Raw genomic sequence first — 55,668 nt, 5'->3', positions numbered from 1 at the left:
ATTAGGCCGCAAAATCTGGACCGCCTCCAATATTGACTTCAACAGCACGCCTGACAGCCTTTACAGCTGTAAAGTTGACGCTCCTGCGGGGGAGGGGAGAGCAAGACTTTACAACTGTAAAGTCGCTTAAGCGACTGAGGGCGTTCGCGCCAGCAGGGCGTCAACTTTTCATTAACTAAAAAAAGCTTGTGGAATCGGACCACCTCTGCCAATCATGACGGAAATAGCCCCGTAAAGTGAATTAAACCGTCAAGAGGAACGGATGCATCAGATGGCATCTAAGAGCGTCACAGATACCGCTTCGAAAATCGGCGTATACACGTCGAAGCTTTCTGCGGAACTCCGAGATATGCGCGAGGCTGTCTACCCGCCTGAAGCTCGGAAAACATTTTCGAGAACTTTCTCGACAGTCGATCTCGTTCGACTCCTCGGCGTGCCTGAGAGCACCCTACGCCAACTCACTATTGAAGGAAAAGGGCCGCTTCCCGACAGAGCGGAGAACAACCGTCGTACATATACAGTCGAACAGGTACAAGAACTGCGCTCCTTCCTCGCTTCGCTGCGCCCTGACGACGCCGCACACCTCGTGCCTCATCGGCGAAAGGGCGAAAAGCTCCAAATCCTTGCGACCGCGAACTTCAAGGGTGGAAGTTCTAAGACCACGACCTCAATCCACCTCGCGCATTTTCTCGGTTTGCAAGGCTACAGGGTTCTTTGTGTTGATCTTGATCCGCAAGCATCGATGACCGCACTGTTCGGCATCCAACCGGAATTCGATCTCAACGATAACGAGACCGCCTATGCTGCGATACGGTATGACAACGAGCGTCGTTCATTCCGGGATATAATCAGATCGACGTATTTCCCTGGCGTCGATCTCGTTCCAGGTAATCTCGAACTGATGGATTTCGAGTTCGATACACCGACCTATCTGACGTCCAAAACGCGCGACGAACTTGGTCTGTTCTTTGAGCGAATCAATACCGCGATAGCGAGCGTCGACGAGCTGTATGATTTCGTCATTCTTGATACACCACCTTCACTGGGTTACTCGACGCTCGCTGCCCTTTATGCGGCAAGCTCGCTCATAATCACCGTGCATCCGGCCATGCTCGATGTTGCATCGTGCAATCAGTTTCTGATCATGATTTCAGATCTTTCCGAAGTGCTCGCACAGTTCGGAGCGAAATTCGAACATGATTTCTTTCGTTTCCTGCTGACGCGCGTCAACCCGAACGACGGTCCACAAAAGTACATGGGCGGCGTGATGCGTCGACTGTTTGGTGATGACGTTCTTGTGGCCGAAGCCCTGGAATCCACGGCAATAGCCGGGGCCGCCGTGGCCAAGAAATCGCTTTATGAACTGGAAACGGGTGAGGTTGGCAGAGAAGCCCTCAAGCGCGCGCTCGAAAGCGCCGATAGAGTAAATTTCGAAATCCTGGCACTCGCTCACAAAATTTGGGGACGCAGCCCATGAAGAAGAGCATCCTTCAACGAATGGCCGAGGAGGCCGTCAATCGCACCGAAACCGTTGAGGCTGACGCCACTGAAAGGCCTGTCCCTTCTCGACGACATTCGTCGCCTGTTATCGCAAACGTCGGAAAATCCCTGGCGCACCTCGGTGAGGACAGCATCCTCTCAATCGATCCATCGAGAATAGATCGCTCACCCTACCAGGACCGATTTAACAACGATCACGACGCCGAAGCCGAACTGGAGGCATTGAAGGTCTCGATTGCCGCCGAAGGACAGAAAATACCCGTCCTCGTTCGGCCGCATCCAAGCAAACCTGATTACTACCAGCTCGCCTATGGCCACCGCCGTCTAGCAGCCATAATGTCCCTGATGGCGGACTCCGAGCGACCGGAGACGGTCAAAATAAAAGCGCATGTCCGTAGTCTTACGGACCGCCAGCTCATCGAAGAGCAGGCTGTCGAAAATGGTGTGCGCGAAAATCTGACCTGGATAGAGCAAGCGATGTGGGCTGTTCAGTTAAAGGAAGCCGGCTTGTCTCATCGTGCCATTTGTCCGGTATTGGCTCTGTCCGAAGCAGCCGTCTCACACTTGTTTCGTGTCACATCCGTCATTCCCTCGGACATCATCTTTGCCATCGGTCGCGCCAAATCCGTCGGCCGTCCAAAGTGGACCGCCTTCGCTGAGCTTCTTAAAGACGCTAGCAAGGTCACCGCTGTTCGCGAAATCCTCGATACCGCCGATTTTCTTTCGAAAGATGGAGCGGGTCGTATCGGGATGGCAATGGACAGGGCCAACGGCATCATTCCTACAGAGCCGGGCGAGTCGTCCAATGTGATCAACTTTAAGCTAGGCGAACGGCTGTTCGGGCGCATGAAAAGCTCGCCGACAGGGACAACAGTTACCATCCCGAAAAAGCAAGATGCGTTCGCTCGCTGGTTGGCTGTACGGATGCCTGAGCTAGTACGCGAGTACGATCACCAATTGGACCGCATAAAATGAGGTCCGGTAAGGCAGTTTATCTGGTTCAAAAGGAGCAATAGCGCAAAGAAAAAGGCCACCAAAACGTTCCCGTCGTGGAAGCCTTCCTCAAGTCCTTAAGCAAGATCGAGAATCGCATTTCCACGAATCACAGTCAAGAGTCTTGGCGCCGTTTTTGGTGAGCGGATTTCTTTTGCCTTATGAGGGTGAAGAAATGGATAGTGAACATGCAACGACGCCCTTTGGGCGCCGATCTATGACGTTCGCCTTGTTGTCGAGACAACGACAAATCAGCGAAGCGAAACCAGAAACCAAGAGAAACAAATGGAAGCTCTTCAGGGCTGTTTGTGAGGCCCGCGAGGAGTTGAATGTGTCGGATCGATCTCTATCGGTCCTCGATGCTCTATTATCGTTCTATCCATCCGACGAGCTCACTGCGAAGAACGACCTCATCGTCTTCCCATCGAACGCACAGCTTTCGATACGTGCAAGAGGCATGACAGCAGCGACATTGAGACGTCATCTTGCCGCACTCGTAGACGCTGGCCTTATCCTCCGTAAAGACAGCGCCAACGGCAAACGCTTTGCTCGGCGGAGCAGGGCAGGGGAGATCAACGAAGCTTTCGGCTTCAATTTAGCTCCACTGCTCGCGCGCGCAAGCGAGATCGAAGGTCTCGCAGCGAAAATCACGGCAGATCGGGAGTATTTTCACGCGACACGGGAACGGATCAGTCTTTGCCGGCGCGACATAACCAAGCTTATCCAGCTGGCGCTGGAGGGCCGCGTAGAAGGTGAGTGGGGACATCTCCACGACCGGTTCCGCGCCTTCCTTACATCTTTGCCGCGCCGCCCCTCTCTCGATGAGCTCCAATTCGTGCTCGAGCGTTTGCTCGACCTTCGCGCGACTATCGTCAAGCTTTTGGACCAACACGATAAAACACAAAATATGCGCTCCAAAGAGTCCCAAAATGAGCGCCACATACAGGATTCACAAACACAATCCATTTCTGAATCTGAAAAGCCGATCAATTTACCGGTACCGCTCGACAGAGACGAATATACATCTTCCTGCGTGAGCGAATGCGCAATTGAACCACGGCGTAACACTCAAGGTCAGTCACTTAATCCAAGTGTCCCATTGGACATCGTGCTTCGCGCCTGCCCGGAGATCCACCTGTACGGGCCAGGCGGATCAATCAGCACCTGGCGAGATTTCGTAGCAGCAACCGCAGTGCTAAGACCTATGCTGCAGATCAGTTCTTCCGCCTTCCATGAAGCATGTCTCGCGCTCGGCCCGGAAAACACAGGTGTTGCGATTGCATGCATCTTGGAGAAGGGCGCAGCGATCAATTCTGCCGGAGCCTACCTTCGCGCCCTAACCAAAAGGGCATTGTTGCAGCAATTCACCGTTAAGCCGATGGTTGCAGCGCTCCTGAAGTCCAAGGCGACCCCTTCATGAGGCGAGATTGACCGGCGCGAGACTCGCGAGCCTCATCTATAAGGCACTGAGATACCGGGCTGGGACAGGCACTGGGAGTCTCCACATTATAACGAAGGATTGGATAAGATTGCCTTTCCGCCCTGTCGCGCTGGGATTGGATGCCCGCAGTCGGAACGGTGACATGCTCGGTGATAGGAGGGAAGGAAACGGGAGCGGGGCGAGTGTACCTTAAGTGCTCGCCGTGTGGTCTTGCGGTCATCCCCGGATAGCTGGTACAGCAACGCCAGAGATCGAGGCATCATTCCGTGAAAAAAATCAACCGCAGCTTCACCGTCGAGTACAAGAATGCGCGACGCAGGTCAGAGCGCAAACCGGATTCGATATGGGGAGACCTCGATTTGAAGTCGGTGGCTCAACAGGCAAACGAAGCTACAGTTTCCTCAACCCGTGATCATGGTGACGCCTCCCAGGTGGACGAGCCTATCGGGCAGGACAGATCGATAGATCAGATGTTGACACCGGCGCTGCAGCAGTCGAACAATGCATCGGAGATAGAGGAGATCCATATGCCCGACGAAATGGAAACCGTGACGGAAACCAATACGCAGGAGCCCGTCGTGGCGCTTGCTGCGCCGCTCAAACAGCGCAAGCCGCGAATAAAGAAGGCGGACCCGGATCAGTCGCAAGTGACGGCCGCACCGGGCGGCGCCGATGCGACAGAGGTCAGGGGCAAGCGCGGCCGTAAAGCCGGAGCGATCGTGGCTGCAAGAACTCCAAGGAGCAAGCTTATCAAGAGCGAGAGCAACATCTCTGATGCTTCATCGACCGCCCCGGTGGACGCGATCGATGACATCGCGGAACTCCTGCGGCTCGAAGACGAAAACCGCAACCTTCGCAAGCAGCTTTCCGAAAAGCTGAGGGCCGAAAATGCGGATCTGCGAAAGCGGCTCAATCTCGCTTGACGGGCGAAGGCATCCCCAGCCAGCCGTGACAGTCATCCCGGCGGGGTCACCGCGACCGTCCGGTTCGCGCTCGCTTTGTGTATGCGGGTAGAACACGAGGTCAATGACAATGGCATCCTTATGGAATTTCGTTGCTCGTTTGACGTCACGGCGACGCCAGGAGCCGCAACAGCGCATGTCGGCCCCCGACGTTGAGCAACAGGACGCCGCGAGTCTGCTCGCTGCCAAGGCGGTTTCCGACGACGTGAAGACCGTGAGCAATCCACCGCAAGCTGGGCCGATCACGGGGGAGGCGGCTAAAGCGGTCGCCGCAGTCGATCTTACGGTGAACCCCGGGGCGGCACAGGCGACGGATTCTGCTGCTCCTGCCGTGTCTCGTGACGACGATGTTGTCGCTGCAGAGTCCGATATCCAAACGAGGCCTTCCGCCCGTCGGGCTCCTGCGCCAAGGCGAGGCAAGAACAAGGCGGATGAATCAGTCACCCGACGCCAGCTTGCGAACGCTGCTACCGTAACGCCTCTGGCCTTCACCCTCGATGACGAGATAAAGCTCTTGCGCAGCGAACTTATCGGCAAACTTCGGCTGCAGAACTCTCAACTCAAAACCATGCTGGAGCGGTTTAAATGCTAACTCGCGTCCTGCGGTCATGCGGGGCAAACCGGCGACCGTCCGAAGAACGATCGCCTCACCTAACCTAACCTGACGATCCTGGCGCTCGGCGCTTTCCCATCATTGCGAGGTGAGATCACCAAACCAGGTGCGGCGGACAAGACTGCTCAGACTGCGTGCAGCGTTGGAGGACACAGCCTGTTCAACTGCATTGCGCATACAGCGATGGCGTGCCGGATGATGCACACTGACGCGACGATCATTCGATCGGTTCGAAATTGGAAACGGGAGTAAAAGACAAAGACGGAAGTACCGCATACGCGTTCATCGCCTCAAGAATCGGGATACCGCTGAAATGTCGTGGTGGAAAGAATGTAGAAATGCTAAGAGGCAGGAAAATCGAACAGAGGGCGACGTGTGCTGGTAGTAGAGAATCGGCGTCGTGTTTTGCCGCAATCAGACATGCTTTTCGCTTCATTCAGGCCCAATGCTTTCAACAATTTCGTATCTTTGGATGAATGCACCTAACCCGTCGTTCAGGAGAGCAAGAATACTCTTCTTGTTGATAGGAGTTGTTATCACTTTTTCCACGATCATGACCGGCCACTTCATTTCCGGATCGGCTGCTATATCGTCACGCATCTCTAGCAGGGCGCGCTGAGCCTCCTCACGACTATCGAAGAAAATATCTGGAATGCCTGTTGGCTTCCAACGCTCCTCGGCTGGAGTACCCGCATTTGAGTATGTGTAGAAAGTAAAGACAGTATCCTGTTCCAACGGTTTCTCCTAAAGCAACCGCGGCGGTTCGCCCCCGCCGTCCAATGCTCATTGACCCCTGGTGATCGGGGGATTCGAAACCGCATACCACGGCCCCATGGCCTTTAGTCCCGGAGAACCTATTGCATACGCCACAGGTCCCCCGACCGCAAAGGTCAAGGAGTCTGATGCCTTACGGGTGGCACCAACCGGGTATGAGGGGTTTCGACGCCCCGAAGCGGCGCGTACCGCTTCGGGGCGGAAGATACGCGATCCCGTTGAATTTGTCCTGAAATTTTTCCGCTCATGCGCGCTCATCGCGCCACTCTTTGAGCATCAGGTGCACTAGCACCGAAGCGTGAGGGGAGGCGAGGCGACTAAGGACAGTTAGCTGAGCCATGGGCTGTATCCACTTCAGCTAAGACGATCGGACCACGAAAACTACATCATGCGGGACCAATCACTGCGCCCAGAACCAGGCAGTCCATTGTAGAGACCCTCGCCGAACTGCGTTGGATCAAAGAACCAGGCCCGATCTGGACTGCTGATATTTTGGGCGGCTCTGACCGAGCTCCGGGCACCTTTGATCTTTGCGATCAAGCTTGCTCGTAGTCGAATGAGGCCGGCTTAAGAGCCGGCCCGCCCCTTTGGGTGCCGCTTGCGAGCCGGCGGCGGCAAGGGAAGCTTCGCCGCGGCGGGCAGGCGGTGCTTGTAGCACCCGATTTCCCAGCAAGTCCCGCCGCGCCCTTGCCTCCGCATGCTCTTCGCGGCTGTCAGATGGGGTCCCGCGAAATCTGCGGGAAGGCAACCCAAGTGGAAAAGAGGGCGGCTGAATAAGGCCGGAAAACAATGGAAAAGAAGGAAATCGAGGAGCTGCGCAGCCGTGTGCGATGCTCGGCGGTGTTGGAAAAGGCGGGCTTCGCCATCGATTTGAAGGAGAGCACCCGGCGGGCGGTAAAATATCGCCGTGACAGCGAAATCATCATCATGATCCATGACGGTCACGGCTGGTTCGATCCGCTTTCCGAAGCCAAGGGTGACGTATTCTCGCTCGTCACCCATTTGGATGGAGTCGGGTTTACGGCAGCACGTGATCGCGTTGCCGATCTGACCGGCTATGTCCCGCACGAAACCGTCAGGAGGGCTCCCGATCGTGCCCGCGGGCCAAACCTCGCAATTGCCGAACGATGGAACCGCCAACGCCGGCCATGGCCCGGTTCGCAGACCTGGCACTATCTCTCCGCAATGAGGTTGCTGCCACCCCATACACTCCATGCTGCCATTTCCAAGAACCATCTTCGCGAAGGACCTTACGGCAGCATGTGGGCCGCCCACACGAATGATCTTGGCACCATTACGGGTTGGGAGGAGCGCGGCCCGGAATGGAGGGGTTTTTCGACCGGGGGAACAAAGGTCCTGTTTCGCCTCGGCCGGTCTGCGGCGTCCCGGCTCTGCGTCACGGAAGCGGCGATCGATGCCATGAGCCTTGCTGCCTTCGAGGGTCTGCGTGATGGTACCCTCTATCTCAGTACCGGCGGGGGCTGGTCTCCGGCAACAGATGCGGCGCTGCGTATCCTAACCGCCTCGTCCCGCGTCCAATTGGTCGCGGCAACTGACAATAACACGCAGGGCGACACGTTCGCCGATCGGCTTCGAACCCTTGCCGAAGAGGCGGGCTGCGGCTGGCAGCGACTGCGGCCGCCCGCCGATGACTGGAATGAGGCTCTGCAGGAAAGGGAAAAGGAAAAAAGAGAAAGACGGGAGGCAAAACGAGGCGTGCCGCATGCGCGCCGCCCGCATCAAGGGAAGCTGCGCCCGGCCTGAGCCGGCCCTTGACCCGGCCGGTCGCGATGCCGGCGGCAGGGGAGGGGTGATGAAGGACTGAAGAGGATGGTGAGGTCGAGAGGACAGCGCCGCGCATCGGTCCTGAACAACTCCCAAGGAGCCGGGATATGAATACCTCATCCACAATTCGCAAGGTCTATCAGGGGGTCGCCGACCGCCACCAGATGTTCCGAATGTTCGACCGCCATGCCCAGCGACCTGATCGTTGGAACGGCGATGCAACATCGCTCTACAGCGGGGAATGGTTCGAGATCCGCGAGAGCGAACACGATTATATGTTCGAGATCCTGCCGCCCATGTGGATCCGCGGGTCGATGTTCGCCATGCGCGAGTTTCTGACCGGCTCGGTCACCAGCGTCTTTTTCGCGTTGCGCATCGACGGCGCCATCCGGCACTTCCACGGCTATTGCGATCTTTCCGACACCTCTTCTGTTGAGGCCTTGCGCCTTGCCATCATCGAGCGCGAAACCCGGCCGGTCCGCGCCATGACCCGTGATGAGCGCCTGGACCATATCTGGAGCAGCACCGCCGATGATTATCGCGGCTATGCCGGCGATCGCTGGCCATATGCCTCACGCGGCAAGAAAACGATCATCCTCTATGGTGGCGCGGCAGGCACCACGCTCAAGCTGCTTGAAGACCTGACCGACGACGAGGTCGCGGCCAAGTTGCCGGTGCATCTGCGCCACCTCACCGTCTTCATCGCAGCGTGACGAGGCGTGACATGACAGACTACCGCACCGAGACTGTCGTGACGCCGGACCTTCCGGCAAGCGACATGACACCGCTCGAGCGTCTGATGTTATCCCTCGTCTTCGATGAAGAAGCGTGGAGCGATGGGACCTTCTTCAGCGCCTGGAACAGTCCCAACGAACTGATCTCGCCACGCGAAGACGAATTGCGCGCGGCGCTTGAAGGGTCTTGTGGATCGGAAAGCCGGTTCCACGAGCATATCACCAGCCTGCTTGCGGCATTTGATGCCAAAGACGACGCCGAGCGTGGCTTCTATATCGAGATCGACCTGACCACCAGCAAGGGCGGTTGGCCCGAGATCCTGCAGGATATTGTGCGGCGCTCCGCCACCCTTGAGGAAATCGTAGTCTGGGCGGCGTTCACCTGCTCGAAAATGCGCGCAGACGGCTTTGGCGGCAGTGTCATGCGCATTACCGGCACGGCGATCCAGTATTCCTCGACGACCGACATGCTGGAGCGCATGTGGAACGAGCACCCAACGCAGCCGGCGCCAGAAACCTGCTCGAATGAAACCGGTGGCCATGAAGCCCGCAGCCGTCTGGAGGGCATCGCCGCCACCGCCGGATGGAACAGTTTCACCTTGTTGCTGCAAATCTCCCGCTGGCTTGACCAGAACCGGCACACCGAAGCACTGGCCGGCTATCTCGAGAGCCTCGCATCCGACGAGACGGACTGACGTCAGTCCCACCACACAACACCAACATGAAGGGGCGATCCGTTATGCCCACCACCTCCCTCTTTTCACCGTTCCGCCGTATCAACACGGGGGCGGCCTCTGCTGCTGAGGTCCGAGCGCTCCTGTCGAGGCACGATACAGCGCCCATGTCCCTGCGACGGTTCACCGGTGTCCTACATGCTGGCGAGTGGTTCGAGCTCGACGAGCCCGCGGCGCGCGAGATGGCCGGTCTTTTTCTTGCCAGTCTACCGCCCGGGGGTCTGACTGTTCTTCCCGGACGGCGTCCCGAACAGATCCGGTCTGTCCTCTTCAGCCTCGTGACCCGTGATGGCGAGCGCTGGTTCCACGGTTTCGTCAGCGTCACCGATCCCGCGATGACACCTGAGGCCATGCGCGTAGCAATTGTTGCGCGGGAAACCGGCGAACCTGTCCCCGACATTCGCCAGGAACTGCTCGAACGCATCTGGAACGCTGCGGGTACCGATCGCGGCTATGCCGACGAGGTCTGGCCGCCGGGAAATGAGGGCTTCAGGACGGTCATTGTCCGCAATCCGGGCTTCCGGCCGGTCCTCAAACTCCTCGCTCATCTCTCTGCCGCGGAGGTGCAGCAGCTCTTGCATGAGTCCTGACCACCATCCGCCACGCGGCGGTCAACCAACATTCATTTCGACCAACTGGCCCGGAGCATCGCTTCGGGCCTTTCCATTTAGATAAGGAGAATCCCATGGACGACCTCGAAACCACCATCGTCATCAACCCGGCGATCCCACTTACCGACATCACCGAGCTCGAACGGCTGGTTCTCTCCAGCGTGTTCGACGCAGGTGAGGTCGACAACGCGCTCTTGCTCTATACCGACCGCGGCGCCGCCTTGACGTTCAGCCTCGCTGCGGGCGATCTCTCGGCCGCCTATGAACCGTCTCGCCGTGCAACGAAGAGCGAGCTGAACCGGATCGTCGCCGAATGCTGGCGCGAGCAGATCGATGGCCGGGACAGAATAGAGATCGATCTGCGACAAAGATCCTGGGAATTCATCCTGCAGGACATTGTTGCACGGTCCGAAACGCTTTCGGAAGTGCGCGTACTCGAATGGTCCCGGCATCCATCGCAGAGGCCCGACAGTTTCAGCGCCAGCATCATGCTGATCACAGCAACGGAATGCGCCGGCCGTTCCAGCGAAAATCTCTTCGAGGAGCTGCGCGCTGCGACCGAGACACAAAGGCCCGCTGAGGGCCTGCGATACACGCCCAGCGCGCCGGATCTCTCAAATGCCGATCCGGCTCTTGCGCGTATGCGCAGTGCCGCAGTGCCATTGATCGCCAGATCACAGGGCGTTTCCCGCACGACCAGTTCATGCTTGATGCCGGCGGCCGCAATTCACTGACCACCATTCGTCGGTTCATCGAGTCCTTCGCCACGCCGGCACCGGCCATCGCCGACATCCACAGCCAGCAACTGGACGCGGCCCTGTGCTGCTGGGAGGCCATGCAGGACTACCGGATCCTGTTCGAACACGACAAACCGCTTGTGCGGAACATTCACGCTTTGATGTTGCTCTGGACACAGTTCGGTTCGATCGAACTGCGGCGATGGGCGCGGCCGGCGGCCATTTATGCGCTCCAGATCCACGACCATCTTGGACGGGAGCTGATCGATCGCCATGCCCCGTTCGACTACGGATTTATCCCGGCAGTCCTCGAAGTGCTCGAATGGACGGAAAATGGCCCGGACTTCGCAACAACGCTCGAGGACGCCGCCGCCCGCGTGCTGAAGAAGCTCGACGTGCAGCAGGGGGCAAGCCGATGAGCGAGCAAGCCCCATCTCCCGCCATGTCGGCAGCTGGAAAGGATCCTGGCGATCCTGCGCGCAGAAAGCATTTCGTCCATGTCTACGCCGTGGTCCGGGTGAAGGTTGACGTCGATGCCGCAAACCACCAGGCCGCCATTGCGGCGGCCGACGAACGTCTGTTCGGCAACGGATTTGCCGTCAGTCTCAATCCCCGCGGCAACGGCGTGATCGAGGCCAACTATGTCGAGGAAGTCGTGGGCTATCTCGTCGATGAAGCGGAAGACCCTGACTATGAGAGAACACGGTCCTACGGTCCGGACCACGAACCGCAAACCTCGGATGAGGGACATCGGCGTCTGCCGGGCGCCTGCCTGCAAGACCGGCGCGTGACACTGACTTTCGTGCCGCAGATCTGGCACGGCGATCAGGCGATTGAGGTCGATGTCTCCGAGCCGACGGAGTGGACCGTGTCCCTGTCACTGCTGCTCGAACGGTTTCCGACAGACGCGGACTGGGATGCCAAGGCTGAGATCAGGGATGATCTGCGTGACGAGGGTGATGCTCCGCAATGGATCCGGGACTGGCTCGGCCCCTTTGAAGTACGGCTGGACGACGACGTTGCGGACGTCTGGAGTGGCTCCGATGAACAATGAGCGTCTTCTGCAGCGGCTCAGGGCCCACCCTGATCTGTTTGGCGATGATGATGAACGGTCGCGCCGCGTGGCACGCCTGATCCTGCGTTGCAAGGCGCAGCTGATGCCCGAATGGAAGGCCCGCGCGGAGCGGGTACGGCTGGAGGCCGACCGCCGTTTCTGGTTCCGGACCCTGTGAAGGGAAGGGGAGGGAAGGAGAGGGAAGGAGAGGGAAGGAGAGGGAAGGAGAAGAAAAGAAGACCTTTGCCGCATGTGGCTCCGGCCCGTCAAGGGCAGGCTTCGCCGCTAAAGCGGCCCTTGACCGGCCATCGCCAATGCGGCGGTGAAAAGCTGGATTGGAAGGTCCGAAAAGACGCGAAAAGCGTCGGGGAGCTTCCGCTCCATCCCCGAAAAACAGCGATCGCACAGTCTCGACATGTCCCGACGGATTTCAATCCGGCGGCACGATCGGTCGCTCAACAGTATGGAGAAGTGCATGCCCAGCAAATCCTTCACGCCGTCGCCAATCCGATCGTTTGCCGGACGGTCGACTGGATCGAAAGGCCGGTTCATCCCGCCGGCCGCCAATGACGACGACCCGGATCCGACGCCGCCGTCACCTGCGGCCGCCGCAAGGCCAGCATCGGTGGCGAATGAGATCCCGCCACTTCCCATCGCGGTTTGAGGGAGGATCGACCATGTTGACTTTCCCGGTCCAATCCATCCTCGACGTCATCGCACGTGGTCGCGGCGACGCCAAGGCCAATGGAGGTTACCGCGATCCCTATTATGATCTCGAACCCGGCAAGGGGGAGAGGCCCGGCCTTTGGCTCGTCGGAGACCATGGGGTGTATGTGATGTCCAACGGCAAGTTGCCGGAAGGCGGTAAGCCGATGGTCGTCTATGCAGAAGAATGCCACCCCGAGCGAAATGACGACTGGTTCGAGGTCAAACGCCAGACCTTCGGCGGCGACGACGGTGTCGATTTCATCGATGCCGAGAGCCTCGAAGCAATGATCGCCGCCAGCCCTGGCGGAACGCATCTCTCTTTCGCCTTCGAGGAAGACGCGATGCAGATCTCGGTCATTCAAGGCGGCTGACGCATCGTCGTCCGCTGCAACCACAACCTTTCCCCCTTCCACGCGAGCGTCATGCCGGTTCACCCAGTCGATGACGCTCGTCTTTTTTTCAGGAGCATTCACCAGATGTCCAACGATCCCTTTTCCCCCGACATGTTCGGCAATACCGCGCTCTCCTCCGGGCTTGGTTTTGGCCTTGGCACGACTGAAGGATTTGCCCCCGAACCGGCAGGGCATGAAAACATAAGCGCCGCGCCTGAAGAGCATGTCGTCCCGATGCCTGTTGTCGCTGCCAAACCACCAGCGCCTCGCAAGATGGGCGATCGTGCCAACTTCTATCTCGATGACGATGATCGCGACCTTCCCAGAAGCTGGAAGGAGCGCGCCAGGATCAATGTCGCCGCCATCCTCTCCGCCAACGAGATCGCGAAGCTCGATATTCCGGTGACGCGCGAACAGCAGAAACGGCTGATCCGTTTTACCGGTTTTGGAGCCTCCGAACTGGCGAACGGCATGTTCCGCCGCCCCGGCGAGGTCGAATTCAGGGACGGTTGGGACGATCTCGGCGGTTCGCTGGAAAGTGTGGTTTCCGAGACGGATTACGCTTCGCTGGCACGTTGCACGCAATATGCTCATTTTACGCCCGAGTTCATCATTCGCGCCATCTGGGCCGGTCTTCAACGTCTGGGATGGCGTGGCGGCCGCGTTCTTGAACCCGGGATCGGGACCGGCCTTTTCCCGGCACTGATGCCCGAGCCATTCCGCACATCTAGCTATGTCACCGGCATCGAACTCGATCCGGTCACCGCCCGGATCGTCCGCCTCCTCCAGCCGAAGGCCCGGATCGTCAATGGTGATTTTGCCCGCACCGATCTCGGGGTGATTTATGATCTTGCCATCGGCAACCCCCCGTTTTCTGATCGAACGGTGCGCTCCGACCGCAACTATCGCAGCCTGGGTCTGAGACTGCATGATTACTTCATTGCAAGGTCGATCGATCTGCTGAAGCCAGGCGCTCTCGCCGCTTTCGTCACCTCCCACGGCACGATGGACAAGGCCGATACGACGGCCCGTGAGCATATTGCGAAATCGGCCAACCTTGTCGCTGCCATTCGCCTGCCGGAAGGCGCGTTCCGCGCCGCCGCTGGTACCGATGTCGTGGTCGACATCCTGTTCTTCCGCAAACGCAAGGCCGGTGAGCCCGAAGGCGATGTCACCTGGCTCGACGTTGACGAAATCCGTCCAGCTACCGCCGATGAGGGTGCGATCCGCGTCAATCGCTGGTTCGCCAGACATCCCGTCTTCGTGCTCGGCGACCATGCCCTGACCTCTGGGCCCTTTGGGGAGACCTATACCTGCCAGCCGCGTCCCGGCAAGGACCTTGAGGGTGTGCTGAAGGCTGCAATCTCGCTGCTTCCCGAACGTCTCTACGATGGTGAGCCGAGCATCATCGATCTCGATCTGGAAGAAGAACTTGCCGAGATCGTCGAGCTGAAGCCCGATAATGCCAAAATCCGCGAAGGGAGCTTTTTCCTCGACGGCCAGCATAACCTCATGCAACTGATCGACGGCTCCCCCGTTCCGATCGGCATACGCAAGGGTCGCAACAGCGCCGGCATTCCCGAAAAGCATGCCCGGATCATTCGCAAGCTCCTGCCGATCCGCGATGCCGTTCGCGAGGTGCTGAAGGCCCAGGAACAGGATCGACCCTGGCGGGATCTTCAGGTCCGGTTGCGCATCGCCTGGGGTGCCTTTGTTCGGGAGTTCGGCCCGATCAATCATACCACCGTCTCAATCAGCGAGGACGAACAGACCGGTGAGGTGCGTGAGAGCCATCGGCAGCCGAACCTGGCGCCGTTCAGGGACGACCACGATTGCTGGCTGGTGGCATCGATCGAGGATTACGACCTCGACACCGACACGGCCAAGCCCGGTCCGATCTTCTCTGAACGGATGATCGCGCCACCGGTCGCCCCTGTCATCACCAGCGCTGGCGATGCGCTGGCTGTTGTGCTCAACGAGCGCGGCCGTGTCGATCTCGAACACATCGCCGAACTGCTGCACATGTCCGCCGAACAGGTGATTGAAGAACTCGGCGAAGCAATCTTCCAGAATCCCGCAGACGGCTCCTGGCAGACCTCAGACGCCTATCTCTCAGGCCCGGTTCGTACCAGACTGACAGAAGCGCAGGCGGCTGCGGCGCTCGATCCAGCCTTCGAGCGCAATGTCCGCGCCCTGCAGGCGGTCCAGCCGGCCGATCTTCGGCCTTCCGACATTACCGCCCGCCTCGGCGCTCCCTGGATCCCGGCAGCCGACGTCGTGGATTTCGTGAAGGAGATGATGGGCGCCGAGATCCGTATCCACCACATGCCCGAACTCGGCAGCTGGACGGTGGAGGCGCGCCAGCTTGGATACAGCGCCGCAGGTACGTCCGAATGGGGCACCAGCCGGCGCGATGCCGGTGAACTGCTCGCCGACGCGCTGAACTCCCGCGTGCCGCAGATCTTCGATACGATCAAGGACGTCGGCGGCGAGCGACGCATCCTGAATGTGGTCGACACTGAGGCAGCGCGCGACAAGCTTCAGAAGATCAAGGAGGCGTTTCAAAAATGGGTCTGGACCGATCCCGATCGAACTGACCGGTTGGCCAGAATTTACAACGACCGCTTCAACAACATCGCGCCTCGGGTCTTTGACGGCTCGCATCTGAAACTGCCCGGCGCCAGCTCGGCCTTCAATCTCTATTCACACCAGAAGCGTGGCATATGGCGCATCATCTCCGCCGGCTCTACCTATCTTGCCCACGCTGTCGGTGCGGGAAAAACCATGACAATGGCTGCCGCCATCATGGAGCAGAAGCGTCTGGGCCTCATTGCCAAAGCCATGCAGGTCGTGCCTGGACATTGCCTCGCACAGGCCGCACGTGAGTTCCTCGCGCTTTATCCATCGGCCAACATCCTTGTTGCGGACGAGACCAACTTCACCAAGGACAAGCGGGCGAGGTTCCTCTCCCGCGCTGCTACTGCGACCTGGGATGCGATCATCATCACCCATTCCGCCTTCAAGTTCATCGGTGTGCCCTCAGCCTTTGAACAACAGATGATCCACGACGAACTGGAGCTCTATGAGGAGCTGCTGACCAGGGTCGACAGCGAGGATCGTGTGTCACGCAAACGGTTGGAACGGTTAAAGGAGGGACTGCAAGAACGGCTTGAGGCACTTTCGACGCGCAAGGACGATCTTCTGACCATTTCCGAGATCGGTGTCGACCAGATCGTCGTTGATGAAGCTCAGGAATTCAGGAAGCTGTCGTTCGCGACCAACATGTCAACGTTGAAAGGGATAGATCCGAACGGTTCGCAACGCGCCTGGGATCTCTATGTAAAATCCCGGTACATCGAAACACGAAATCCGGGTCGAGCCCTCGTCCTGGCATCGGGGACGCCTATTACGAATACGCTCGGAGAGATGTTCTCGATCCAGCGGCTGCTTGGACATGAGGCGCTTGCCGAACGTGGCCTGCACGAATTCGACGCCTGGGCAAGCTGCTTCGGGGATACGTCAACCGAACTGGAGATCCAGCCGTCCGGCAAATACCGGCCCGTCAGCCGCTTTGCGAGCTTCGTGAATGTACCGGAACTGATCGCCATGTTCCGCGCCTTCGCCGACGTCGTGATGCCCGACGACCTCCGCGAGTATGTCAGGGTGCCGGCGATTTCGACCGGCCGCCGTCAGATCGTCACCGCCAAGCCGACGCCTGCCTTCAAGATGTATCAGCAGATCCTTGAAGCGCGTATCAAGGCAATCGAGATGCGTGAGGGACCGGCACAACCCGGTGACGACATTCTCTTATCGGTGATCACCGATGGTCGCCATGCGGCGATCGATCTTCGTCTGGTTATGCCGGCGAACGACAACGAGGATGAAAACAAGCTGAACATGCTTGTGCGCAACGCTTTCAGGATCTGGCAGGAGACAGGTGAAAGCATCTTTCGCCGCCCGGATGGCAAGGATTTCGACCTGCCGGGCGCGGCCCAGATGATCTTTTCCGATCTCGGGACCATCAATGTCGAGAAGACACGCGGCTTCTCCGCTTACCGCTGGATACACGATGAGTTGGTCCGGCTCGGCGTGCCCGCTTCCGAAATCGCCTATATGCAGGATTTCAAGAAAACTGAAGCCAAGCAACGGTTGTTTGGCGACGTGCGCGCGGGCCGCATCCGCGTCCTGCTCGGATCCTCCGAGACAATGGGGACGGGCGTTAACGCGCAGCTTCGTCTGAAAGCCTTGCATCATCTGGACGTGCCATGGCTCCCATCGCAGATTGAGCAGCGCGAGGGTCGGATCGTCCGTCAGGGCAACCAGCATGACGAGGTCGATATTTTCGCCTACGCGACGGAAGGCAGCCTCGACGCATCCATGTGGCAAAACAATGAGCGCAAGGCGAGGTTCATCGCTGCCGCGTTGAGCGGCGATACCTCGATCCGCAGGCTTGAGGATCTCGGTGAGGGGCAGGCCAACCAGTTCGCAATGGCGAAAGCGATCGCCAGTGGCGACGAGAGGCTGATGCAGAAGGCAGGTTTGGAGGCTGATATCGCGCGGCTCGAACGGTTGCGCGCCGCCCACGACGACGACCAATATGCTGTCCGACGCCAGATCCGTGACGCCGAGCGTGATATCGAAACAGCAACCCGCCGGATTGGTGAGATCGGTGAGGACTTGAAGCGGTTTATTCCGACCGCAGCGGATTCCTTCACCATGACAGTTCTCGGTGAGGTCCACGATGAACGCAAGGAGGCTGGCCGGGCCCTGATGCGGGAAATCCTGACGCTCGTCCAGCTTCGCCAGCATGGGGAGGTTCATCTCGCATCGATCGGCGGGTTCGATTTGCTCTACGAGGGCGAACGGTTTGGCAAGGCCGATGGCTATCGTTATGCGACGCTGCTGCAGCGCACCGGTGCTGACTACGAGATCGAACTGGCGGTCACGGTGACGCCACTCGGTGCCGTCTCCCGCCTTGAACACGCGCTCGACGGGTTCGAGGAGGAGCGTGATCGTTATCGTCATCGCCTCGAAGATGCCCGCCGACGGCTCGCGTCATATCGCACCCGTGAGGGCGGCAGGTTCGCCTTTGCTGATGAGCTTGCTTTAAAACGTCGCCAACTGAGCGATGTCGACGAGGCGTTGGCCGCTTCGATGCGTGAGGAGAGCCAAAATGTCGAACAGGCCGCCTGATCGTTTGCATACCGTCCCCTGCAGTCTGAGGGGACGATCATCGTTTTGACGCCGGAAATAGCCTACGAAAGCCTTTCGAACCAGTGTTATCAGCCGTTAACCACCGCAGCGATGTCCTGCAGATGCCGAAGCTCCCGTGGTGCCTTCGGTCCGAGAAGATCCTTCTCTATCTCCATGACGACACTGCGAACCATATCGGTCTTGTTCATACCGCTCGCTTCCATGAGCCATTGAACATCACGGTCGGTCTTTGGCGAAATCTTGAACGACAGCCGGCGGTGTGGGATCCGAATGTCATGACTGACGCCTTTGCGTTGCGCCGCTTTCACTGCGTTCCATGCCTCGAAATCGCGGCGTAGAACTTCTGCCGTGTTCTGACCATGGCGTAATCGCTGGAGATAGAACGCGAAGAGCGATTTCCTGAAGCGGGTCGTTGCCGCCGGATCGACGCGATAGGCGGCTGCGTCAAGGATTTTCGACCTCGGGAGCAGGAATGCTGACTTCGAGCGAAATCTCGGCCGCATCCCGCGCTCGCCGAATGGCTGGTGTCGACTGCGCGGGGATGGCGATGACGTGCTGACATTCGTCACAGACTGCAGCCAATATCCCCTTCACAACACCGGAGCCGTCCTCAAAAGGTACGTCCCGATAGGCGAAGGTCGTGGAGACGAGCTTTCCGCAATGCGGGCAGACCGCCTTGCTCGTGTCACCGGGTTGGTAGAGTTTCATGTGTCGCCTCATTGGTGCACGCTGATGAACACCGTGTCCGGGTCAACAAAGTAGAATTTGATGTACCAGCTATCGCGCTGGATGATGTGAACCTCAATCGACGGTGCGTGGTGGTGCGGTGAGGCTGAATGATCCTGACCCTCGCAGCGTTTCAGCACGTCACAGATTTCCTCAGTGGTCACCGCTCCGGTCAGAAGCAGGTTTTGGTATCGATGTTCGAACGTGCCGTCTCGTGCTGGTAGGCGCCATTCTGCAACGCTACGATCACCTTCCTTCTTGCTTCCTTAAATCCCGTCTTCGCCTTTTTTACGAAGTTCCTCGTAAAAATCAATCGTCCGGTCTCGGCACACAAAGCAGCGACGCCAGACAAAGATGCGCAAACGGAGCAACGTATCAAGCTTTTCCCGGAGTGATGCTGGTTCAGGACGAAAACTTTGCCTGTGTTGATGGACTTGCGGAAAATCGTCACCAGCTCAGTTACGTGTGTGACGCGGCCTGATCGTGCTTATGGTCGGCCGCAGGAGTTTGCAAAATAGTCAAATAATTTGTATATTCCGACTAAGTTGAATGGAGTCGCGATGATGGAAAAGTTTTCGACTGTCGAATTGCTGCGAGACATCAAGACCGTGACGATGGCTGCAGATCGTCAGCCTGTTGCGATCACGCAGCATCGCAAGCCAAGATATGTGCTCATGACCTATGACGAGTTTGAAGCTCTGAAAAGCCGGGGCGATCCCCGCCAGGTCTATGGCCCCAATGAAGCACCTGCAGACCTCGCGGCGATGATCCTTCCTGAACTGGACAGGTTGATCGAGGAAGGGCGTGACACCAATGGCTGAGTTCCTATCTAACGGTTCCATCATCCGTTACCCCTATCTCTGGGCGTGGCAACGCGACAAGGGAGAGACAGAGGGTCGGAAAAGTCGACCTGTCTGCCTGGTTCTTGCAATTCGCAGGGGTAACCACACAAACCTTATTCTGCTGGCGATCTCGGGAACCCCACCACGTTCGGATCAGACGGCGCTTGATATCCCGCAGCTCGAATGCCGCCGTGCCGGTATCCGCGAATGGAAAGATGCCTGGATTACAGTGTCGGAATTCAATCACCACGTGGCAGAGACCTCCTTCTACTACGACCCAAACATGGAAGTGCTGGGATCGTTCAGCAAAGGCTTTCTTTCCAAGATTGCCGCAGCCTTCAAGCCGTATCTCGCAACGTCGAGTGCAAAAATCAGCCGTATCGACTAAATCTCATACGCGGCACACAGGTTCTATCAGTTCTTTTTTCTTGATTTTTGCTTGACCCGGATACGCAGTGGGCGGCCCTCTGCATGCTCCAGATCGAAGTCGTTCGTTTGCCTCACGAGATCGCTCAGTTTCCGAAACCCATAGGTTTGGGAGTTCGTCTGTTTGGTTTTGATGTGTTCAGGTGACTTCGCGACTATTTTTATTTTGCGGCACCGCAAAAGTTGCGGTGGCTGTCTGAAAACTGCATGTAGAAATCGTGTGGAGAGTTTTAGGACGCTATTGGCCAAACTTAGGTCCGTCCATTCGTGCCGGTCGATACCGTTCACTGCCCGAGCAGTATCGCGCCGGTCGCAACGATCAGGCAGGCGAGGATGCGCCGGGCGTTCAGGGCTTCTCCGAGAAATAGCCAGCCAATTAGAACCGCGAAGACGACGCTTGTTTCTCGCAACGCGGTGATCGGGCCGGCTGGTCCGAGGGCGAAGGCCGCGACCACGACCCCATAGGCGATCATTGCGACCAATCCGCCGGCGAGCGCCTTCCATGTGTCGGGCGCCCGAAAATCGATTACCAGCCGCCGGCGTATCGCGAGAAATACGGCCGGCAGAAATGCTCCATAGAGAACAAGCACCCAAGCCGTGTAGGCTCCGCTTTGTCCGGCTTGGCGCACCCCGATGGAATCCACGATGGCATAGGCGGCGATGATCGCGCCCGTCGCCAGCGCGAATAGAATGGACGAGGTAGAGGCTCGCTCCTTCCCTAGCGCCAGGCTCATGATGCCTGCGGCAACAAGGACGACGCCGGCAATCTGATTGAAATCAAGCTTGTCGCCGGTGATGATGAAGCCGCCGAGCGTCACCAGCAGCGGCACGGTACCCCGCACGATCGGATAGACCTGCCCCAACTCGCCGTAACGATAGGCCGCGACGAGGAAGACGCTGTATGCGACCTGAAGAACGGCCGAGAGTACGATATAGAGCCAGGCCCCCGACGCTGGTAGGGGGTAGGTGAACAGAAATGGGAGGGCAACGACCGTGCTGGCTAAGCTCATCACGGTCACGGTCCAGAGCCGATCGCCCCCGCTGCGCAGAAAGGCGTTCCATGTCGCGTGCAGGATCGCGGCAAACAGCGCGAGGCCGACAACAACCGCACTCATTGACGTGGCTTGGCCAGCGCCAGCACATCGGCTGCATTGCGGCGGGCGCTCTCGATCGCCGTCTTACCCTGCCCCATATGAGCGAGCACCGTCGCGCCTTCGATGAGCATGAACAGGGTCGTGGCGATGTGCTTGGCGCGATCATCCGGCAAGGATTCCGCCAGAATGCCCCGCAGCTGCTGCTGCAGGCCGTGCTTTTGCCGTGCGACCGCCCCGAATACGGCATGGGCCGGATCTGCGAACTCGGCAAGGGCGTGTTGGAAAAGGCATCCGTGAAAATCCGGGCTAGCGAACCAGCGTTCGTGCCAGTCGAAAATCGCCATGACTTTCTCGTGTAGCGTCATCGCCGCTTCGGCGAGCTGGTCGAGCTGCTGCTTGAACCGTTCGGCCCGCCAGTCGAGAACCTCGACAATCAGCCCTTCCTTGCTCGGGAAGTGCCGATACATCGTCATCTTGGCGACTTCGGCCTCAGCGATGATCTTGTCGATGCCGGTGGCGTGGAAGCCGTCGCGCCTGAACAGGCGATAGGCAGTTTCAACGATGTGCTGGCGTTTTTCGGCAGCGTCGGCGCGGAGCGACATGGACAAGCCCTATATGATAAAGACCTGTCTCACTCATATGCTTGTTAAGGGTTCTGGTCAATGGGCGTCGGAATATCGGGACAGCAACAATGCGAAGCCGGCCGAGATCGCGCCGAAAGCGCATGTGCCGGTCCAGCCCCAGGTGGCGTAGGCAGCACCGCCGATGCCCGCCCCGACCGCGCCGCCGGCGAGCATCGTTGCCATGAACACGGTATTCAGACGGCTACGGGCGGTCGGATCGAGCGCATAGACACGCGCGTGGTTGGCGATCTGCGAGGACTGCACGGCGAGGTCCATCACCACAATGCCGACGACCAGGCCGATGAGCGAGCCTTGCCAAAGCCCGAAAATGAGGAAGGCGAGCACCACGAGGCCCGCACCAATGGACACCACCACCGCCGGCCCGCGCCGATCCGCGAAGCCGCCTGCGATCGGCGCAGCGAGCGCGCCAGCGACGCCAACGAATGCCAGAAGGCCCACAGCCGTGCCGCCGAGCTGATAGCGCGGCTCGGCCATCAGCAGCGCGAGATTCGACCAGAAGCCGATGAAAGCCGCGAAGATCAGGAATTGCACCGCGACCGCTCGCCGGAGAACGCCGTGCGTCCGCACCAGCGTCCATAGGGAGCCAAGCAGGCGCGGTTAGCTCAAGTCGGTTGTCGGCGGCACGCGGGGCAGCCAGAGCGCCAGCGCCGCGCCGATCGCGATCATCAGGACCGCCGCGAACCAAAACACGAAAGGCCAGCCCCAAAGGTCCGAGATCGTGCCGCTGACCGTGCGGGCAAGTAGGATGCCGATCAGGATGCCGCCTGTCACCTTGCCGAGAATGCGTCCGCGCTCCGCTGGCGGGGCCAGATGCACGGCGAGCGGCACAATCTGTTGCGCGACCGTGGCGAACAGGCCGACCGCGAGGCTGGCGACCGCGAGCCATACGAAACCCGGCGACACGGCCGCACCGATCAGCGCGACCACCAGAGCGCCGATGGTCGCGAGGATGAGGGATTTGCGTTCCAGCCGATCCCCGAGCGGGGCGAGGAACAGCACGCCGAGCGCATTGCCGGCCTGGGTCAGCACCGGCACGATGGCGGCGGCCCCGACCGCCAGCCCGAAATCCGCCGTCAGATGGGCGAGGAACGCCTGATTGTAATAGCTGTTGGCGACGGCCGCACCAGCGCCGACCGCCAGAAGGCGGACCAGGGCGGCGGACAAGTGTTCGGATCGGGCATGGTCTGTTTGCATGTGGGGCAGAGATACATTTCGGCCCGGCCCACACAAACCATATCTCTTGCCGAACGATTTAGTTCACCTAAACTCCACGCCATGACATCACCAGTTTCTTTCGGTGCACTGCGCACTTTCGTCGAGGTCGGCCGGCAAGGCAGCATCAAGCGCGCCGCGCAGGAGCTGAACGTGACGCCGGGGGGCCGTAAGCCAACAGGTCAAGGCGCTGGAAGGGCGCTTCGGCGTCCAGCTCCTTGAGCGCGGAAACCGCGAGGTGAAGCTATCGCCGCATGGCCTGCGCCTTTTCGCCAAGGTCGCGCCAGGCTTCGAGCAGATCGACGCTGCGGTGCAGCTTTTTGAGGATCGCCGGCCGGGACCGCGTTCGCTGGTCGTCAGCACGACCCCGTCCTTTGCGACGTGTTGGCTTACACCCCGCCTTGGCGGCTTCGCCGCGCAGCATCCAGAGATCGAGATCAGGATTGAAACCTCGGCACAGCTCGCGGACATGACAGGCGGCATGGTGGACGTGGCCATCCGGCACGGTTCCGGCAAGTATCCCGGCCTCGACGCCACCTTGCTGTTCACGCCCCGCCTTGTGGCGGTCGCGAGCCCTTCACTTCTGCTCGACGGCCCTTTGACCGACCCGGCCGACTGCCTTCGCTATCCTCTCCTGCAGGATCGCGACCGGGCCGACTGGCCCGTCTGGTTTGCAGCGCATGGCATCAAGCCGGCCCGCAACGCCACGAAAGGACCAAGCTACGCCGACGACGCATTGCTGATCGAAGGTGTCATTGCCGGCCAGGGTCTCGCCATCGTGCGGGATGTTTACGCGGCCCGCGCTCTGGACGCCGGGAGCATCATGCTTGCGATCGACGCGCCTGCTCCGACGCCGGCAGGGTATTTTGTCGTAGTGCTGCCGGACCGAATGACCGTGCCGAAGATCGCGGCATTCCGACAATGGATGATGCGGGAAGCAGGTGTCGCGACAAGAGCGAACGCGGCGTGAGAAATGTGGTGGCGGGATCAACGCTACAGTTACATTGGCACAAAGAGAACGCCTATCGGGCAGTCTTTCTGATAAACAGAGTTCTCCGCCGTTAGCCCTCATTCGGCAACATCAGCGGATCTGCCTGCCAATTCGAAAGGATGTCTGAGTGTTTGCATTGCTGCATTACCACTTATTGGTTTTCATGTGATCACGAGCACTAAGCTGATGCATCTGGCGGTCACCTCCCAGTTCTATCGCAGCAGCTGTTCCAATCTGGAGGTTCGAGATCTCCACACTTTATGGGCCGCGGTTTTCGACGGCCTACAGCGGGCGATCTGGGAGGAATTCCACGTTGATCGTAGCGCGGCATTGGCCCTTTTTTGTCCTCATTTCAGAGCCGCGCCACGAGCGTTGCCACAACTCATGACCTCTTCGTGTCAAATTAAGTGGGTAAAGAAAAGGGAGAGAGAAAGAAAACACCGGTCGCAGATCGGTCCTCCCGCCGCCGCTCACGCTCAACCGTCTGCCGGATTCTTAGCAAACGACTACCCCCCAAAGAGGAAAAGGTGATCGCCTCACCGACAGCACGTCCATCAATCCCCACGGCAGACCATTGCCGACCCGATCAGCAGCATCGGCAAGATCATCGGGCCAGGCCCGGCTTCCGGCGAAAGGGGCATGAGCAGCAGCGCACCGGCGGCGGCGATCAGGAAGCCGATGCCGGAGAAAATGCCGGGCGAGACGAACTTTGCCAGCCGGCCGGCGATCAACGGCGCCACGAGCATCGGTGTGGTGAGCGGCAGGATGGCGAGGCCGGCAGCGAAGGCGTCCCGGCCCTGAATGGCCATGAACCAGATAGGCAAATAGACGATCAAGGCGACGAAGCTGAACCCGGTCGCAATCGGCAGAAGCTGGACGCCGATGAAACGCGGATAGCGGAAGAGCGACAGGTCGAGCATCGGATGCGCGCGTTTCAGCTCGACGGTAACGAAGGCCGCGAGCAGCACGATTGCGCCGCCGAGCAGGCCGAGAACCGTGGTGCTCGCCCAACCCTGCTGCGGGCCGAGCACGATGGCAAAGGTCAGGCCGACCAGGGCGGCCGTTAACGGGATCGTTCCCGGCCAGTCGATCCCGTGCGCATCCGGGTCGCGTGATTCCCTGATCCGGGATGTCCCAAGCACGAGGATCAGAATCTAGATGACGGCGATGGCGAAATAGAGGGCGCACCAGCCCAAATGCTCGATGAGAAGTCGGAGGCCATGGCACCGAAGTCGACTCCCGCACCGAACGTGGTGTCGAGAAATGCTTATCGGTCGCCGAATGTCGGCGATGCATTTTGTGCATTGCAATATACCAATTCCGTCATTGATCGGCGAATGGTTATTAGCAACCATCAAGAGAAAATATTCGAGTAAAAAAGCATGAAAATGAATTGATGTAATTAAACGTTGTTCGCCGGAGATGTGGCATGCGCTATTCTCAATTATATCCGCATGATACTGACAAAAGCGGCCAGTGTGGCGCCGATGCTATTCAAGACATTAGGCACAAAATACGATCCTTCGATAGACATATCGATTTATGGCTTGAGGAATCCTGGTCTCGGGCGAGATCTACGGCATTCTATGCGAACCTTGGAGATTTTTCAACAGAGCGTTTTGCGTCATTGCCTGTCGTCTCGAAAATTGACTTCAAGAAGAAATTCGCGGATTTTGAAAATGAGAATTGCGAAGACATCGTAAAATACTATGAAACGTCTGGCACCACCGGCCAACCCACCCCGACGAGAAGAACAAAAGCAGACCTGGCATGGAATTACACCGGCGTCGCACTGCTCTGGTCCGAGATCATAAAGACCAGCGACCGTTCCATTATTCTACTCCCATCAGATGTCGCACCGATCGGCGATCTGGTAGCCGGGTGCTGTGAAATCATTGGATGTGCAACTGCGCGTGCCTATCCGTTCACTCAGGGTATTGTCACATGGGATCGCTTGGAGGCGATATTTCGAAACTTCCAACCGACCGTCATTTGGTGTTCTCCGGGCACGCTTCTTCAGTTCACACGTGTGTTGAAGCAACGGGGAACGTTCGATGAAGTCTCTGCTCAGGTAAGAAAAATCATGCTTTCCGGAGAGGTCGTTACGAAGGGAATGAAGGAAGCCCTTGAACACTGGTGGTCGGCAAAAGTTTTCAACGCCAGTTATGGATCAACTGAAACCGGAACCATAGCAGCGGCCGGTGCCAATGGCGATCTCAATATCCTTCAGTATTCGTTCCTTTGCGAAATTATGAAGGCTGACGGCTCAATCGAACCCCTTTCCGCTGGCGCCGAAGGAGAGCTGGTCATCTCATCGCTGCACGGCTATGCGCGACCGTTCTTGCGCCTTGGTACTGGAGACATGGTGCGGATATTGCCCCCGATTGGCGATTTGCACCGCCTCGAAATTCTCGGCCGGAAAGAAGAGACGATTCTGATCGGCGGCAAGGAATATCTCGCCGGCGACGTAGAGGATCTCATATATCGCGTCCTAGATGTTACAGGCTATCTCGTCCAAATCGAGAGTGGAGAAGTCTCACGCATTGTTCTTGAACAGCTTCCTGCCGGTGCCTCGTTTGATGATATTCGGCGCTCGGCGCAAGCACTTCTCTCGACCGCTGAAATCGACGTTCAAATCGACGTCGTAAGCCAGTTACCTGTAACAACGAAAAGCGGCGCTGGCCTAAAAAACTGGAAAAAGTCCAACGTTGTTCGAGCAAGCCAATGACGCAGGCGGTCACAACATCTCATCCCGAGGGAGAATTTCGATTTCTACGGACCGCCGATGGTGGTGCCAGTGGGGGTGGCTCCGACCTCTGGGCTACCTACGCTGCCGTCCGCACTCTGACTTGGCTCAAACAGCCATTACCTGACGAACGGCGCGAAGAGATAAGCTCTTACCTCAATTCTTGCCAAAATCCAGACGGCAGTTTTTCGTGGCAGCGGGGATTGCCTTCCGATATTTGGGCGACATTCTACTGCACGCAAGCTTTGGGCGATATTGGTATCGGGACCACGGCCACGAACGCGCTGCTTGATTGGTTACATTCACTTCAGTCACCTGACGGGGGCTTCGCGATGAAGCCGGGACAGAGCGCCGACGTCTGGGCAACATATTATGCGACAAGGGTGTTTCGCGAAGTCGTCGGTATTCCAGTTCCGAATATCGAGAAATTGTCTGATTGGTTGTCGCGTCTTCAGCGCACGAACGGCGGCCTGGCATGGAATCCCGCCAGCGAACAGATCGACGTCCGGGCCACCTACTACGCAGTTCATGCGAAAGATGCGGCGGGGATTGGTGGCTCGGTATGGGATGAATTTTCCTTGATCTCTTGGCTGCAATCGATGCAGGACCCAAATGGAGGCTTCCGTTTTGCCCCGGAATACAAACCATGCCTCTGGGCAACATTCAGGGCAACGCGCGCTCTCGCAAAACTCGGTGCTCACGCCGCCCACACATCGGACATTGAGAAATGCAAAGCTTGGATCATGAGCAGGTTTGACGGTCGAGGATTCGTCCGATGGGACGACTACGATATGACCGATGTCTGGGCCAACTTTTCAGCCGTTGGCGCTCTTCAGGCCATTGGAGTTACCGTTCCCGCGCTAGTCGCGACGGAAGTAAAGTTCACCATCGAGCAGTTCGAGATATCCGGAGGTGGCTACACCTACCGGGAGCCGGAGATAGCGGGTGATGCACTGACAACTGCTTCGGCCTTGTTTCAGGCGCATGACCAACGGAATGCTTCCAGCATTGTTTCGTTTTCAACTTGGTTGAAGAAGGCTCACATGCCTTGGGAAAACGGCATCATGTACATGCCAGGACGCGGTGCTGAAGTTCGTTGCACACTCTGGGCCATAGCATCGTTGCGCTATGTTGGAGAAACGCTGGATGATCCACAAAGGATCGTCACATGGATCAGCGAGCTTCAAAATCCCGATGGCGGATTCGGTTACTGGCAGGGCAGAGGCTCCGATCTCGTTTCAACGAGCGCCGCCGTCTCGGTTCTCCAACTGCTAGACGTCGATATTTCGGAGGTAATCGACGTCAGGCAGTTGTCCATATTTGTGAAGAGTTGCCTCGAAGGAACAGGGGCCTCTAATGTTCCCGGTGGTCCTACGGGCACCTCAGCGGCTGCGCAAGCAAGTCGCATCTTGCATATGCTGGGCGAACTTGAGGTGAGCCAGAGTTTACTCTGGGCGTTGAACGAGCGCATTCGACTTGCCGGATACTTCGAGCAGGAAGGTGGCTTGCCCACACTATATGCAACCTACCAAGTAGCTCTCGCACAATCTAAACAAAAGCAAGCGCTGTCGCCGCAGCTTTCACGGTTCCTGGGGCGATTACGCGCGCCTAGTGGGGTGATTGGATGGACGCCTCTCGGCGCTGTTCGGCAAGATCCGCTGGTAATCCCGCTGTACAAGCTTTTGCTCCGGAAGCTGCGTGAGCCAGAATTTTATCTTCCGCCGTTGGTCTTGTGAGATGCCATGCCCACGATTCAAATAAAAAGCGATATCTCAGATCCGAAAAGGCGTCGGGACATCTGCAGGAAGATGACCATAGTTTTTGGACGACTCGGCGTGGATGTCCACCACCTGCTGATTATGTGGCAACCCATCGCCCTCGCTGACGTGTATCCCGGCCCGCTGAACATCATCGAGATGAACAAAGCATGGGATGGACCAATCGCCTACGTCGCCGTCGCGATATCCAAGGAGCGGCCCGCCTCCTGGCGCGCACGTCTATTGCAGGAGTTGAGCGATCTCTTTGCCGGTGGCGGGCGAGGAGATTACGTCTTCGTTGAATTGGTGCCGGTGGCTCCAAGCGATTTCAGCACCCCAGTCTCGCGGAGTATGCAATCGGCAAAGGAACAGCACAATGACAAGAGCAGAAATCCGACAGAAGTTGAACGAACAGATCCGTAGCAACTTTGAAGTTGACGTTTCCACGGCGGACGCGAGCCTTCCATTTACGGAGATCGAGGGATTGAACTACGACAGCCTCCGCGCCTTGGAATTCGTAGAAATGGTGGAAGGCGCATTCGATATCCAGGTGGATCTTTACACCGATGATGTTCAAGTAAATTTTGCGAGCTTTGACAAGCTTGTCGCCTTCTGCGAGCGCAAAATTGCGGACGCATCTACGCTGGCCGGGCTCTAGCAATGTCGGAGGGCTGCAATGTCATCGATCAAACGATATTCCTACCGTCAGCTTTTAACGAAGATCTTCGAGAGGAGATCCCGTGATCACCTCGTCCCTGAGCTTCCGGCCGAACTTCTGAACTCTCAATGGACGGCGGATCCAAGTGAAGACGCCTCCGTTTCATTCGACTTGATCCCCGAGACCGTCGTTTTCACGACATCTGGATCGACGGGAAAACCCAAGAGGGTCAGAAAGAGCAGATTTCAGATAGCATTGGAAGCCGAGGCGGTTTCCGCTGTTGTAAGTCAGGGCAGTTCGACACCGGACGAAGTGATCTCCTTCGCACCGCCAAACCATGCTTTTGGTTTTTTGTGCGGCATTGCTCTTTCGCTGAGGTTTGGCATACCATTTACTTACAATTCCGCCGACGCCGGAATACCCGCTGCCAGCGACGGCCTCAGCTCCTCGCTTATCCTGGCGCTTCCTGCTTCGTTCCGCGCCCTAGAAAAAAGTGAACCTGCATTCGCGTCGAGGCAGCGCGCCGCGATCGTGCAATCGGCAGGGCCCGCGTCTCCAAGATACGCTGAAACGATCGAAGCCCTCCAACCAAATGGTGTGGAAGGATTCGAAATTTACGGCTCTTCGGAAGCCGGCGCTATTGGCCACAGGCGGACGGACGTCACACCGCATGCCTGGACGTTGTTCGAAGATATCGAGTTGCTTCCGCCTTGCGACACCAGTGGAACACCAAGTGAAATGATTGTCGCAGGTCCGCGCTGCGCTCAGGCGTTGCAGGGCAATAGTACAGATGTTTTTCGTCCGAACCAGACCTCATCAGTCAGGACCGGCGATATTGTTCGTTTCGTAGGGGACCGACAATTTGCCTTGGTAGGGAGGCTGGATAGGGTAATCCAGATCAACGGCCTGAATACGGACCTTGATGTTCTGCAGCATCGTTTGTCTCATAACTTTGAGGAAGTCGATTTCTTCGTTGAAAAACAGCTCGACGGACTGCGCGGCCATGGTTTCGTCGTGCACTTTTTCTGTAGAGGCAGCTCGGCGCGAGTAGAAAGAGTCCGGCGGGAGATCGCTTATATCGTAAGCGAAAACTACCCAAAGAATGTCTATCCTTCAAAGATCCAGTTCTGGAGCGCCCCATTGAGGAGATCGCATTCTGGTAAGATTGTAGGTTTGCCGGTCACTTCACCCGTCGATGCACGCATAGACGTCCTGTAGGGAGGAGTTGAGCAATGCAATATCGACGAATGGGGACGACTTCCCTGCAGGTGTCTGAGCTCGCGCTTGGGACGTGGCTAAACTTCGGTCCCAAGCTTCATGGTGCAGAAGCGTCCCGCTATGTCCAGCTTGCCTTAGATGCCGGCATCAACCTCATCGACACTGCAGAATCATACGAAGGCGGTGATGTGGAGAGCATGGTGGGTGAGATCCTCCGGGAAAGCGGTCGCCGACGTGATACCTATTGCTTGTGCACCAAACTTTTCTACGGCGCAGTTAAACGCAAGGATCGCGCTAAGTTGCAGCCGACACAGCATGGTCTTAGCCGAAAACACCTTGTGGATGGGTGCAACCAGTCTTTGCAGCGCTTGGGCCTTGATTACATCGATATCCTTTTATGTCATCGGCACGATCCGGCGGCCTCTTACGAAGAGCTTGCTTGGACAATGCATATGCTCGTTCTCCAAGGGAAAATACTGTATTGGGGAACTTCGGAATGGGAGCCTGAGCAGATCCAAGAGGTAACATCTTTCTGCCATGACAACGGATTGATCGGGCCGTCTGTCGAGCAGCCGCAATACAACTTGCTCCACAAAGACCGGATAAACAAACTTCTAAATCATCAAACGCTTACTTCGCAGTTGGGCCTGATCACGTGGTCGCCACTGGCATCAGGACTTCTCACTGGTCGCTATGACGAAAATCCTGACAGAAGTGGTCGCCTCAATGATGCCGAAACACGTTGGGTACGTAGTATGGTTTTTGGAGACAACCCGACGGCTGCCATGCGCTCTGCGCGGGAGGTTTCCTCTGTCGCCAAGGAGTTGGGCGTATCAGCGCCACAATTGGCTATAGCATGGTGTCTGAAAAACCCTGCGGTATCATCCGTCATCCTCGGAGGAAGCTCCGTTGAACAATTGAGCGAAAATCTCCATGCCGTGAACCTGCAGGACCGGCTAGACCCCGCAATTATGCGTCGTCTCAACGAAGCAGGTTCTCCTGTGGACGACGAAAAAGATTGAACCAGATGGTGCTATGCCGGACGCCTATATCCGAAGTTCGGGAGCCTTATCCAGTGCAGACGACGCGCCGCGGCTTTTTGCTAGGTTCGGCAGCAGTTTCCATAGTCGTGGCAACTCCTTACAGAGCGCTGTCACGGACAAGCTCAGGCGATGACGAACTGCTTTCCCGCGCGAGGACTGCAACCGCAAGCTACGGCACGTTCCTCGCTATAGCGGACCGGCGAAAGGCTCCACAAACCGGAACTCTTGCCGGACTGACAGTTTCCGTAAAGGACGATCTCTTCACATATGACCTACCTACTACGGCGGGATCGGCGGCATTTAAAGGATTTCAACCGGCAATGGATGCTATTCCGATTGCAAGATTGCGATCGGCCGGCGCAGAAATCTTCGCGAAGTGCAATCTTGCGGAATTTGCCATGCATGTTCGGCCTCGCAGCCCTATAGGCGGAGAATGTCTCAATCCAGTTGATCCTGAAAGAACCGCAGGCGGATCGAGTGGTGGATCGGCCGCAGCCGTTGCTGCCGGGGTCGGAGATGCCTCGATCGCGACAGATAGCGGGGGGTCTATTCGGGGACCAGCAGCGTTTTGCGGTGTGGTTGGTTATGCCCCTTCGAATGGTCAAGTTCCGAAAGCCGGTAGTTTTGGCTCGAACCTCTTCTTTTCGGGAATCGGTTCTATCGCAGCCTCCGTGGAAACTGTTTCTCGTCTACATCAATGTATGGCGGGCACGGATGAAAGCGACCCTGAGACGCATTTTGCAATAGTGAACTTGCCGCCCTTCTCCAATTCTTCAACACGCTGGGGATGGGTAGAATCCTTTATTCCAGAAATTTCGCCTCATCCGGACATCCGAGCTGTATTGAGATCAAGTGCCGAGATGATTGGTCGGGACTTCGGTCAGATATCCGAAGTCCATCGCGTCGATATGACCCCCTATCAAACGTCATTTACCGTGATTTCTGACGCCGATCGTCTTTCGGGCATGTCCAGAGCTGGCATTATGCCAAAAGCGCATTTGTTTGCCCCGGAAACACGGGCACGTCTGGAACGCGCTGCGCGTTGGACCGGAGAAGATTACTCCCACGCTCTTTATACCCGCGCTCAGGCGAGACTTTATTGCGCGAAGCTTTTCAATCGCTTTGATTTTCTGCTTTCCCCAACAACGCCTCTAACGGCCCCAAAAGTAGCCGAACTCGCCGAAATGCCTGATTTTGCCGTGCGTTACTTAGCCAACTTGTGGTGGACCAATCTCGTCGGCTGCCCAGCAATAACTATCCCCGTAGGTAAAGATTCGCGTGGCCTCCCCATAGGTCTTCAGATTGTAAGCGCTCCAGGCTCAGACGAGAAACTGCTCTTAGCCGCTGGAAGCGCCTTCCGCCTTTTGGTTGGTGATCAGCCCGCGCGGGCCGGGATACAATGATTGAGGGAATGCGAACTGATCTCCCAACCGATTTCGCGGCGTTGTCGAATATTGTTTGATGGTAAAAATCGAAACTCTGATTTTAGACTGCTGGCTGATGAAGGCGGCTATGGAAAAGTGGACCGGAGGTATATTTGTGAAGGATCTTTGCGAAAGCTAGAACTCCGAGGTCGATGAGCGGTTCAAGCAAAATGACGGCGGCATAGGCAGCCCCGAAAGAGCTTACCGCTGCTAGATTCTCGGAGCTAAAGCCCTGCCCGTAAAACGCCCAGAACGCAACCCAGGCTACAATACCCCCCTGATAGGTCGTCGAAAGTGCCAATGCTTGCCAATAGCTGACATCGACGTAAGCCGTCTTTTCGGGAATGATTTTCTTGGCGAGAAGATGGATGCCCCAGAGCGGCACAAGCAATGTCGTGACGTTGATTCCATACTGAGGTAAATCGAACGGTGAGACCAGAAGACCTTGCAATAGCAGGCCGGCGGCGAGGCCTATTGATGCCGCGCCGCCACCGAAAAGGAGAAGTAGCGTTGATCCGAGAATAAAGTGAACCTCAGAGACTCCGACAGGATACTTGGGAAGGATTTCGAAAAAACAAAAAACCAGCCCCGTCGTCACGATGCTTCTCATAGCCAGCGCAGGAACACCTCCATTCAGACGGAGGTTGCTCGCCGCCATCTTGAGCGCGAGTGCTGATGCACCAGCGGCGGTTGCGTAACTCAATGAGTTTTACTCCGTTTACGACGCCCGGCTCGATATGCATTTGCGTATCCTTTCGCAAAGAGAGAAACAAGAACACCCAGAAGATTGATCGCTTTCAGACCCTTCAGGTGGTAAGGGCAGCCTGATTCCTTTATCGGCGCTTCCCCTCTGGCTCGGCAGGCTTTAGCCTCGAGGCAAACCGCTACATCCGGCGGGCAAGTCCACGGACTGTTGCCTTACACCAACGCCATCAAGAACAATTATTGCAGGTCGCGCGACACGCCGTTCAGAACATGATGGGAAACCAATAGCGATAATCTCGTCTCCCACCTCTGGCTCACGTGGCATACCCCACGCATACAGGCGATTGATGGGAGCAAGGTCGAGACGCCAATCACCCGAAGAGGGAGCTGGTTGCGTCTTGGCAAGGACTTCTTCAAATCCGAGTTCGGCCAACTCCCTGGGAACGGGGAGGTTAGAGAGCGTCGACGGCATCGTTGCAGCGGACACCTGGATGGTCACGAATGGATGCGGATTTCGCCAAATCACATCAGTTACCCGTCCTCGAAGATAGACCGGTTGCCCTGTAGCGTAGAAGCCCCAACCGTGATGTCCATAAGAGGGAGCCACGGAGAGCGCCAAAACGGCAGCAAGGCAAATCGACAGGATTCTCATTGGCTCGGTCCTCGAACAACGGTCACAGAGCCAATTATAGACTAGCTTAATCCATGTCTTCGACGTGCAATTCGATATTAATCGATAACTAAATCGATATTGATTTGAGGCGCGTTGCTGTTGTCATCGAATCTCACGATTAAAGTAATCGCGCTATCTCCAAAAAGAGCTTGAGGCTATGCTTCCTATTCAATCGATCGCGAAATGCCGCCAAATCCACCCTTAAAATTTCGGGATAGGGTTCGAGCGCGACCCGCACGGTTCCCTCCAACCGAAAGCGCCGTGCATGCGTCGGAGCAAACGCGATTCCCAAACCTGCGGAAACGAGACTATGAATAGTCTGCATTCTGGTAGCCACGTGCGATACCTTCATCTCTTTGCCCGCGCTGCGGCAAAGTTCGCGAAACTTGTTATAGAGCACCGGTCCTTGACTCTCGGGAAACAGAACGAATTCCTCCCCCGCTATGTCATCGAATGAAACAGCCTTTCGGTCAGCCATCGGATGATCGTTGTAAAACAGCACTTCATAGCCGTCTGGCCGCAAGACCTCCGTTGTAATCCTATCCGCCGTGGCGATTGGAGGATGCCCTAAGCCAAGATCGATTTTACCATCGAGCAGGAACCCAATCTGCTCGTTTGTCGTCAGTTCCTGTAGCTCGATATGCACTTCCATCGCCGCTCGCATTTGGCGGATCGTTTCAGGGAGGATGTGGAAAGTCGCGGCTGATACAAACCCGATGCGGAGGGTCTCACGGGCGGTCATATGTGCTGTTCGAGCGGCATTTATGGCTCGCTGGTGCCCATGTAGAATTTCGAATGCTTCTGAACGAAAAGCTTTGCCGGCGGCGGTTAATTCGACGCGCCGACTGGTTCGGTCGAAGAGCCTTACGTCAAGTTCCGTTTCCAAGTTGGCGATCGAGCGGCTTAGATGAGGCTGCGCGATGCCAAGTTGCTGAGCGCAGCGGCCGAAATGCAATGTCTCTGCCAATGCCACAAAATGGCGAAGCTGAACAAACTCCATATCGATGCCCCCTGTGTATCGAATGATGCGATTATGCCCTCTTGATGCATCAATAATCCAATGTTCCGATAGGCGCAATATTTCCACTCAGCGGAGTAACGACATGCAGGAAACTGCCGCCTCAGCAGATACCGCCCGGGCGGTTCATGATCATGAGCCGGAAGGGTATTTCGAGTTTCTTTTCAGATTGTTCTTCGCGTTTATATGCATGGCCGCGATATGGTTTGAATTTCCCGACGCATCCCCACCAATCCTCGTAATAGGGCGGGAAATATATCTTCCATTTAGCTACTACGGGGTAGTTGGGCTTTTAATCGCGGGGTGGCCGATATTCAGTGAAGCGTGGGAAAATCTGCGTGAACGGCGCATGACTATGGAGCTTTCAATGTCCCTTGCCATCGCCGCAGGGGCTTTTTCTGGATACTTCCTTGTCTGCCTTGTAATCGTTGTATTCGTACTCATTGCAGAGCGTATCGAGCATCTAACGCTGGAACGTGGGCGCCGTGCAATCCGTGAATTGCTCCAGGACCTTCCCCAAACGGTTTTCCGGAAGGACGAAGTTGGTGGAGGCTACGAAGATGTCGAAGCATCAATCGTGCGCCCAGGAAATGTGGTCCTGATAAAGCCAGGAAGCCTCGTGCCAGTCGATGGGGTTGTGGTCTCGGGGCACTCATTCATCGAGGAAGCCCGGATCACCGGAGAAGCTATCCCCGCCGAAAAATTCGTCGGATCTTTAGTCTACGCTGGCACCCTGAACCAAGCCGGATCAATGGAAGTCGAGGTCACAGCGATTGGTGACGATACATCGTATGGCCATATTATCCATGCTGTCGAGACCGCGCAGGCCCAACGGTCGCCTATGCAAAGATTGGCTGATCGTGTTGCCAGCTACATCGTTTATGCCGCCTTTGCGCTCGCGTGTCTGCAGTACTGGTATTCTGGAGATCTGGTGCAAGCATCATCTGTCATCTTGGTCGCAGGGGCGTGTGGGATAGCAGCAGGCACGCCGTTGGCGGTTTTGGGCGGTCTCGGCCGGGCAGCCCAGCTCGACGTGATCGTGAAAGGCGGAATTTATTTAGAGCAACTTGGGACCATCGATACGGTCATACTTGATAAAACAGGAACCGTGACATGGGGACTGCCAAGAATAGCAAAGGTCACGCCACTTGCTGACCTTTGTGAGCGCGAGGTTCTGGACTTGGTGGGAACGGCGGAGCTTAGGTCTGAGCATCCTGTGGGTCGCGCTATCGTCGGATATGCTCAGCAACTTGGCCATCGCTTAACAAAAGTCGATCAGTTTTCGTATCGGCCTGGTTTTGGGATTGAGGCGAGTTCTTCGCAATCCGAATCCATCCTCGTTGGAAATCGCCATTGGATGGCGATGAACGCTGTTGAACTGCATGCGTCGGCGGATGAAACCCCAACGGGACATACACGTATTTACGTTGCTTCCGAAGGTAGAGCCATCGCGGCAATCGACCTTACTGATGAAATCAAGGATGACGCTCGGCAATTTGTTCGAGAATGCCTTGCACGCAAAATTGAGGTCCACCTTCTCTCAGGTGACAAGGAAGATACGACTCGCGACGTGGCAAGAGATCTCGGAATCGCTCATTTTCGAGGCTCAATGACGCCGTTCGACAAACGAGAATTCGTACAACATCTGCGTGGTCAGGGCAGAAAGGTTGCGATGGTCGGAGACGGGATCAATGACGCGCCCGCACTGTTAGCCGCAAATGTCGGCGTATCGTTGGGATCGGCGACCGACGTTGCACGTGAGAGCGCAGATATCGTCCTGATCGGTAGCAACCTGACAAAACTGATCGACGTGATTGATATCTCTCGACGCGTTCGGGGCATCGTCTGGTTCAATTTTGCGGGAACAATTCTGATCGACGCTGCCGGCGTACTCGCTATCTTCGCAGGCTTTGTGGGGCCAATGTCTGCGGCTTTGATCCACACGGGTTCAGAATTAGCTTTCATCCTTAACTCAGCTCGCCTTTTGCCCGCTCGCGCACTTATACGCCGAACATTTCGTCACGCGACGGCTTCTCCTCATGTGGCAGAAGGAGATCAAAAGCTGACACAAATCGAAGCGTGATTTCCCGAAAAGTCTATGACGGCCAGCATCTTTAGGGCGTTGAGATGCGGCCCCATCGCTTGTTTGTAACCCAAATAATTGAGATAAGTGCAATGACAGAAGCCTTACAATACATTGAGAACCTATCAATTATAACGCAATTTCGCGGATCGATTTGGGCTTATCCAATAATAAGTTTGATCCATGTTCTTGGAATATCAATATTATTTGGATCAATATTTTGTGCAGACTTGGGTTTGCTTGGCGCTGCACCTCAGTTGAACCAGAAAACCATTCAGTCCACTCTGTCCAAGATCGGTATTTTTGGTTTTTGCGTGACGATTATATCCGGCATAGTGCTACTTGCGCCGGCCATCAGGGAGTATTTCAGCAATGGCTACTTTGCGATCAAGATGATCGTGATCCTCCTGGCCGGCATCAATGCGCTGGTTTTATATCGTGTTTTTCACCGATCACGGTCAGCATCCAAGTTGGCGACGATAAGTGGTGGGCTCTCGATTGTATTGTGGCTCATTGTCATGTTCTGTGGACGAATGCTCGCTTTTGGATAACGCAGAATGGAGCGTGAAGAGAACGGCGCAATATGAGCTTTGAAACCTTACCAACCAGACCGGTTATCTGTGGAAGATTCGTACATCTCCTTATAGTGTACGTCGTATGGGGCAGCACATACTTTGCAGTAAAGTTAGCCATTGGGAATGGTTCACTCGTCACACCGCTCCAGTTGCAGACTTGGCGCATGTGGAGTGCAGGCGCGCTTCTGCTTGCTGTCGCATTTGTTAAGATGCGTACATTTCCACGCATCCAAGCGCGCCATATTCATTTGTGCGTAGTTTCCGGTATCGCAATGTGGGTTTTTGGGAACGGGCTCGCCACGCTTGCTTCGACCACTGCGGCATCCGTATTTATTGTTATGGCCATGGGAATGATCCCGATTTGGACTACCTTATTTACCGCTTTGACCGACAAAAAGATGCCGTCGACGCGCGTTTTGACCGGCCTTTTGATGGGGATATCGGGCTTGATACTCGTATTCGGTTCACCGATCTATGATAGACAAGCGTCTGCAGACGTGACCGCGCATAATTGGTGGAATGTCTTAATACTGACGGGCGCAGCTACAACCTGGTCTCTTGGAACCTTGGCGCAACGGCCGCTACTGTCTGTGATTTCTCCGTTATGGGCTGCACCTTTCCAGATGCTTATTGCGGCCTTGATTCTAACGGGACTTTGCGCGTGGGAAGGGCAATCCCTTGTTCCGCCTGCTGACGTCGATGCCGACCAGATCCTCGCGTTTTTGTATCTTGTCGTTTATGGATCGGCGGTTTGCCTCATATCGTACATGCAAGTTCTGGTGTCTTTTTCACCAACCATTGCCTCTACCTTCGCGTACGTCAATCCCATTGTAGGAATAGCATTAGGCTGGGCATTCCTTCACGAGACGCCGACACTGCTTGCGCTCGGCGGTGCCGCTATCATCTTGTTTGGAGTTTTTCTTATTTTGAGAAGAGAGCCTACCTCGCTTAGACGCCGGCAGAGTGAAGGATAGGCTTAGAAAACGACGGAAGGTCCGATTGACATTCTCGTCTCACAGTGGCCCGCGGTGTTCGATGGCCTAATTTTATCTTCCGCTCAACTCTGATGTCGCGCGCCTCGCAAGAGGTGGCATCCGCCTGTCCCTCGTGCGCGGTGGGCGGAAAATGAATGGGAAGAAAGAAAAGGGGAAAGAAGAAACCGGTCGCAGACCGGTCCTCCCGCCGACGCTTACGCTCAACCGCCGCCTGCCGCATCCCGGCAACTCGTCCTTCGCAGGGCCTCCGGCCCCGCCTGTCCTTCGCCGCAGGGACGCTCGGCCGCAGTTGCGCCGGTGCGGCCGTCCTGCGGTCAGGAAGATGTCTTCGGAAACAAGAAGACACTAACAGGAGTGGCAAAGGGCCGCTCCGTATCCGGTCAAGGAGAAACCCATGTATCTTGTCACGCTCGATCCACGCGCGCTGAAAGACAATCCCGACAAGACCCGTCAGTCGAAGTCCTCGCCACAGGCCGACGCGCTGCTTTTGGCCACGATCAAGGCGGTGGGAATCATCCAGCCACCTGTCGTCGAACCCGAACAGGGGGGCGGCAACGGCTATATCATTGACATCGGCCATCGCCGCGTGCGCCAAGCGATCGCTGCAGGCCTTGAGGAAATTCAGGTCCTCGTCGCGGACGCCGCAAACGACAATGGCGCCATGCGCTCCATGGTGGAAAACACCGCCCGCGACGCCCTCAACCCGGTCGATCAATGGCGCGGCATCGAACGGCTCGTCGCTCTCGGCTGGACCGAGGAGGCCATCGCTCTTGCCCTCACATTGCATGTGCGGCAGGTTCGCAAGCTCAGGCTCCTCGCCAATGTGTTACCTGCAATGCTCGATCAGATGGCACTCGGCGACATGCCGTCCGAACAGCAGTTGCGGACCATCGCATCCGCGAGCGTCGAAGAACAGAAACAGGTGTGGAAAGCCAACAAGCCGAAGAAGGGCGAGCGTGCGTCGTGGCACCAGATCGCTAGTGCTCTCACCAAGAAGCGCATGTACGCCAAGGATGCGAGCTTCGGCGACGATCTTGCGGCCGCCTATGGTGTCGAATGGGTCGAAGACCTCTTTGCGCCCGCAGACGAGGATACGCGTTACACGACCAATGTCGAAGGCTTCCTCGGTGCGCAGCATGAATGGATGACGGCAAATCTCCCCAAGCGTGGTGCGATCGTCGAGGTCAACTCCTGGGGCCAGCCCGAGCTGCCAAAGAAGGCCGATCGCGTTTACGGCAAGCCGCAGAAGGGCGATCATGCCGGCATGTACCTCGATCGCGACGGCAAAGTGCAGACGGTCCACTATCGCCTCCCGGAAGTGAAGAAGCCAAAGGGTACGGGTGCCTCGACGCAAGGCGGTGCCGGAGAGGCAGAGGACGATACGATCGTCGGGGCAAAGCCACGCCCCGATGTCACCCAGAAGGGGCTCGACATGGTCGGGGACTTCCGTACGGACGCCCTGCATGAGGCGCTCGGTCGCGCACCGATCGAGGACGACACATTGCTGGCGTTGCTGGTGCTCGCCTTTGCAGGCACCAACGTGCGGGTCGACTCCGGCGCCGGGGACACTGTTTACGGGCAGAAACGTTTTGCGCGCCATGTCGTTCGCCTGATCGATGAGAACGGCAAGCTGTCCTTCGATCTCGACACCTTGCGGGTGGTTGCCCGCTCGACGCTGGTCGACGTGCTGTCATGCCGTCGCGGCATGTCGAACAGCGGTGTCATTTCCCGTATTGCCGGCGATGCCATCGGGGCCGACGGCTATCTGCCGAACATGGGAACCGAGGATTTCCTGCTTTGCTTGTCACGCCAGGCGTTGGAGGCCTCCTGCAAGAAGGCTTCGGTTCTTCCGCGCCAGAAGGTGCGGGAAACCCGCACTGCTCTGGTCGACCACTATCAGGACGGCCATTTCGTGCACCCTTCAGCTCTCTTCGTACCGGATGCCAGCGACGTGGCTGACCTGATCAAGCGTGGAGAGGTCATCGACGCCGATGAGGATGGCCCGGGCAGTGATGAGGAGGAGGTTGAAGTCTCCGAGGATGCCGAGGCTGGAACAGAGGCGGCTGACGGCGAGCCGTCCGAAGCCGGTGATGATGAACAGTCTGAAGATCCTGCCGAACATCCCAATGATGCAGGCGACGGATCAGACGCTGCGACGTCCGACAATGACGACAGCGCCTACGGCATCGCCGCCGAGTAGCCACTTCGCCTCACGCAGTTCCAGACCAACTCCCGCCGCCGGCTTATCACCGGCGGCGGTTTCTTTTCCACCTCTTCAAATCTTCAGGAGAAATCGCATGTCCGCGTCCCTCGTTTTCACGCTCGTCCCCATCGGTTCCGTCGTGTCCTGGTCCGATGGAACACCCAAGCCGCCAGAACGCCACAAGAAAAAGCTCGCGGCCTGGAAAACCAGAAACAGCTCCGGCCGCCTGATCCGCAAGCAGGCCAGCCAGACCCGCGGTACCTATACCGCGCCTGACTGCTTCACTATCCATGAAGGTGACCATGACAGCAACGACACCATCGTGCTTCGCGTCTACCGCACCTTCGATGTCGGAGCCTGCTCCCTGAGTTTCGCCGTGGTCGAGCGGCCTGCAATCGGCTCGGTGCGGATCTTCGATCGTGCCGGTGAAGGCGCCGAGCTTGTTCATGTCGCGGCCGATCGTCCTGCAGCCGAAGAATGGCTCACCCGGCATAGGCATCCGCACGCTGTATTGGAAGAGGTGACACGCACCCAGGAAAGCCTCTCTGCGGAGCAGGCCGCCGCGTAAGCGGCCCACCTTGCCCGTCTCGAAGAGACCTCCCGCCGCCGGACGGAGTTCGGCGGCGCTCGTGTTTCGCCCCTTGCAAAATGAAGGAGGACAACGATGTCCGCACTCATGATTTTCGACCGCGCGCCGGTCGGTTTCATCGTCTCCTGGGCAGACGGCAGGCCTCGTCCGCCGGAGAACCAGAAGGCGCTCGCCGGATGGAAACGCGACAATGCCAAGGGACGGCTGGTGCGTAAACGCAGATATTCTGTCATGGGGCAGTCCCGCATTCCTGCAAGCTTCAAAGTCGCCACGGACGCTATCGACGATCTCGGTGCCACCATCGGCCCCGACTTCAGGACATTTGCCGTCGACAGCGTGCTCACTTTCACCGTGGTCGAACTGCCTCAAATCGGTTCCTTCCGCATTTTCGACGGTGCCGGTGCAGATGCCGAACTGCTCCATCTGGCCTCGATCCGCGACCATGCCGACGTCTGGGTAAAGAACTGTGGTTTCGCCGTCACAACTATTGTCGAGGTAACCGCCGACGAAGTCGCTGCTAACCGGATCGAAGGGAGGGCAGCATGACCGAGCCCGTCACCGACGATCCCGCAACTACCCCTGAAAATTCAGGGGTGGAGTTCGCGCGCAGCGCGGAGGACTTTCCGGTCGCCCGTATCGGCGACATCACGCTCGCCATGCTGCCTTTCCCCGAGGGCGGCGGCTTCCTCGCCAGTGCCTGGCGCGTATCCAGTCCGCTCACCGAAATGAAGCGGGAGCACTTTTACGGGCACGAGGGCCGGTTGGCCGACGAGACGGCGTTCCGGGATCGGGTATTTGAAACCGCCCAGCACCGTCGTGAACTTTCCACCCTCAGCCGTGTGCAGACACGGATGGCCCGCAGCACGCCATGGGGCGCCTCGCAGATGGCGACGGTTTACGCCGAGGGCGTGACGTCGCATATGACCGCCAGCCATGGCGGATTTCATCTGTCGATGGAACGCAACAGCCGGGTCCATCCGGCGCTGCGCAAAGAGAGCCCGTGGTACGAAGAAGATGTCGAATGGGCTATCGTCGCCCTGACGTTTCCCGATCTGTTCACCACCTATGAACACCGTATCGCCGGCGATGCGATCCGCAATACCTGGCCGGATGCGTGGGAAACCATACACAGCTGTGTGCTCGATCCTGCCGAATCCTGGGCAAGGGCCCGAAGGCTTTTCGACGAGACGCACGCCGGCGACTGGGTGGTGATCTCGGCAATCCTCTCCAGCCATCATGCCGGGATGACCGAAGTGATCGCCACGGTCGGCGGCAAGCGCGAGCAGGATGCTGTGGAGCGTCGGTATCTCGTCTCCAGTCCCGAATATGCGACGAGAAGTCCGCTCGGCTTCGTCATCGAGATGGGCCGTCATCAGCCCTATGACGGCCCGTCCAGCTTCATCGGCTGGGACGCGCGGAGGACGGCCGCATGAAGCCCATGAGCCCTCGCATCTTGTTGACCCGCATGGAAGCGGCACATCGCGAGACCCGGCATCATATCGATCGCGTTCATCGGCAGATCGCCGGCCGCGCCGAACGCATCGCCATCACGCAGAAGGCGAAAGCCAGACACCACGCCCGCAAACGGACCGGGTCGCGATGGAGCCGCAGCGACGAGACGGTGTTGCATGTGCATCTCGATCGCCTGCAATTCGAAAGGCGTCTCGAACTCGATGGCCTCGCAGGCAAACTGGCGCGTCAGGAGCAGGCCATCGACACGCTGCGACAAAAGCTCGGCGAAGACATCTGGCGCGAAGCTGCGTGAGCGGGCAAAACGGATGGTCTAGCGGCAGAGACGCCGAGTGGGCAGCGTGGTGATCGGGAATGCTGGTGAGAGGGCGTTTTTGTCGGCCGGCTGTCCTGCCCTGCGTTTCCGTTGATGCCTTCATCCCCTTGCCGCTCCGGCCCTCGGTTGTGTTGCGGTCTAAGCCGGCGGCCGTTTGCTTCAAGGCCGCTATCGCGCCGCGTGGCGGCCGGAACAGCCTGTCTCACATCACCAGCCCGCGTCCCGCGCAGGGCTGCGCCCCGCTTGTCCGCAGGCCGATGACGCTCGTCATGGCCGCCCCGGACCCTGAAGCAACCGTCATTCCGCCGGCTTTTCGAGACCGCACCCGAGGGACGAAGCGGCAAGGGGCCGCTTCGGGTCCCCGGAGGAAACCCGAGAAGGAAACCCTCATGGCCAAGTCCGCAACCCCCTCCCGTCAGTCCCCCCGGCCGTCGGCCCGCGTTGTCCAGCTCCGCAAGGGAGCCACCCTCGAAATGGTGCGGCTCACTTGCCCCGATACCGCGCAGGCGCTACTGATCGCCGAAAGCTTCGGCACCGCGGCGATCGACAGCGATGGCATCCGCGATCTGCATGAGCGGCTGATCATCGAAACCGCAGACAGCCTTTCCGAAGGCCTTGGTGAGCGGGCGATGCAGATCCATCTCCAGCGCATCGTCGGCGCCTATGTCGGATCCGCCCATGGCGCGGGGCAGTTTTACAGCCGCGCCGTCACAGAAGCGCGCGACGCCACGGCCAAGGCCGCCAACGACGCCCGCGACGAGGATCTCGACGGCCCGGTCGGCTACGACAGCCCCGCCCAGCGCAAACGCGAGTTTGCCGCCGACATGGCCACGCAGTCCCACGCGCTCCGCATGGCGGCTGAAGGGGCTGTGGCAGCCTACGAGCAGGTTATCGGTGAAGCATGGAAGCCATTCGACCGCCCGGTCGAAAATCCGGGCCAGAGCCTCGACCGCAAGGCCGCCGCTGCCCAGATGTCCGCTTTCGACTGAACCGCTTGCGACTGAACCGCTTGACGGCGGGGCTTCGACCCCGCCATTTTCCATGTTGAGGCTTGTGCCCGCTTGCGGGCACATTTGTCATGCAGACGTTCATTCGTCGCGATGTGTCACTATATCGACGTCGACGGCGTCATCGATGGGGATGAAATGAACAACGAACCAATCTCGAAAACAAAGCCGTGGGCCATCTCGCAAGGACTGGTCGTAGCCAGTGCGCAGGATCTCAGGAAAGCGGCCGCCGTCAACGAATTGCTGACCGAAGCCGCAGCCGTTCTTCCGCAGAAGGAAACCGATCCGGTTCTGCCGTTCGAGATCGGCATTTTCCAGCAGTTCAGCACCCGGCTGCAGCCCGGGATCGCAAAAATCCGTCTTCGTCGCGCCCTAGCGGCCTATGCGGCGGCAAAGAATTACCTGTTGGCATCTGCCCAGCCCGATGCCATGCGCCATGACATTGCGGGATGTCCGAAATCACCGGTCAATGCTGATGACAGGATGGCAGCGCAGTTGCGCGTTACGGAAATCCGTCGCCTGCGTAAAGAGCAGGCAGACCCCTCCTGTGGAGCTTCCGTTCGTGCGATTGGCGATGTCAATCAAGGTTGAGCCGACCGGCGATAGCCGCGGCTCAGCTGCCTGGCCTTTTCCACATTCCTGTCCCCGTTTCGCGTTGGCTCTCGTCGGCGCTCATCCCGCCTTCTGTCGCATGGTTGACCGCGCGCGTTTGGAAGGACGCTCTCACGCGACCCCGTCCTGGCTGTCGGTCCTGCAGGAGCCGGCGGCGAGCCGCAACGGCTGCGCCGTCCTCCACTGCGTTGCGGCCGTTCCGGTGCGGCCCACCCCCTGACAGCTCCTGCCTCTGTCCCTCCGCGACGGGGCCGCAATCGGGCGGCCTCCTGAAGGAGGTTTAAGAAAATGAGCAGGAAAGAACACAGCGATCGAAGCGACATCTATTCACGGATCACCGACCGGATCATCGCTGATCTGGAAAAAGGCGTCCGGCCGTGGATGCGGCCCTGGAGTTCCGCAAACGCGGTTAGACGGGTAACCCGGCCGCTACGCCATAATGGCCAGCCCTATTCAGGCATGAACGTCCTCCTGTTGTGGTCAGAGGGTATCGCCAGAGGCTTTGCCTCGCAGACCTGGATGACGTTCAAACAGGCCCTGCAGCTTGACGCGGCCGTGCGCAAGGGCGAGACCGGTTCCACCGTCGTTTTTGCCAGCCGCTTCACCAAGTCCGAGGACGATGGCAACGGCGGTGAGGTCGATCGCGAGATCCCGTTCCTAAAAGCCTACAGTGTTTTCAACGTTGAGCAGATCGATGGCCTGCCGGATCACTATTACCATCAGGAGGTGCCTCAGATCGATCCGGTCGAACGGATCGAACATGCCGACCGCTTCTTTCGCAACACTGGAGCTGTCATTCGTCATGGCGGCAACCAAGCTTACTTCTCCCCGGCACTGGACTTCATCCAGATGCCGCCCTTCGAAGCCTTTAAGGACGCAGCCAGTTACTATGCAACCCTGAGTCACGAATCGACCCACTGGACGGCGAGCCCACACCGGGTCGGACGCGATCTTAGCCGTTATGCCAAGGATAGATCGGAGCGCTCCCGCGAAGAGCTAATTGCCGAGCTGGGCAGTGTTTTTTTAGCCGCAGACCTCGGAATTGCGCCCGAGCTCGAACCACGGCCCGACCATGCCAGTTATCTCGACTCATGGTTGAAGGTACTGGATGGCGACAAGCGCGCAATCTTTCAGGCGGCCGCCCACGCTCAACGCGCTGTCGCCTACCTGCATGGACTGCAGCCAGCAGCTTTCGAGGAAAGGGAGGCGGCATAATGGTCAGCTTGCTCCCGCTCTTTTCTGCCTCGCCGGCGGTTGCCGCCCCGGTGACGACCAGTGCCCGCATGCAGCCGGTTGCCATCACCCCGGCGATCGCCAGCCTGATCAGACAGCATGCGGTTGTCGCAATCGGCGTCTCCGGGGGAAAGGACAGCCAGGCGGCCGCCATGGCGGTCTTCGAATATCTCGACCGGGCCCATCACAGCGGTCCACGATTACTGATCCACGCCGATCTCGGTTCAGTCGAATGGGCGGATTCGCTTCCCACCTGCCAGAAACTGGCCGAACGGCTTAGCGTTGAGCTTGTGACGGTGCGTCGAAATCAGGGTGGCTTGATGGAGCGGTGGGAAAGCCGCTGGCGATCGAATGTCCTACGCTATGAAAATCTTGGCACCGTCACGCTCGTGCCATGCTGGAGCACGCCCGCAATGAGGTTTTGTACCTCGGAGCTCAAAAGTTCTAAGATACATGCCGAGTTAAAGAGGCGGTTTGCGCCGCTGCCAATCATCAATGTGACCGGCGTGCGACGTGAGGAAAGCCGGCGTCGCGCTCACGCGAGCGTAGCAGACCAGAATGCGGCCAACGGGATCTGGACCTGGCGGCCGATCGTCGATTGGTCTCAGGCCGATGTGTTTTCCGCCATCGACGCCTGGCGGCTTGATCTTCATCCCGCCTATCGGCAGTTTGGCCTCACGCGCGTGTCGTGCCGCTTCTGTATCATGTCGAGCCTCGCCGACCTGAAGGCAGCGACCGGCCAGCCTGAAACACATGATCTCTATCGCAGGATGGTCGATCTCGAGTGCCGCAGCACCTTCGCGTTTCAAGGCGGGCGCTGGCTGGGTGATATCGCGCCGCAACTCCTCACCGCGGAATTACGCAACAAACTCGCTTTCGCAAAGGATATGGCGCGTCAGCGGATGGAGTTGGAAAAGCGGATCACGAAGCCAATGCTTTACCTGAAAGGCTGGCCGACACGACTGTTGTCCGCTGCAGAAGCCGACATTCTGGCTGACGTCCGCACCAAGATGAACGGTCTGCTGGATTTGAACGCCGATCATCTTGATCGAGCCTCGATCCTTCAACGATACGCTGAACTTTTGGCTCTTCGGAGCCGCAAGGAAAAGGCGGCATGACAGGCGGGCGGATCCAGCGCATTAAAGCCCGCGTTCTGATCGGTGAACCGGACAAGGCGGTCCTGATCCCTTTCGGCAGGGTTGCCGACGGCAGATATCCGGCGCAGCCGCTGACGCGTCACATGGATGAGGTGAGCCGTGCCGTGCGTCGGTGAAGTCCAGCCGTGCGCTGCCTCAAACGCAGCGGGAGGGGCAGGCGGGAAACCCGACGTCCCGGAAAAAAGCGTCGCCAGACGAAAGCGCCAGCATGCGTCGATCCGAACGTCCGTGCCATCGAAAGGGTCCGTTCGAAGCCGGGGACCGCCGAGACCCCGCGCCCTGCCAGGTTCCTCCGCCCTGGACACCGCTGCACCCACGCAGACCTCGATGGAACTGGTGTGACCGCAAGACGCCTGCGGCTCGATCGGCCGACCGCAACGACCGGCCCGGACTATTTTCCGCCGCCCGGCGAGCCGGGCTTTGCATCGCGACACAAAATAGCCCGCTCCAGTCGCCCTCCACTGCGTTCCGGCCCCTGAAGGGGTGCAGTGCCGATCGCTCCCGGTCCTTACACCGTCATCGAGGCAGCGATGGGCGCAGCCCGATCAAACGAAAGGAACCAAGTCATGGCAGTCATCGGCGAATTCACCACCAACGGCAACACCATCGTCGGCAGCGTTCGCACTCTAACCGTCGCAATGAAGGCCCGCCTCAATCCCATCGAGCGCGTGTCCCGCGACGCCCCGGACTTCCGCGTCACCTCCGGCGCCGCCGAAGTGGGAGCCGGCTGGAACTCGGTCTCGGCCAACGGCGAGCCCTACATCTCCCTCAAGCTCGACGATCCGAGCTTCAACGCCCCGATCAACGCCGCCCTGTGGCCGGCAGAAAAGGAAGGCGACTACGTCCTCGTCTGGTCCCGCCCGAACCGCGAGGCCGCATAACCGGGATGCACGAATGGCCCCGCCGCGAGGCGGGGTCTTTCCCAAAACGCAACAAAGCCGGACCCGGGCAGCGCGCTCGGATCCGGCTTTGCCATTGTCATGGCGATGCCTCAGGCGTTGAGCGCATCCTTCACGGCCTTGCCCGGGGTAAACGTCAGCTTCTTCGCGGCTGCGATCTTGATCGTCGCGCCCGTTGCCGGGTTGCGGCCCTCGCGCTCCGGCGTTTCCTTCAGCTTGAATTTGCCAAAGCTCGGAATGGACGTCTCCGCCCCGGCCAGCGCCGCCTCGGTAATCTGCCGGAAGACGCTCTCCACAATCGCCTTGGCCTGCGCCTTGCTCAGGTTCTGCTCGGACGCGATCTTGTCTGCAATTTCAATGGTCGTGGTCATGATATAACGGCTCCTCGTGTTTTCACCCCATCCGGTATGATGTTGAAGATGTGGCAACGATAGGGGTGATATATCCGCATCAGCCCGAAAAAGCGCGAAAACCACAGGAAATATGCGTTCTCCGGGCGTTCCTGACGCCTGATGCGCGATCCGGCCGTGACTGGTGGCTCAATGCCTTCGAACACGTCCGGTCCCTCCCGATACGATGAAGATGCAGGCGGGTATCGAACCCACCTGCATCTTGCCGGTGCCATACGGGGAGGTGGGGTCTGCTCAGATCGTCCCATTGTGCCCTTCGGAAATGACGGCCTCAAGGACGCATGGTTCCCCCAATTTTCAGCCGCCGCCTGCCGGCGTCGTCAGAAAATCGGCTCCCCCATACGCCGGCTCCGCCGGTCGCGTGCCGCGATCCTTGACCCCGCCATCCCCTCACGCCGCTGGTCCTCGTCTTTCACAAACGTCAAGGAGACGACGATGACCTATTCCCTCGAAATCGAAGTTGCCGAACTGCGGGCCGAGCTTGCCAACGCAGTCGATCGCGTTGAACGCCGCCAGATCGAGGCCGAGCTCGAACTCGCCCAGGCCGAACTGGTCGCCGCGCTGGCTGAACAGGACGGGACCTACAGTGCGGAGCCTCCCTTCTGAGGCCGCCTTGCGACGGAGCCGGTGCCAGGCCGCGCCGGCTCTTTGATTGCCGGAAGCCAAGCGCCACAGGAGCGATATCAATGAATTGCAGGAATGCTGTAAGTGGTGTATTTTGCAGCAAATCTGTAAAAAACAGGAGAACGACATGCCGAGAACCGGAAGCTCCTATAGCACCAGCGATCTCTCCCGAAAATCCGGAGATATCATTGCCGAGGCGTTGCGCCACCCGGTCACCATCACCCAACGGAACAAGCCGCGTCTCATCCTCCTCAATATCGAGGACTACAACCGGCTGATGAAACAGTCCGATGCCCGGATAGTCGGTACAATTGAAACCATGCCGGACAGCCTGTTCGCCGAGTTCGAGGACGCAATCGACGCCTACGCGCAACAGGACGAGGCGGGGCGACCATGAGCTTTGACGATATCCAGACCGCAGCTGTCGTCCGCTATCCCTATCTTTGGGCACGGCAGGCGCGGGACGGAGAAACCGAAGGCCGCAAGGACAGGCCCGTTGCGGTCGGTGTTAGGCTATCCCGCCCGGATGGCGATCTGGTCCTCTTCTTTCCCATCACCAGCAAGCAGCCGGACGAAAGCCGCGTCTTTTCCGAAATTCCCGATATCGAGAAGCGTCGTGCCGGTCTCGATCAGGAAATGCGGCTCTGGATCATCTTTGATGAGTTCAATACCGATATTGTCGGACGGTCCTTCTATCTTGAACCCGAACCGCCGATAGGCCGGTTCAGCAAGGCGTTCTTCCTGCCATTGCTGAAAGCCTTTATTGCGCGCCGCAAGAGTTTCACTGAGGTCAGCCGGTTCCGATAGCGGTTTTGCTTTTTTGGAAGAGAGGCGTGCCGTTCGTTGGTATTGCGGGTTTGCCGTGCTGGTAGCGAGGCTTATAGCCGCTTACACGGCTTCCTCCTCTCGCCAGAAAAATGTGTCCAACCCAGATTGCACCAGCGTGCAATTATTGACGTCCGTGAGACACGGTCACATGCGATACCCCTGTCTACGTTGAGGGTCCCGATATGTCGAAAAGGCCATTTCCTTCGTTTGAAGAGTTTTCCAGGCGCCGGGCCCGTTTGCCAGCCGACGTGCTGGCCAACAAATATGTCGGCTTGTTTTTCGGCGTTCCCTTCCTCACCGGGGCAGCGGCCCTGATGGTCTGGATTATCGCAGACGACATTATCACCCGACCGGAGCTTTATCATTCCGTGTTCGGCGCCTATCAAACGGAGACCGTGCGTTGGTGGCGCAATCTTACCCTGTGGGCAGTCGCACTGAACGGCGTCTTCTATTTCGTCGGGAATGCGAAGGATCCCGGAACGGGGTTGGTCGTTACGCTTGGCCGTGTTGCCATGCCTATCGCCAAGCTCCTCCTTGTCGGGCAGTGGCCGAGCGCGCTGGCTTATCGAAACGCCAGCATATCGGACAGGGAACTCTATGAACGATTCCGCCGTTCCTATCAGGAGCGTCAGAAGATCCGCTGAACCAACGTCTGACGGACCCTCGGTTTCGTGGGGTCGGCTGGACGATATTCCCACGTAGTGAGAGCTCGCAATCAGGTGCGACGATTCTTTGCCGGGGGTGTGTTCAAGTGGACAGGGCCGGGGAGCGATAGCCTCGCGCCCGTTTCTCGCGAAGAAGTGCGAGAAACAGATCGACCGCCTCTTCCTCCCTCTCGAAGTGATGAACGAGCATCTGACCAGACGATCCGATCCGTCCCCAGCGACGGGTCAGGCAGGGTGTTCCGAACAGTGTCTCCGAAATATCCATGGCATAATAACGCGCCATGTTCACTGCGGCGTCCTTGCGTTCGATATAAAGCTGATAGGGATAGAGTTGCGCAACCATACCGACAGGATCGTCGATTGCCGATTCCACGTCCAACGAGAGATTTGAATCGGTCATGCCCGACCGATTCATTTGCGTGATGGATCAATCGCACCAGGAATGCCGCGCACCGTCCCAGCGCCTGGCAAGCCCTTCGGAAACGAGGATGTCGCCGATGGACTGTCCGTCGCGGAAAACCCTGCGCAATTTCCGGCCATACCTGTCCTCGTCCCGATCACCCGCCACAAGCGAAAATGCCCCGCCATTGAGGAGGTCGAGCAACCGCGTCTTCGCCGCCTCTCCCTTGATCCTTTCCGCCTCACAGCGCGGCGGGCTCAGCTCCGGCGTGTCGATGTCCGCAATCCTGATCTTCTGATCACCAAGCCAGAACGTGTCTCCGTCGACCACGCAGTCGCGATGCGGTCCATCCGGACAGATGCCGAAGTGAACCGTAACCGGGTCTCCTGCCCGGGCAGACATCGGCGGCCCTAGATCGGCGGTGATGTCCTGCGTCGCGACAAGATAGCCGCCCAGCTCCACCACAGCGATGATGGTCGCCAAGACGATGCTGCTGGGCCGGATACGGCTGCGTTTTGACCCCGGCCGTTTCGCCGGTCTGGCACTTTCGGCTGTGGTCGGTTTTGACGGGTTTGTCCGTTTGCGCCGCTCTTCATCGAGCCTGACGATCTTGTTCAATGCCTGCCGATCCCCGCAATCTGTCTTCGTTATCCGCTAATCCGAATATCAACGGAATGAAAGGGCAATCAGGGCGAGCCGCTTCGCGGACGGCTCTATTCGCTGCGCGAACGGAGCCCGCAGGCGGTCTCCGCCGATCCCGGTGACGATCCTCTCGCTCGGCTACGCCGCCGATGGAAATCGCCTTTGGCGATCCATCCCGGTCTGGTCGGGAAAAGAGGGCGCCGCCCTCTCTCCCCAGCAAGGTCCAGGCGCCGGTCTCCCCGTCCTTCCGCGCCCTGCTTGTGCAGGACGGGTGATCCCCCTCCGGCGCCCGGGCCTTGCCCCCCTCTCACCCGCCGCTCCGCGCGCACTCGGGAAGCAGGAGCGGGGCCTGCTTCCTAACGAAAGGCCCTTCGCTTCGCGAACCGAAGGAGCTTCAAAATGACCCTCAACGCCTATCTCGTCGACGTCGAAACCCGTACCATCCGCATGGTGACGATCGATCCGGCAAACAGCGTAGCCGACATTCGCCGTCATATCGGATGCAACCTTATCGACATGGTGAGGATCGACCGGAACCATTGCATCATCGTCGACGACAACGGACTGATGGATGAGATCCCATGCTTTACCGAGGTTGCCGATTATGCAAGCCCGCTGGCCGGAAACCTCATGATCGTCGGCACCGACCAGTTTGGCGAAACCGTATCACCGCAGCGGCCTATCGAGGATTTTGCCGCCATCCTGACGATCCGGTTTCCGGTTCTGTCACCGACTTTCGAGGCAATCAGCGGACCCCATGTCTTCGGCAGCCGCGTCAGCGGTTTTACCGCCACGCTGAAGGCCGCCAATCCGGCCGTGATCGCCACGGCGTGAGAGCAGAAGAAGGGGGCGGCAATCCCGTCCCCGCTCACCCGATCCGACGCGCTGAGGCCCCGTCGGATGGGTCGGGCCGTCATCGCACCTTCGCCGGGTGGTCCGGATCGACCGGCCCGCCTGGCGGCAAGAGGGCCTTGCCCTCTCACACTCTCCCTCCACACGGACACGGCGCCCCTGGCGCCGTGGGCTCTTCTTCTCTGACTTCCCATTTTGCACCCGCCACTCCGGCGTCAAGGACTGCGCGGTTCCCCCAATTTTCAGCCCCGACCCGAAGGGCCGGGTCAGAAAATCGGCTCCCCCGCTTGCCGCCCTTGGCGGTCGTGTGCCGCGATCCCTGACCCCTCGCGGCTATCGTGCGGCCTCCTTCCGTCAGAAAACGAAAGGAGACTTCTTATGACACAGCGCAAGATCAAATACATCGATGGTGGAAGCTCGGAATACTGGCGGCAGCGCACCGAGGGTTTCCGCCTCATCCGCGAGGCAGAACGGGCACTGATCCGTGTCAAAAACGCGCCGCAATACATCGCCGGCGGCTGGGACGAAGACTATGACGACTATGAGCCGGTCGAAAATCTCGGCCCCTATGACGATATGGATGAAGCGATCCGAGCCATCGAGGCCAATGAGACGGCCGTCGATATCCTCGTTGCCCAGCGCCGGACCCATTTCGGCGACTGGCCCGTCGCAGCCGTGATCCGCGAGCTGGCGACCGACTGACATGCAGACGAGAGGCGGCACTGTCGCCTCTCGTCGTTCCGCGTGGTCCTGACCACTTGCCGGCATCGAGCTGCGCGCGGTCTTGAGGGGCGAGACTTGCCGCCTCTCCCCTCAAACTCCCCTCTCCCTGCGGTGCGGGGCAGGCCCCGCCCGGCCTCCCGGGCCGGTAAACGGACGCTGCCGCGACTTCCCCAAACAATACGGAGAGGAGGATCGTCCTGCGCTGCGCCCTCATGCTTCGGGCATCCGCTCCAGACGATCCTCCTCTCCTGCGGTGCGTTCGCCGCCCAGTCGTTCGCATGTCATCGATGTCCGCTCCCTGCGGTCACGGGCATCCCGACTGCTCCCGACGGCGGCTCACTTCAGCATCTCCCACCACCATGTCCGGCCCACGCGCTATTCCTCCTCCGCGGATCACAGGCGATACACCTGTGATCGCCGTTGCATCGTCTGACGACTCGCAACAGCATTGGCGGGTCGGGCACGTGGGCCGGACATGGTGGTGGGAGATGGCAGGATAGGCTATTGGTATACCAATAGCCGTTTCGCCCGAGGGGCGATGGTCGCCTGGGCGACCGGGCATCTCCGTGATCTGCAATTTTTGCCAGAGTTGGACAAAAACGACGGGCGTGAGCGATCGATGTACGGCCGGAAGTGAGGAGGGCGGTTCCGCCTGTTTTGAGGGGTTCCCGGAGCCTTCATCCGGCTGAAGATATCCCGTAATTCCGGTGATCGGCGATTGTGCGGTTAAGTGAATAAGCGAATGAGTGGGCAGGTGGTTCAGCGAATCCGCGGCTGAGCGATGGTGTGAATGAGTGCTTCGCCGAGTGAGTGCATCGGCAAATAAGCGAATGAGTGGCTCGGTGCTTGGCTGAATAGGTAAATCGGCAGATCGGCAAAGAAGCGTATCGGCGAAATGACGCAACGCCTATTTGCCGAATAGGTGAAGCAGTGAACCGGTGTATCCGCGAACAGGCGAATCCGTGATTGGGCAAGTCAGTGAATGAGCGAATCGGTGTTTACGCCAACCGGAGAATCGGTCGATCAGCAAAGAAGAGAAGCGGTGAAGCGGTGAAGCGGTGAAACACCGGTTGGGCGAAGAGGTGAATCCGTCAACAGGTTGTTCTGTCATTGAGCAAACCGGCGAATGCTCCAATCGGCAAATAGGTCAATGAGCGAACCGTCGTTTTGATACGACAGGCCCAAACATCCCCGTCGGCACAATCGACAGCAACAGATCACAAATGGGGCTTGCGACCTTGAACGCAGCCGTTGAGCGCGGAACCGATAACGCGGAAAGCGGGCCTGGCGAAACGGTTACCTTGAGTGGCTTCTTCACCTCAGCTCTTTTCGGGGATCTGATCTATGACTCTACCCGGTCGTAAGCGCGCCGGCGCGCCTTGATGGAGTCCAGGTTATCGTGAACCCAGAAGTTAAACCCCTCAAGGGCACGCAAAGCTCCGTGGCCGATCTCTGTCAGTTCGTATTCGACACGCGGCGGCACTTCGGGGAAATAGTGACACACAACAAATCCTTCACGCTCGAGACTACGCAGCGTGAGCGTCAGCATGCGCTGGGTGATCTCACCGACCTCTTTTCTCAATGTCGAAAAGCGGAGCCGATGATCTTCCGCGAGAGAAAGACGCCAAAGAACCGGCACAGTCCATTTGTCACTCAGCAGGCTGCAGACCCAATTTGACGGGATGGGTCTGAAGTGTCTGTCGTTTTCTGGTCCGCGCGATGGGCCGGCATCGATCTGCTTGTCCAAGGGTATCATCCTTGTGCCTGATGCTGAAAAATGTGCCGTCTTCCGGCAGAATTACATTCGTATATATAGACGGTCCTTGTTTAATGCGAGGGTTTCAAGTGACCAATAGCAAGCAACCCATTCTGGTTTTCGGCGCGACCGGAAGGCAGGGAGGATCTGTCGCCAAAGCCTTGTTGAAGGCGGGATGGCCTGTACGCGCACTCGTTCTG

The 55,668-nt window shown here is 58.2% G+C and carries 60 protein-coding genes and 2 pseudogenes (1 of these 62 cut by a window edge); 46 read left to right on the top strand and 16 right to left on the bottom strand.

The window, feature by feature from the left end; genetic code table 11:
* The first annotated feature begins 262 nt into the window (after window positions 1–262).
* From repA to FG152_RS17415, 5 genes are all read left to right on the top strand, one after another.
* On the top strand, window positions 263–1,477 hold the full coding sequence (gene repA / locus FG152_RS17435; RefSeq protein WP_498987470.1) for a plasmid partitioning protein RepA: 1,215 nt from the start codon (window positions 263–265) through the stop codon (window positions 1,475–1,477).
* The gene (repB, locus tag FG152_RS17430; RefSeq protein ID WP_498987467.1) at window positions 1,474–2,475 is read left to right on the top strand and encodes a plasmid partitioning protein RepB; all 1,002 of its coding nucleotides are present in this window, start codon (window positions 1,474–1,476) and stop codon (window positions 2,473–2,475) included. Before repA ends, repB begins: the two co-directional genes overlap by 4 nt.
* A 193-nt stretch (window positions 2,476–2,668) precedes the next feature.
* Entirely contained in the window at window positions 2,669–3,913 is a 1,245-nt protein-coding gene (repC, locus tag FG152_RS17425) for a plasmid replication protein RepC (RefSeq protein ID WP_498987850.1), read from the top strand.
* A 287-nt stretch (window positions 3,914–4,200) separates the two neighbouring features.
* On the top strand, window positions 4,201–4,857 hold the full coding sequence (locus FG152_RS17420) for a transcriptional regulator (protein WP_498987464.1): 657 nt from the start codon (window positions 4,201–4,203) through the stop codon (window positions 4,855–4,857).
* Between the two features lie 175 nt (window positions 4,858–5,032).
* The gene (locus FG152_RS17415; protein WP_498987462.1) at window positions 5,033–5,488 is read left to right on the top strand and encodes a hypothetical protein; all 456 of its coding nucleotides are present in this window, start codon (window positions 5,033–5,035) and stop codon (window positions 5,486–5,488) included.
* A gap of 453 nt (window positions 5,489–5,941) precedes the next feature.
* Here FG152_RS17415 and FG152_RS17410 read toward each other — a convergent pair whose 3' ends face one another.
* Window positions 5,942–6,244 (bottom strand): hypothetical protein, encoded by a 303-nt coding sequence (locus tag FG152_RS17410; protein WP_498987460.1) that lies wholly within the window; start codon window positions 6,242–6,244, stop codon window positions 5,942–5,944.
* An 828-nt stretch (window positions 6,245–7,072) separates the two neighbouring features.
* Here FG152_RS17410 and FG152_RS17405 point away from each other — a divergent pair.
* The 10 genes from FG152_RS17405 to FG152_RS17360 all read left to right on the top strand — a co-directional run bounded on the left by FG152_RS17405 (window position 7,073) and on the right by FG152_RS17360 (window position 18,231).
* Window positions 7,073–8,047 carry a DUF3991 and toprim domain-containing protein gene (locus tag FG152_RS17405; RefSeq protein WP_498987457.1) on the top strand — a complete coding sequence of 325 codons (975 nt, stop codon included), beginning with the start codon at window positions 7,073–7,075 and terminating at the stop codon, window positions 8,045–8,047.
* A gap of 128 nt (window positions 8,048–8,175) precedes the next feature.
* Window positions 8,176–8,781 (top strand): DUF1419 domain-containing protein, encoded by a 606-nt coding sequence (locus FG152_RS17400; protein ID WP_498987455.1) that lies wholly within the window; start codon window positions 8,176–8,178, stop codon window positions 8,779–8,781.
* Window positions 8,782–8,792: 11 nt separating this feature from the next.
* Window positions 8,793–9,497 carry a hypothetical protein gene (locus tag FG152_RS17395; RefSeq protein WP_498987453.1) on the top strand — a complete coding sequence of 235 codons (705 nt, stop codon included), beginning with the start codon at window positions 8,793–8,795 and terminating at the stop codon, window positions 9,495–9,497.
* 44 nt (window positions 9,498–9,541) lie between these two features.
* Window positions 9,542–10,126: a DUF1419 domain-containing protein gene (locus FG152_RS17390; protein WP_498987450.1), complete on the top strand. Its 585-nt coding sequence runs from the start codon at window positions 9,542–9,544 to the stop codon at window positions 10,124–10,126.
* A gap of 95 nt (window positions 10,127–10,221) precedes the next feature.
* On the top strand, window positions 10,222–10,881 hold the full coding sequence (locus FG152_RS17385) for a hypothetical protein (RefSeq protein WP_498987449.1): 660 nt from the start codon (window positions 10,222–10,224) through the stop codon (window positions 10,879–10,881).
* The gene (locus FG152_RS17380; protein WP_498987446.1) at window positions 10,851–11,303 is read left to right on the top strand and encodes a hypothetical protein; all 453 of its coding nucleotides are present in this window, start codon (window positions 10,851–10,853) and stop codon (window positions 11,301–11,303) included. The genes FG152_RS17385 and FG152_RS17380 overlap by 31 nt, the downstream gene beginning before the upstream one ends.
* A complete protein-coding gene (locus tag FG152_RS17375; protein ID WP_498987443.1) occupies window positions 11,300–11,938 on the top strand; it encodes a hypothetical protein in 639 nt (212 codons plus the stop codon). The genes FG152_RS17380 and FG152_RS17375 overlap by 4 nt, the downstream gene beginning before the upstream one ends.
* Window positions 11,928–12,116 (top strand): hypothetical protein, encoded by a 189-nt coding sequence (locus FG152_RS17370; protein WP_498987442.1) that lies wholly within the window; start codon window positions 11,928–11,930, stop codon window positions 12,114–12,116. The genes FG152_RS17375 and FG152_RS17370 overlap by 11 nt, the downstream gene beginning before the upstream one ends.
* Window positions 12,117–12,615: 499 nt before the next feature.
* Window positions 12,616–13,017, top strand: a complete 402-nt coding sequence (locus FG152_RS17365) for a DUF3085 domain-containing protein (protein ID WP_498987439.1) — start codon at window positions 12,616–12,618, stop codon at window positions 13,015–13,017.
* 105 nt (window positions 13,018–13,122) lie between these two features.
* A complete protein-coding gene (locus FG152_RS17360) occupies window positions 13,123–18,231 on the top strand; it encodes a helicase-like domain-containing protein (RefSeq protein WP_498987435.1) in 5,109 nt (1,702 codons plus the stop codon).
* Between the two features lie 89 nt (window positions 18,232–18,320).
* Here the strand turns inward: FG152_RS17360 and FG152_RS17355 are convergent, their stop codons facing one another.
* A complete protein-coding gene (locus FG152_RS17355) occupies window positions 18,321–18,755 on the bottom strand; it encodes a hypothetical protein (RefSeq protein WP_498987432.1) in 435 nt (144 codons plus the stop codon).
* A complete protein-coding gene (locus FG152_RS17350; RefSeq protein ID WP_498987429.1) occupies window positions 18,697–18,960 on the bottom strand; it encodes a hypothetical protein in 264 nt (87 codons plus the stop codon). The genes FG152_RS17355 and FG152_RS17350 overlap by 59 nt, the downstream gene beginning before the upstream one ends.
* Window positions 18,961–19,538: 578 nt before the next feature.
* On the opposite strand from FG152_RS17350, the gene FG152_RS17345 reads away from it, so the two are divergent.
* Entirely contained in the window at window positions 19,539–19,799 is a 261-nt protein-coding gene (locus tag FG152_RS17345; protein WP_498987427.1) for a type II toxin-antitoxin system Phd/YefM family antitoxin, read from the top strand.
* On the top strand, window positions 19,792–20,208 hold the full coding sequence (locus FG152_RS17340; protein WP_498987426.1) for a hypothetical protein: 417 nt from the start codon (window positions 19,792–19,794) through the stop codon (window positions 20,206–20,208). Before FG152_RS17345 ends, FG152_RS17340 begins: the two co-directional genes overlap by 8 nt.
* A gap of 26 nt (window positions 20,209–20,234) precedes the next feature.
* Here the strand turns inward: FG152_RS17340 and FG152_RS17335 are convergent.
* The 5 genes and pseudogenes from FG152_RS17335 to FG152_RS17315 all read right to left on the bottom strand — a co-directional run.
* Window positions 20,235–20,357: pseudogene (locus FG152_RS17335) on the bottom strand (OST-HTH/LOTUS domain-containing protein); the annotation flags it as partial.
* A gap of 173 nt (window positions 20,358–20,530) precedes the next feature.
* Window positions 20,531–21,361: an EamA family transporter gene (locus FG152_RS17330; RefSeq protein ID WP_498987423.1), complete on the bottom strand. Its 831-nt coding sequence runs from the start codon at window positions 21,359–21,361 to the stop codon at window positions 20,531–20,533.
* Window positions 21,358–21,942: a TetR/AcrR family transcriptional regulator gene (locus FG152_RS17325; protein ID WP_498987420.1), complete on the bottom strand. Its 585-nt coding sequence runs from the start codon at window positions 21,940–21,942 to the stop codon at window positions 21,358–21,360. Before FG152_RS17325 ends, FG152_RS17330 begins: the two co-directional genes overlap by 4 nt.
* A 57-nt stretch (window positions 21,943–21,999) precedes the next feature.
* Window positions 22,000–22,515 carry an MFS transporter gene (locus FG152_RS17320; protein WP_498987418.1) on the bottom strand — a complete coding sequence of 172 codons (516 nt, stop codon included), beginning with the start codon at window positions 22,513–22,515 and terminating at the stop codon, window positions 22,000–22,002.
* A 66-nt stretch (window positions 22,516–22,581) separates the two neighbouring features.
* Window positions 22,582–23,148: an MFS transporter gene (locus FG152_RS17315; RefSeq protein WP_498987417.1), complete on the bottom strand. Its 567-nt coding sequence runs from the start codon at window positions 23,146–23,148 to the stop codon at window positions 22,582–22,584.
* A gap of 286 nt (window positions 23,149–23,434) precedes the next feature.
* Between FG152_RS17315 and FG152_RS17310 the strand changes: the two genes are divergently transcribed.
* Window positions 23,435–24,166, top strand: a complete 732-nt coding sequence (locus tag FG152_RS17310) for a LysR substrate-binding domain-containing protein (RefSeq protein WP_498987414.1) — start codon at window positions 23,435–23,437, stop codon at window positions 24,164–24,166.
* A 575-nt stretch (window positions 24,167–24,741) separates the two neighbouring features.
* Here FG152_RS17310 and FG152_RS17305 read toward each other — a convergent pair.
* The gene (locus tag FG152_RS17305; RefSeq protein WP_498987411.1) at window positions 24,742–25,329 is read right to left on the bottom strand and encodes an efflux MFS transporter permease; all 588 of its coding nucleotides are present in this window, start codon (window positions 25,327–25,329) and stop codon (window positions 24,742–24,744) included.
* Between the two features lie 287 nt (window positions 25,330–25,616).
* Between FG152_RS17305 and FG152_RS17300 the strand changes: the two genes are divergently transcribed.
* From FG152_RS17300 to FG152_RS17270, 7 genes are read left to right on the top strand one after another with little or no spacing between them, the layout of a single operon-like run.
* Entirely contained in the window at window positions 25,617–26,915 is a 1,299-nt protein-coding gene (locus FG152_RS17300) for a phenylacetate--CoA ligase family protein (protein WP_498987408.1), read from the top strand.
* Window positions 26,912–28,669 carry a prenyltransferase/squalene oxidase repeat-containing protein gene (locus tag FG152_RS17295; RefSeq protein WP_498987405.1) on the top strand — a complete coding sequence of 586 codons (1,758 nt, stop codon included), beginning with the start codon at window positions 26,912–26,914 and terminating at the stop codon, window positions 28,667–28,669. Before FG152_RS17300 ends, FG152_RS17295 begins: the two co-directional genes overlap by 4 nt.
* 6 nt (window positions 28,670–28,675) lie before the next feature.
* On the top strand, window positions 28,676–29,113 hold the full coding sequence (locus FG152_RS17290) for a hypothetical protein (protein ID WP_498987402.1): 438 nt from the start codon (window positions 28,676–28,678) through the stop codon (window positions 29,111–29,113).
* A complete protein-coding gene (locus FG152_RS17285) occupies window positions 29,094–29,348 on the top strand; it encodes a hypothetical protein (protein ID WP_498987400.1) in 255 nt (84 codons plus the stop codon). Before FG152_RS17290 ends, FG152_RS17285 begins: the two co-directional genes overlap by 20 nt.
* A gap of 18 nt (window positions 29,349–29,366) precedes the next feature.
* Window positions 29,367–30,566 carry an AMP-binding protein gene (locus FG152_RS17280; protein WP_498987397.1) on the top strand — a complete coding sequence of 400 codons (1,200 nt, stop codon included), beginning with the start codon at window positions 29,367–29,369 and terminating at the stop codon, window positions 30,564–30,566.
* A 14-nt stretch (window positions 30,567–30,580) separates the two neighbouring features.
* A complete protein-coding gene (locus FG152_RS17275) occupies window positions 30,581–31,588 on the top strand; it encodes an aldo/keto reductase (RefSeq protein ID WP_498987395.1) in 1,008 nt (335 codons plus the stop codon).
* A 5-nt stretch (window positions 31,589–31,593) separates the two neighbouring features.
* The gene (locus FG152_RS17270; RefSeq protein ID WP_498987847.1) at window positions 31,594–33,012 is read left to right on the top strand and encodes an amidase; all 1,419 of its coding nucleotides are present in this window, start codon (window positions 31,594–31,596) and stop codon (window positions 33,010–33,012) included.
* An 82-nt stretch (window positions 33,013–33,094) separates the two neighbouring features.
* Here FG152_RS17270 and FG152_RS17265 read toward each other — a convergent pair.
* The 3 genes and pseudogenes from FG152_RS17265 to FG152_RS17255 form a co-directional block, all read right to left on the bottom strand.
* A pseudogene (locus FG152_RS17265) lies at window positions 33,095–33,776 on the bottom strand (energy-coupling factor ABC transporter permease).
* A gap of 122 nt (window positions 33,777–33,898) precedes the next feature.
* The gene (locus FG152_RS17260) at window positions 33,899–34,390 is read right to left on the bottom strand and encodes a DUF6152 family protein (protein ID WP_498987394.1); all 492 of its coding nucleotides are present in this window, start codon (window positions 34,388–34,390) and stop codon (window positions 33,899–33,901) included.
* Window positions 34,391–34,529: 139 nt separating this feature from the next.
* Entirely contained in the window at window positions 34,530–35,411 is an 882-nt protein-coding gene (locus FG152_RS17255) for a LysR family transcriptional regulator (RefSeq protein WP_498987392.1), read from the bottom strand.
* A 103-nt stretch (window positions 35,412–35,514) separates the two neighbouring features.
* Here FG152_RS17255 and FG152_RS17250 point away from each other — a divergent pair, with 103 nt between their 5' ends.
* The 14 genes from FG152_RS17250 to FG152_RS17185 all read left to right on the top strand — a co-directional run bounded on the left by FG152_RS17250 (window position 35,515) and on the right by FG152_RS17185 (window position 48,550).
* Entirely contained in the window at window positions 35,515–37,512 is a 1,998-nt protein-coding gene (locus tag FG152_RS17250; protein ID WP_498987391.1) for a heavy metal translocating P-type ATPase, read from the top strand.
* Window positions 37,513–37,604: 92 nt separating this feature from the next.
* Entirely contained in the window at window positions 37,605–38,063 is a 459-nt protein-coding gene (locus FG152_RS17245) for a hypothetical protein (protein WP_498987389.1), read from the top strand.
* Between the two features lie 188 nt (window positions 38,064–38,251).
* Window positions 38,252–39,061 (top strand): DMT family transporter, encoded by an 810-nt coding sequence (locus tag FG152_RS17240; RefSeq protein WP_498987387.1) that lies wholly within the window; start codon window positions 38,252–38,254, stop codon window positions 39,059–39,061.
* Window positions 39,062–39,476: 415 nt separating this feature from the next.
* On the top strand, window positions 39,477–41,282 hold the full coding sequence (locus tag FG152_RS17235) for a ParB N-terminal domain-containing protein (protein ID WP_498987384.1): 1,806 nt from the start codon (window positions 39,477–39,479) through the stop codon (window positions 41,280–41,282).
* 97 nt (window positions 41,283–41,379) lie between these two features.
* Window positions 41,380–41,853 carry a UCP036055 family protein gene (locus FG152_RS17230; RefSeq protein ID WP_498987381.1) on the top strand — a complete coding sequence of 158 codons (474 nt, stop codon included), beginning with the start codon at window positions 41,380–41,382 and terminating at the stop codon, window positions 41,851–41,853.
* Between the two features lie 96 nt (window positions 41,854–41,949).
* Complete coding sequence (locus FG152_RS17225) at window positions 41,950–42,420, top strand: UCP036055 family protein (protein WP_498987380.1); 471 nt, start codon at window positions 41,950–41,952, stop codon at window positions 42,418–42,420.
* Entirely contained in the window at window positions 42,417–43,307 is an 891-nt protein-coding gene (locus tag FG152_RS17220) for a DUF7007 domain-containing protein (protein ID WP_498987377.1), read from the top strand. Before FG152_RS17225 ends, FG152_RS17220 begins: the two co-directional genes overlap by 4 nt.
* On the top strand, window positions 43,304–43,639 hold the full coding sequence (locus tag FG152_RS17215; RefSeq protein ID WP_498987376.1) for a hypothetical protein: 336 nt from the start codon (window positions 43,304–43,306) through the stop codon (window positions 43,637–43,639). Before FG152_RS17220 ends, FG152_RS17215 begins: the two co-directional genes overlap by 4 nt.
* A 410-nt stretch (window positions 43,640–44,049) precedes the next feature.
* Entirely contained in the window at window positions 44,050–44,649 is a 600-nt protein-coding gene (locus tag FG152_RS17210) for a hypothetical protein (protein WP_498987373.1), read from the top strand.
* A gap of 156 nt (window positions 44,650–44,805) precedes the next feature.
* Window positions 44,806–45,258: a ProQ/FINO family protein gene (locus FG152_RS17205; RefSeq protein WP_498987371.1), complete on the top strand. Its 453-nt coding sequence runs from the start codon at window positions 44,806–44,808 to the stop codon at window positions 45,256–45,258.
* A gap of 309 nt (window positions 45,259–45,567) precedes the next feature.
* A complete protein-coding gene (locus tag FG152_RS17200; RefSeq protein ID WP_498987369.1) occupies window positions 45,568–46,494 on the top strand; it encodes an ArdC family protein in 927 nt (308 codons plus the stop codon).
* Window positions 46,494–47,630 (top strand): phosphoadenosine phosphosulfate reductase domain-containing protein, encoded by a 1,137-nt coding sequence (locus tag FG152_RS17195; RefSeq protein WP_498987368.1) that lies wholly within the window; start codon window positions 46,494–46,496, stop codon window positions 47,628–47,630. The genes FG152_RS17200 and FG152_RS17195 overlap by 1 nt, the downstream gene beginning before the upstream one ends.
* Entirely contained in the window at window positions 47,627–47,785 is a 159-nt protein-coding gene (locus FG152_RS17190) for a hypothetical protein (RefSeq protein ID WP_498987365.1), read from the top strand. The genes FG152_RS17195 and FG152_RS17190 overlap by 4 nt, the downstream gene beginning before the upstream one ends.
* A gap of 450 nt (window positions 47,786–48,235) precedes the next feature.
* Window positions 48,236–48,550 carry a DUF736 domain-containing protein gene (locus FG152_RS17185; protein ID WP_498987364.1) on the top strand — a complete coding sequence of 105 codons (315 nt, stop codon included), beginning with the start codon at window positions 48,236–48,238 and terminating at the stop codon, window positions 48,548–48,550.
* A gap of 110 nt (window positions 48,551–48,660) precedes the next feature.
* On the opposite strand, the gene FG152_RS17180 is transcribed toward FG152_RS17185, so the two are convergent.
* Entirely contained in the window at window positions 48,661–48,939 is a 279-nt protein-coding gene (locus FG152_RS17180; RefSeq protein ID WP_279852491.1) for an HU family DNA-binding protein, read from the bottom strand.
* 171 nt (window positions 48,940–49,110) lie between these two features.
* Between FG152_RS17180 and FG152_RS17175 the strand changes: the two genes are divergently transcribed.
* The 4 genes from FG152_RS17175 (at window position 49,111) to FG152_RS17160 (ending at window position 51,074) form a co-directional block, all read left to right on the top strand.
* A complete protein-coding gene (locus FG152_RS17175; protein WP_498987881.1) occupies window positions 49,111–49,584 on the top strand; it encodes a hypothetical protein in 474 nt (157 codons plus the stop codon).
* A 145-nt stretch (window positions 49,585–49,729) separates the two neighbouring features.
* Window positions 49,730–49,999: a type II toxin-antitoxin system prevent-host-death family antitoxin gene (locus tag FG152_RS17170; protein WP_498987844.1), complete on the top strand. Its 270-nt coding sequence runs from the start codon at window positions 49,730–49,732 to the stop codon at window positions 49,997–49,999.
* A complete protein-coding gene (locus tag FG152_RS17165; RefSeq protein ID WP_498987363.1) occupies window positions 49,996–50,409 on the top strand; it encodes a hypothetical protein in 414 nt (137 codons plus the stop codon). The genes FG152_RS17170 and FG152_RS17165 overlap by 4 nt, the downstream gene beginning before the upstream one ends.
* A gap of 203 nt (window positions 50,410–50,612) precedes the next feature.
* Window positions 50,613–51,074: a hypothetical protein gene (locus FG152_RS17160; protein ID WP_498987360.1), complete on the top strand. Its 462-nt coding sequence runs from the start codon at window positions 50,613–50,615 to the stop codon at window positions 51,072–51,074.
* Between the two features lie 103 nt (window positions 51,075–51,177).
* Here FG152_RS17160 and FG152_RS17155 read toward each other — a convergent pair whose 3' ends face one another.
* Together FG152_RS17155 and FG152_RS17150 are read right to left on the bottom strand one after the other, a co-directional pair.
* Entirely contained in the window at window positions 51,178–51,495 is a 318-nt protein-coding gene (locus FG152_RS17155; RefSeq protein ID WP_498987358.1) for a WGR domain-containing protein, read from the bottom strand.
* Window positions 51,496–51,522: 27 nt separating this feature from the next.
* The gene (locus FG152_RS17150) at window positions 51,523–51,921 is read right to left on the bottom strand and encodes a thermonuclease family protein (protein WP_498987841.1); all 399 of its coding nucleotides are present in this window, start codon (window positions 51,919–51,921) and stop codon (window positions 51,523–51,525) included.
* A 615-nt stretch (window positions 51,922–52,536) separates the two neighbouring features.
* On the opposite strand from FG152_RS17150, the gene FG152_RS17145 reads away from it, so the two are divergent.
* Window positions 52,537–52,971: a DUF3846 domain-containing protein gene (locus FG152_RS17145; RefSeq protein WP_498987355.1), complete on the top strand. Its 435-nt coding sequence runs from the start codon at window positions 52,537–52,539 to the stop codon at window positions 52,969–52,971.
* 396 nt (window positions 52,972–53,367) lie between these two features.
* On the top strand, window positions 53,368–53,691 hold the full coding sequence (locus FG152_RS17140) for a hypothetical protein (protein WP_498987353.1): 324 nt from the start codon (window positions 53,368–53,370) through the stop codon (window positions 53,689–53,691).
* A gap of 1,363 nt (window positions 53,692–55,054) precedes the next feature.
* Here the strand turns inward: FG152_RS17140 and FG152_RS17135 are convergent.
* Entirely contained in the window at window positions 55,055–55,468 is a 414-nt protein-coding gene (locus FG152_RS17135; RefSeq protein WP_498987351.1) for a winged helix-turn-helix transcriptional regulator, read from the bottom strand.
* A gap of 89 nt (window positions 55,469–55,557) precedes the next feature.
* On the opposite strand from FG152_RS17135, the gene FG152_RS17130 reads away from it, so the two are divergent.
* On the top strand, window positions 55,558–55,668 hold the 5' portion of the coding sequence (locus FG152_RS17130; protein WP_498987349.1) for an NmrA/HSCARG family protein. It continues 777 nt past the right edge of the window; the window shows 111 of its 888 coding nt (coding positions 1–111); the start codon lies at window positions 55,558–55,560; the stop codon falls past the right edge of the window.

The sequence above is a fragment of the Ochrobactrum sp. XJ1 genome (assembly GCF_024701725.1).
GTDB lineage: Bacteria > Pseudomonadota > Alphaproteobacteria > Rhizobiales > Rhizobiaceae > Brucella > Brucella anthropi.
Note: the sequence above shows the minus strand (reverse complement) of the source record. Positions and strands in the feature narration are given on the sequence as shown.

Excerpts from the sequence above, each read along its gene's own strand:
- FG152_RS17385 (WP_498987449.1), top strand. The coding sequence starts at position 10,222 with ATGGACGACCTCGAAACCACCATCGTCATCAACCCGGCGATCCCACTT.
- FG152_RS17155 (WP_498987358.1), bottom strand. The coding sequence starts at position 51,495 with ATGACCGATTCAAATCTCTCGTTGGACGTGGAATCGGCAATCGACGAT.
- FG152_RS17395 (WP_498987453.1), top strand. The coding sequence starts at position 8,793 with ATGACAGACTACCGCACCGAGACTGTCGTGACGCCGGACCTTCCGGCA.
- FG152_RS17415 (WP_498987462.1), top strand. The coding sequence starts at position 5,033 with ATGTCGGCCCCCGACGTTGAGCAACAGGACGCCGCGAGTCTGCTCGCT.
- FG152_RS17300 (WP_498987408.1), top strand. The coding sequence starts at position 25,617 with ATGCGCTATTCTCAATTATATCCGCATGATACTGACAAAAGCGGCCAG.
- FG152_RS17255 (WP_498987392.1), bottom strand. The coding sequence starts at position 35,411 with ATGGAGTTTGTTCAGCTTCGCCATTTTGTGGCATTGGCAGAGACATTG.
- FG152_RS17200 (WP_498987369.1), top strand. The coding sequence starts at position 45,568 with ATGAGCAGGAAAGAACACAGCGATCGAAGCGACATCTATTCACGGATC.
- FG152_RS17190 (WP_498987365.1), top strand. The coding sequence starts at position 47,627 with ATGACAGGCGGGCGGATCCAGCGCATTAAAGCCCGCGTTCTGATCGGT.
- FG152_RS17370 (WP_498987442.1), top strand. The coding sequence starts at position 11,928 with ATGAACAATGAGCGTCTTCTGCAGCGGCTCAGGGCCCACCCTGATCTG.
- FG152_RS17390 (WP_498987450.1), top strand. The coding sequence starts at position 9,542 with ATGCCCACCACCTCCCTCTTTTCACCGTTCCGCCGTATCAACACGGGG.
- FG152_RS17165 (WP_498987363.1), top strand. The coding sequence starts at position 49,996 with ATGAGCTTTGACGATATCCAGACCGCAGCTGTCGTCCGCTATCCCTAT.
- repB (WP_498987467.1), top strand. The coding sequence starts at position 1,474 with ATGAAGAAGAGCATCCTTCAACGAATGGCCGAGGAGGCCGTCAATCGC.
- FG152_RS17375 (WP_498987443.1), top strand. The coding sequence starts at position 11,300 with ATGAGCGAGCAAGCCCCATCTCCCGCCATGTCGGCAGCTGGAAAGGAT.
- FG152_RS17225 (WP_498987380.1), top strand. The coding sequence starts at position 41,950 with ATGTCCGCACTCATGATTTTCGACCGCGCGCCGGTCGGTTTCATCGTC.
- FG152_RS17175 (WP_498987881.1), top strand. The coding sequence starts at position 49,111 with ATGCCTTCGAACACGTCCGGTCCCTCCCGATACGATGAAGATGCAGGC.
- FG152_RS17195 (WP_498987368.1), top strand. The coding sequence starts at position 46,494 with ATGGTCAGCTTGCTCCCGCTCTTTTCTGCCTCGCCGGCGGTTGCCGCC.
- FG152_RS17280 (WP_498987397.1), top strand. The coding sequence starts at position 29,367 with ATGTCATCGATCAAACGATATTCCTACCGTCAGCTTTTAACGAAGATC.
- FG152_RS17275 (WP_498987395.1), top strand. The coding sequence starts at position 30,581 with ATGCAATATCGACGAATGGGGACGACTTCCCTGCAGGTGTCTGAGCTC.
- FG152_RS17215 (WP_498987376.1), top strand. The coding sequence starts at position 43,304 with ATGAAGCCCATGAGCCCTCGCATCTTGTTGACCCGCATGGAAGCGGCA.
- FG152_RS17290 (WP_498987402.1), top strand. The coding sequence starts at position 28,676 with ATGCCCACGATTCAAATAAAAAGCGATATCTCAGATCCGAAAAGGCGT.
- FG152_RS17330 (WP_498987423.1), bottom strand. The coding sequence starts at position 21,361 with ATGAGTGCGGTTGTTGTCGGCCTCGCGCTGTTTGCCGCGATCCTGCAC.
- FG152_RS17180 (WP_279852491.1), bottom strand. The coding sequence starts at position 48,939 with ATGACCACGACCATTGAAATTGCAGACAAGATCGCGTCCGAGCAGAAC.
- FG152_RS17205 (WP_498987371.1), top strand. The coding sequence starts at position 44,806 with ATGAACAACGAACCAATCTCGAAAACAAAGCCGTGGGCCATCTCGCAA.
- FG152_RS17260 (WP_498987394.1), bottom strand. The coding sequence starts at position 34,390 with ATGAGAATCCTGTCGATTTGCCTTGCTGCCGTTTTGGCGCTCTCCGTG.
- FG152_RS17170 (WP_498987844.1), top strand. The coding sequence starts at position 49,730 with ATGCCGAGAACCGGAAGCTCCTATAGCACCAGCGATCTCTCCCGAAAA.
- FG152_RS17135 (WP_498987351.1), bottom strand. The coding sequence starts at position 55,468 with ATGATACCCTTGGACAAGCAGATCGATGCCGGCCCATCGCGCGGACCA.
- FG152_RS17340 (WP_498987426.1), top strand. The coding sequence starts at position 19,792 with ATGGCTGAGTTCCTATCTAACGGTTCCATCATCCGTTACCCCTATCTC.
- repA (WP_498987470.1), top strand. The coding sequence starts at position 263 with ATGCATCAGATGGCATCTAAGAGCGTCACAGATACCGCTTCGAAAATC.
- FG152_RS17405 (WP_498987457.1), top strand. The coding sequence starts at position 7,073 with ATGGAAAAGAAGGAAATCGAGGAGCTGCGCAGCCGTGTGCGATGCTCG.
- FG152_RS17345 (WP_498987427.1), top strand. The coding sequence starts at position 19,539 with ATGATGGAAAAGTTTTCGACTGTCGAATTGCTGCGAGACATCAAGACC.
- FG152_RS17245 (WP_498987389.1), top strand. The coding sequence starts at position 37,605 with ATGACAGAAGCCTTACAATACATTGAGAACCTATCAATTATAACGCAA.
- FG152_RS17400 (WP_498987455.1), top strand. The coding sequence starts at position 8,176 with ATGAATACCTCATCCACAATTCGCAAGGTCTATCAGGGGGTCGCCGAC.
- FG152_RS17380 (WP_498987446.1), top strand. The coding sequence starts at position 10,851 with ATGCTTGATGCCGGCGGCCGCAATTCACTGACCACCATTCGTCGGTTC.
- FG152_RS17145 (WP_498987355.1), top strand. The coding sequence starts at position 52,537 with ATGACCCTCAACGCCTATCTCGTCGACGTCGAAACCCGTACCATCCGC.
- FG152_RS17295 (WP_498987405.1), top strand. The coding sequence starts at position 26,912 with ATGACGCAGGCGGTCACAACATCTCATCCCGAGGGAGAATTTCGATTT.
- FG152_RS17220 (WP_498987377.1), top strand. The coding sequence starts at position 42,417 with ATGACCGAGCCCGTCACCGACGATCCCGCAACTACCCCTGAAAATTCA.
- FG152_RS17235 (WP_498987384.1), top strand. The coding sequence starts at position 39,477 with ATGTATCTTGTCACGCTCGATCCACGCGCGCTGAAAGACAATCCCGAC.
- FG152_RS17250 (WP_498987391.1), top strand. The coding sequence starts at position 35,515 with ATGCAGGAAACTGCCGCCTCAGCAGATACCGCCCGGGCGGTTCATGAT.
- FG152_RS17210 (WP_498987373.1), top strand. The coding sequence starts at position 44,050 with ATGGCCAAGTCCGCAACCCCCTCCCGTCAGTCCCCCCGGCCGTCGGCC.
- FG152_RS17355 (WP_498987432.1), bottom strand. The coding sequence starts at position 18,755 with ATGCGGCCGAGATTTCGCTCGAAGTCAGCATTCCTGCTCCCGAGGTCG.
- FG152_RS17360 (WP_498987435.1), top strand. The coding sequence starts at position 13,123 with ATGTCCAACGATCCCTTTTCCCCCGACATGTTCGGCAATACCGCGCTC.
- FG152_RS17365 (WP_498987439.1), top strand. The coding sequence starts at position 12,616 with ATGTTGACTTTCCCGGTCCAATCCATCCTCGACGTCATCGCACGTGGT.
- FG152_RS17325 (WP_498987420.1), bottom strand. The coding sequence starts at position 21,942 with ATGTCGCTCCGCGCCGACGCTGCCGAAAAACGCCAGCACATCGTTGAA.
- repC (WP_498987850.1), top strand. The coding sequence starts at position 2,669 with ATGGATAGTGAACATGCAACGACGCCCTTTGGGCGCCGATCTATGACG.
- FG152_RS17230 (WP_498987381.1), top strand. The coding sequence starts at position 41,380 with ATGTCCGCGTCCCTCGTTTTCACGCTCGTCCCCATCGGTTCCGTCGTG.
- FG152_RS17185 (WP_498987364.1), top strand. The coding sequence starts at position 48,236 with ATGGCAGTCATCGGCGAATTCACCACCAACGGCAACACCATCGTCGGC.
- FG152_RS17350 (WP_498987429.1), bottom strand. The coding sequence starts at position 18,960 with ATGAAACTCTACCAACCCGGTGACACGAGCAAGGCGGTCTGCCCGCAT.
- FG152_RS17160 (WP_498987360.1), top strand. The coding sequence starts at position 50,613 with ATGTCGAAAAGGCCATTTCCTTCGTTTGAAGAGTTTTCCAGGCGCCGG.
- FG152_RS17240 (WP_498987387.1), top strand. The coding sequence starts at position 38,252 with ATGTGGAGTGCAGGCGCGCTTCTGCTTGCTGTCGCATTTGTTAAGATG.
- FG152_RS17270 (WP_498987847.1), top strand. The coding sequence starts at position 31,594 with ATGGTGCTATGCCGGACGCCTATATCCGAAGTTCGGGAGCCTTATCCA.
- FG152_RS17140 (WP_498987353.1), top strand. The coding sequence starts at position 53,368 with ATGACACAGCGCAAGATCAAATACATCGATGGTGGAAGCTCGGAATAC.